General features: G+C 69.1%; 47 protein-coding genes (1 of these 47 running past the window's edge). 23 read left to right on the top strand and 24 right to left on the bottom strand.

The window, feature by feature from the left end; genetic code table 11:
• From Raf01_RS50695 to Raf01_RS36960, 3 genes are all read right to left on the bottom strand, one after another.
• Positions 1 to 462 carry part of the coding region annotated (locus Raf01_RS50695; RefSeq protein WP_203922764.1) for a fibronectin type III domain-containing protein on the bottom strand (this coding region is incomplete at its 3' end). 1,525 nt of the annotated region lie to the left of the window's left edge, so 462 of the 1,987 annotated nt are shown.
• 76 nt (positions 463 to 538) lie between these two features.
• The gene (locus tag Raf01_RS36965; RefSeq protein WP_203922763.1) at positions 539 to 1,309 is read right to left on the bottom strand and encodes a DeoR/GlpR family DNA-binding transcription regulator; all 771 of its coding nucleotides are present in this window, start codon (positions 1,307 to 1,309) and stop codon (positions 539 to 541) included.
• Between the two features lie 71 nt (positions 1,310 to 1,380).
• On the bottom strand, positions 1,381 to 2,799 hold the full coding sequence (locus Raf01_RS36960; RefSeq protein ID WP_203922762.1) for a DUF4832 domain-containing protein: 1,419 nt from the start codon (positions 2,797 to 2,799) through the stop codon (positions 1,381 to 1,383).
• Between the two features lie 207 nt (positions 2,800 to 3,006).
• On the opposite strand from Raf01_RS36960, the gene Raf01_RS36955 reads away from it, so the two are divergent.
• The 5 genes from Raf01_RS36955 (at position 3,007) to Raf01_RS36935 (ending at position 9,064) form a co-directional block, all read left to right on the top strand.
• On the top strand, positions 3,007 to 3,945 hold the full coding sequence (locus Raf01_RS36955; protein WP_239134267.1) for a carbohydrate ABC transporter permease: 939 nt from the start codon (positions 3,007 to 3,009) through the stop codon (positions 3,943 to 3,945).
• A gap of 12 nt (positions 3,946 to 3,957) precedes the next feature.
• Positions 3,958 to 4,842 (top strand): carbohydrate ABC transporter permease, encoded by an 885-nt coding sequence (locus Raf01_RS36950; RefSeq protein WP_203922761.1) that lies wholly within the window; start codon positions 3,958 to 3,960, stop codon positions 4,840 to 4,842.
• Positions 4,843 to 4,870: 28 nt separating this feature from the next.
• Positions 4,871 to 6,211: an ABC transporter substrate-binding protein gene (locus tag Raf01_RS36945; protein WP_203922760.1), complete on the top strand. Its 1,341-nt coding sequence runs from the start codon at positions 4,871 to 4,873 to the stop codon at positions 6,209 to 6,211.
• Between the two features lie 71 nt (positions 6,212 to 6,282).
• A complete protein-coding gene (locus Raf01_RS36940) occupies positions 6,283 to 7,782 on the top strand; it encodes a glycoside hydrolase family 36 protein (protein WP_203922759.1) in 1,500 nt (499 codons plus the stop codon).
• 112 nt (positions 7,783 to 7,894) lie between these two features.
• Positions 7,895 to 9,064 (top strand): ROK family transcriptional regulator, encoded by a 1,170-nt coding sequence (locus Raf01_RS36935; RefSeq protein ID WP_203922758.1) that lies wholly within the window; start codon positions 7,895 to 7,897, stop codon positions 9,062 to 9,064.
• A 14-nt stretch (positions 9,065 to 9,078) separates the two neighbouring features.
• Here Raf01_RS36935 and Raf01_RS36930 read toward each other — a convergent pair whose 3' ends face one another.
• On the bottom strand, positions 9,079 to 9,945 hold the full coding sequence (locus tag Raf01_RS36930) for a hypothetical protein (RefSeq protein ID WP_203922757.1): 867 nt from the start codon (positions 9,943 to 9,945) through the stop codon (positions 9,079 to 9,081).
• Between the two features lie 298 nt (positions 9,946 to 10,243).
• Here Raf01_RS36930 and Raf01_RS36925 point away from each other — a divergent pair, with 298 nt between their 5' ends.
• The 4 genes from Raf01_RS36925 (at position 10,244) to Raf01_RS36910 (ending at position 18,341) form a co-directional block, all read left to right on the top strand.
• Positions 10,244 to 16,345 carry an RHS repeat-associated core domain-containing protein gene (locus tag Raf01_RS36925; protein ID WP_203922756.1) on the top strand — a complete coding sequence of 2,034 codons (6,102 nt, stop codon included), beginning with the start codon at positions 10,244 to 10,246 and terminating at the stop codon, positions 16,343 to 16,345.
• Between the two features lie 130 nt (positions 16,346 to 16,475).
• The gene (locus Raf01_RS36920) at positions 16,476 to 16,811 is read left to right on the top strand and encodes an ArsR/SmtB family transcription factor (RefSeq protein WP_203922755.1); all 336 of its coding nucleotides are present in this window, start codon (positions 16,476 to 16,478) and stop codon (positions 16,809 to 16,811) included.
• On the top strand, positions 16,811 to 17,539 hold the full coding sequence (locus tag Raf01_RS36915; RefSeq protein WP_203922754.1) for a cation efflux transmembrane domain-containing protein: 729 nt from the start codon (positions 16,811 to 16,813) through the stop codon (positions 17,537 to 17,539). The genes Raf01_RS36920 and Raf01_RS36915 overlap by 1 nt, the downstream gene beginning before the upstream one ends.
• 43 nt (positions 17,540 to 17,582) lie before the next feature.
• On the top strand, positions 17,583 to 18,341 hold the full coding sequence (locus Raf01_RS36910; RefSeq protein WP_203922753.1) for a phytanoyl-CoA dioxygenase family protein: 759 nt from the start codon (positions 17,583 to 17,585) through the stop codon (positions 18,339 to 18,341).
• A gap of 93 nt (positions 18,342 to 18,434) precedes the next feature.
• Here the strand turns inward: Raf01_RS36910 and Raf01_RS36905 are convergent, their stop codons facing one another.
• The 3 genes from Raf01_RS36905 to Raf01_RS36895 form a co-directional block, all read right to left on the bottom strand.
• Positions 18,435 to 20,072, bottom strand: a complete 1,638-nt coding sequence (locus Raf01_RS36905) for a phospholipase C (protein WP_203922752.1) — start codon at positions 20,070 to 20,072, stop codon at positions 18,435 to 18,437.
• Between the two features lie 261 nt (positions 20,073 to 20,333).
• Positions 20,334 to 22,745: a penicillin acylase family protein gene (locus Raf01_RS36900; RefSeq protein WP_203922751.1), complete on the bottom strand. Its 2,412-nt coding sequence runs from the start codon at positions 22,743 to 22,745 to the stop codon at positions 20,334 to 20,336.
• 144 nt (positions 22,746 to 22,889) lie between these two features.
• Positions 22,890 to 23,999 carry a type III PLP-dependent enzyme gene (locus Raf01_RS36895; RefSeq protein WP_203922750.1) on the bottom strand — a complete coding sequence of 370 codons (1,110 nt, stop codon included), beginning with the start codon at positions 23,997 to 23,999 and terminating at the stop codon, positions 22,890 to 22,892.
• A gap of 204 nt (positions 24,000 to 24,203) precedes the next feature.
• On the opposite strand from Raf01_RS36895, the gene Raf01_RS36890 reads away from it, so the two are divergent.
• Positions 24,204 to 24,695 (top strand): MarR family winged helix-turn-helix transcriptional regulator, encoded by a 492-nt coding sequence (locus tag Raf01_RS36890; protein ID WP_203922767.1) that lies wholly within the window; start codon positions 24,204 to 24,206, stop codon positions 24,693 to 24,695.
• A gap of 151 nt (positions 24,696 to 24,846) precedes the next feature.
• Here Raf01_RS36890 and Raf01_RS36885 read toward each other — a convergent pair whose 3' ends face one another.
• Positions 24,847 to 25,860: a LacI family DNA-binding transcriptional regulator gene (locus tag Raf01_RS36885; RefSeq protein ID WP_203922749.1), complete on the bottom strand. Its 1,014-nt coding sequence runs from the start codon at positions 25,858 to 25,860 to the stop codon at positions 24,847 to 24,849.
• A 216-nt stretch (positions 25,861 to 26,076) separates the two neighbouring features.
• Here Raf01_RS36885 and Raf01_RS36880 point away from each other — a divergent pair, with 216 nt between their 5' ends.
• The 5 genes from Raf01_RS36880 to Raf01_RS36860 all read left to right on the top strand — a co-directional run bounded on the left by Raf01_RS36880 (position 26,077) and on the right by Raf01_RS36860 (position 32,178).
• Positions 26,077 to 27,396 carry an ABC transporter substrate-binding protein gene (locus tag Raf01_RS36880; protein WP_203922748.1) on the top strand — a complete coding sequence of 440 codons (1,320 nt, stop codon included), beginning with the start codon at positions 26,077 to 26,079 and terminating at the stop codon, positions 27,394 to 27,396.
• Between the two features lie 149 nt (positions 27,397 to 27,545).
• Complete coding sequence (locus tag Raf01_RS36875; protein WP_203922747.1) at positions 27,546 to 28,616, top strand: carbohydrate ABC transporter permease; 1,071 nt, start codon at positions 27,546 to 27,548, stop codon at positions 28,614 to 28,616.
• Between the two features lie 6 nt (positions 28,617 to 28,622).
• Positions 28,623 to 29,441, top strand: a complete 819-nt coding sequence (locus Raf01_RS36870; RefSeq protein WP_203922746.1) for a carbohydrate ABC transporter permease — start codon at positions 28,623 to 28,625, stop codon at positions 29,439 to 29,441.
• Positions 29,438 to 31,384 carry a glycoside hydrolase family 127 protein gene (locus Raf01_RS36865; protein ID WP_203922745.1) on the top strand — a complete coding sequence of 649 codons (1,947 nt, stop codon included), beginning with the start codon at positions 29,438 to 29,440 and terminating at the stop codon, positions 31,382 to 31,384. The genes Raf01_RS36870 and Raf01_RS36865 overlap by 4 nt, the downstream gene beginning before the upstream one ends.
• 116 nt (positions 31,385 to 31,500) lie before the next feature.
• Entirely contained in the window at positions 31,501 to 32,178 is a 678-nt protein-coding gene (locus Raf01_RS36860) for a class I SAM-dependent methyltransferase (RefSeq protein WP_203922744.1), read from the top strand.
• A 46-nt stretch (positions 32,179 to 32,224) separates the two neighbouring features.
• Here the strand turns inward: Raf01_RS36860 and Raf01_RS36855 are convergent, their stop codons facing one another.
• A complete protein-coding gene (locus Raf01_RS36855; protein ID WP_203922743.1) occupies positions 32,225 to 33,196 on the bottom strand; it encodes an ROK family protein in 972 nt (323 codons plus the stop codon).
• A gap of 11 nt (positions 33,197 to 33,207) precedes the next feature.
• Positions 33,208 to 34,815: an ROK family protein gene (locus tag Raf01_RS36850; protein ID WP_203922742.1), complete on the bottom strand. Its 1,608-nt coding sequence runs from the start codon at positions 34,813 to 34,815 to the stop codon at positions 33,208 to 33,210.
• 120 nt (positions 34,816 to 34,935) lie between these two features.
• Between Raf01_RS36850 and Raf01_RS36845 the strand changes: the two genes are divergently transcribed.
• Positions 34,936 to 35,649: a hypothetical protein gene (locus Raf01_RS36845; protein ID WP_203922741.1), complete on the top strand. Its 714-nt coding sequence runs from the start codon at positions 34,936 to 34,938 to the stop codon at positions 35,647 to 35,649.
• Here Raf01_RS36845 and Raf01_RS36840 read toward each other — a convergent pair.
• Positions 35,627 to 35,929 carry a hypothetical protein gene (locus tag Raf01_RS36840; RefSeq protein ID WP_203922740.1) on the bottom strand — a complete coding sequence of 101 codons (303 nt, stop codon included), beginning with the start codon at positions 35,927 to 35,929 and terminating at the stop codon, positions 35,627 to 35,629. The two genes, Raf01_RS36845 and Raf01_RS36840, sit on opposite strands and share 23 nt — an antisense overlap.
• 541 nt (positions 35,930 to 36,470) lie before the next feature.
• On the opposite strand from Raf01_RS36840, the gene Raf01_RS36835 reads away from it, so the two are divergent.
• Complete coding sequence (locus Raf01_RS36835) at positions 36,471 to 38,696, top strand: acyltransferase family protein (protein ID WP_203922739.1); 2,226 nt, start codon at positions 36,471 to 36,473, stop codon at positions 38,694 to 38,696.
• Between the two features lie 19 nt (positions 38,697 to 38,715).
• Here Raf01_RS36835 and Raf01_RS50085 read toward each other — a convergent pair whose 3' ends face one another.
• From Raf01_RS50085 to Raf01_RS36815, 5 genes are all read right to left on the bottom strand, one after another.
• Positions 38,716 to 39,165 (bottom strand): hypothetical protein, encoded by a 450-nt coding sequence (locus Raf01_RS50085; protein WP_239134266.1) that lies wholly within the window; start codon positions 39,163 to 39,165, stop codon positions 38,716 to 38,718.
• A gap of 788 nt (positions 39,166 to 39,953) precedes the next feature.
• Positions 39,954 to 40,079, bottom strand: coding sequence for a hypothetical protein (locus tag Raf01_RS50690; protein ID WP_275413131.1), 126 nt, complete (start codon positions 40,077 to 40,079; stop codon positions 39,954 to 39,956).
• A gap of 91 nt (positions 40,080 to 40,170) precedes the next feature.
• Positions 40,171 to 41,070, bottom strand: coding sequence for an alpha/beta hydrolase (locus Raf01_RS36825; RefSeq protein WP_203922737.1), 900 nt, complete (start codon positions 41,068 to 41,070; stop codon positions 40,171 to 40,173).
• A 212-nt stretch (positions 41,071 to 41,282) separates the two neighbouring features.
• Positions 41,283 to 41,951, bottom strand: coding sequence for a response regulator transcription factor (locus Raf01_RS36820; protein ID WP_203922736.1), 669 nt, complete (start codon positions 41,949 to 41,951; stop codon positions 41,283 to 41,285).
• Entirely contained in the window at positions 41,915 to 43,861 is a 1,947-nt protein-coding gene (locus tag Raf01_RS36815) for a sensor histidine kinase (protein WP_203922735.1), read from the bottom strand. The genes Raf01_RS36820 and Raf01_RS36815 overlap by 37 nt, the downstream gene beginning before the upstream one ends.
• Before the next feature lie 144 nt (positions 43,862 to 44,005).
• Between Raf01_RS36815 and Raf01_RS36810 the strand changes: the two genes are divergently transcribed.
• Both Raf01_RS36810 and Raf01_RS36805 read left to right on the top strand, forming a co-directional pair.
• Positions 44,006 to 44,734 (top strand): ABC transporter ATP-binding protein, encoded by a 729-nt coding sequence (locus Raf01_RS36810; RefSeq protein WP_203922734.1) that lies wholly within the window; start codon positions 44,006 to 44,008, stop codon positions 44,732 to 44,734.
• A gap of 9 nt (positions 44,735 to 44,743) precedes the next feature.
• Positions 44,744 to 45,484, top strand: a complete 741-nt coding sequence (locus Raf01_RS36805; protein WP_203922733.1) for an ABC transporter permease — start codon at positions 44,744 to 44,746, stop codon at positions 45,482 to 45,484.
• A gap of 131 nt (positions 45,485 to 45,615) precedes the next feature.
• Here the strand turns inward: Raf01_RS36805 and Raf01_RS36800 are convergent, their stop codons facing one another.
• The 7 genes from Raf01_RS36800 to Raf01_RS36770 all read right to left on the bottom strand — a co-directional run bounded on the left by Raf01_RS36800 (position 45,616) and on the right by Raf01_RS36770 (position 52,691).
• Positions 45,616 to 46,533 carry an amidohydrolase family protein gene (locus Raf01_RS36800; protein WP_203922732.1) on the bottom strand — a complete coding sequence of 306 codons (918 nt, stop codon included), beginning with the start codon at positions 46,531 to 46,533 and terminating at the stop codon, positions 45,616 to 45,618.
• Positions 46,530 to 47,330, bottom strand: a complete 801-nt coding sequence (locus Raf01_RS36795; protein WP_203922731.1) for an enoyl-CoA hydratase — start codon at positions 47,328 to 47,330, stop codon at positions 46,530 to 46,532. Before Raf01_RS36795 ends, Raf01_RS36800 begins: the two co-directional genes overlap by 4 nt.
• On the bottom strand, positions 47,327 to 48,499 hold the full coding sequence (locus Raf01_RS36790) for a CaiB/BaiF CoA transferase family protein (protein WP_203922730.1): 1,173 nt from the start codon (positions 48,497 to 48,499) through the stop codon (positions 47,327 to 47,329). Before Raf01_RS36790 ends, Raf01_RS36795 begins: the two co-directional genes overlap by 4 nt.
• A gap of 72 nt (positions 48,500 to 48,571) precedes the next feature.
• On the bottom strand, positions 48,572 to 49,930 hold the full coding sequence (locus Raf01_RS36785) for an ABC transporter substrate-binding protein (protein ID WP_203922729.1): 1,359 nt from the start codon (positions 49,928 to 49,930) through the stop codon (positions 48,572 to 48,574).
• A 9-nt stretch (positions 49,931 to 49,939) separates the two neighbouring features.
• Entirely contained in the window at positions 49,940 to 50,881 is a 942-nt protein-coding gene (locus Raf01_RS36780) for a carbohydrate ABC transporter permease (protein ID WP_239134265.1), read from the bottom strand.
• Positions 50,881 to 51,807 (bottom strand): carbohydrate ABC transporter permease, encoded by a 927-nt coding sequence (locus tag Raf01_RS36775; RefSeq protein WP_203922728.1) that lies wholly within the window; start codon positions 51,805 to 51,807, stop codon positions 50,881 to 50,883. The genes Raf01_RS36780 and Raf01_RS36775 overlap by 1 nt, the downstream gene beginning before the upstream one ends.
• Positions 51,804 to 52,691: an NAD(P)-dependent oxidoreductase gene (locus Raf01_RS36770; RefSeq protein ID WP_203922727.1), complete on the bottom strand. Its 888-nt coding sequence runs from the start codon at positions 52,689 to 52,691 to the stop codon at positions 51,804 to 51,806. The genes Raf01_RS36775 and Raf01_RS36770 overlap by 4 nt, the downstream gene beginning before the upstream one ends.
• 131 nt (positions 52,692 to 52,822) lie before the next feature.
• On the opposite strand from Raf01_RS36770, the gene Raf01_RS36765 reads away from it, so the two are divergent.
• From Raf01_RS36765 to Raf01_RS36750, 4 genes are all read left to right on the top strand, one after another.
• Positions 52,823 to 53,551: a GntR family transcriptional regulator gene (locus Raf01_RS36765; protein ID WP_203922726.1), complete on the top strand. Its 729-nt coding sequence runs from the start codon at positions 52,823 to 52,825 to the stop codon at positions 53,549 to 53,551.
• Between the two features lie 2 nt (positions 53,552 to 53,553).
• Positions 53,554 to 54,915, top strand: a complete 1,362-nt coding sequence (locus Raf01_RS36760; RefSeq protein WP_203922765.1) for an FAD-binding oxidoreductase — start codon at positions 53,554 to 53,556, stop codon at positions 54,913 to 54,915.
• Positions 54,912 to 55,445, top strand: a complete 534-nt coding sequence (locus Raf01_RS36755) for a gamma carbonic anhydrase family protein (RefSeq protein WP_203922725.1) — start codon at positions 54,912 to 54,914, stop codon at positions 55,443 to 55,445. The genes Raf01_RS36760 and Raf01_RS36755 overlap by 4 nt, the downstream gene beginning before the upstream one ends.
• A 235-nt stretch (positions 55,446 to 55,680) precedes the next feature.
• Positions 55,681 to 56,457 carry an RraA family protein gene (locus Raf01_RS36750; RefSeq protein WP_203922724.1) on the top strand — a complete coding sequence of 259 codons (777 nt, stop codon included), beginning with the start codon at positions 55,681 to 55,683 and terminating at the stop codon, positions 56,455 to 56,457.
• A gap of 108 nt (positions 56,458 to 56,565) precedes the next feature.
• Here the strand turns inward: Raf01_RS36750 and Raf01_RS36745 are convergent, their stop codons facing one another.
• Positions 56,566 to 57,552 (bottom strand): aldo/keto reductase, encoded by a 987-nt coding sequence (locus Raf01_RS36745; RefSeq protein ID WP_203922723.1) that lies wholly within the window; start codon positions 57,550 to 57,552, stop codon positions 56,566 to 56,568.
• Between the last annotated feature and the right edge of the window lie 119 nt (positions 57,553 to 57,671).

Here is a 57,671-nt window from a genome sequence, read left to right as displayed (position 1 = left end):
CGGGATCGCGTTGCCCGGGTGGCTGCCGGTGCCGCCCGGGTACTCCAGGTAGAAGCGGATCGCCGCCTGGTTGCCGTACGAGGCGACCTCGTTGAGCATGTTGTCCACTATGGACCAGTTGTAGCTCGCGCAGTTGCTGGGGTTGGTCATCACCTCGGACAGGCCGAAGTAGCTCCACATGATGGAGTGCGGGTAGCCGCCGTTCTCGTCGCTGCCGGGCCAGTAGTAGCGGGCGAAGCCCTTGAGCGGGTTGTCCAGTGGCCCGGGGGCGTAGGACAGCGGATGGGCCTGCAGCGTCGGGTCGGGACTGGCCGGTGGCGCGGGCCGGGCCGGGACCCCGTGCGGTACGGGGGCGAAGGCGCCCGCCGGTGCCGCGCTCACCAGCGCGGCGACGCTGCCGAGCAGTGCGGTGCACAGGGTTGCCAAGCCGACGCGTAGGCGTCGTCGGGCAGGGATGCGCATGTCGTTACCTCCAACGGGGTGGGGTTGGGTCGGTGTGCGCGGCCACGGGTGCGGTGGCCTGGTGCTCTGCCTCGGTTCAGGGGATCGGAGATGGATCGGCGAGCAGGAGCTGGCCGCCCGTCGCGGCGACGGCGGTGCGGGCCTGCGCGGGCAGCCCGGTGTCGCTGATGACGAGTTCGGCCTGGTGCAGTCTGGCGACGGTACGGATTCCGGCCCTGCCCCAGGCGGTGTGGTCGGCCAGCACCACGAGCCGGCGGGCGGAGCCGACCAGAACCTGGTTGATGTCGGCTTCGAGCAGGTCGGCGGTCGTGAAGCCGGCCGTCGGGTGCATGCCGTACGCGTCCAGGTACAGCGTCTCGATGTGCACCGACTCCGCGGCGGCGCGGGCCAGCGAGCCGACCTGTGCGCCGCGCCTGCTCGCCTGACCACCGAGCAACAGCAGGTCCGGCGGTGCGGCGGTGCGGCTGGCGGCCGTGGCGGCGGGCAGGGAGTTGGTGATGACGGTGAGCCCGCCGACCGCGGCCACCAGGGCGGCCAGCGCCGTCGCTGTGGCACCGGCGGACAGGGCGATGGTGGTGTCCGGCCGCACCGTTGCCGCGGCCAGCCGGGCGATCGCCTGGCGGGTGCCGCCCTGCCGGTCGTGCCGGGCGAGTGCCGCGGCGGTCGCCCCGGCACGGACCGCGCCGCCGTGAACGCGATGCAGCAGGCCGCTTCCGTGCAGGGCGACGAGGTCGCGGCGGATCGTCACGTCGGATACCCCGAACTCCTCGGCGAGTTCGGACGCGGTGACCGCGCCGCGGCGGTTCAGCAGGGTGAGGATCGCGTGGTGCCGTTGGCGAGTGAGCATGCCACGCTCCGGTCGGGGTGGGTGTGGCGGCGGCCGCCGGTGACCGGCCGCCGCCACGGGCGGGTTGCCGGTCAGGACACGACGGTGGGTCCGAGGGTCAGCCAGCCGGTCAGGGTGCGGTCCTGGCCGGCGTTGGCGAAGCGCAGCGGTACCCCGCCGGGTAGCGGGTTGGCGGCGCGCAGCACGAGGGTGTACCGGCCGGGCCGGAGCCCGCCGGCGTTCAGCGTGGTGGTCCATTCCCGGGGCGCTCCGGGGGTAACCGTGGTCAGTCGCCAGGGTGCGGTCCACGTCTTGGCGACGTGGCCGTGCCGGTCGACCGCGGCGAGCTGCACCGGCCAGTCGTAGGAGAAGGGGGCGACGCCGGTGTTGTCGATCCGCAGGCCGACGGTCAGTCGATGGCGCGAGGTGACCAGCGGTGCCCGGACCGCGTCGATCCGCAGCCGGTACCCGAGGGACTGCGCCGCGGCCAGCGCGGCGGCGTACGTGGCGGCGGGGTAGCCGGGTTCGAAGGCGTACTGGTTGAGCAGCCAGGAGGCGTGGGTCGCGGCGACGCTGCCGGGGAAGTCGTTGTCCGCGCCGTCCTCGATGACCGGGCAGTCGGCCGGACTGTCGAAGATGCACGGCTGGATCTCGGGGCGCAGCTCCCCACCGACGGGTTCGGTGCGCCACTTCTCGGTGGTGCCGGCCTGCTCCATCTTGTCCATGAAGTGCCAGCCGATGCCGGGCAGAGTCTCCACCGCGAACGAGTCGTCGTGGTAGCCCAGGTTCAGGTCGGCGTTGTCGGTGCTGGGGTAGCGCACCTGCAACCGGGTGCGGTCGAAGGCGGCGTCGTAGTCCCGCATGATGCGCGACTGCTCGGTCTGCGAGGCGAACCAGTTCTGCGGTTGGGTGGAACCGTCGTAGGGGTAGGTGTGCCACTCGCCCCAGAAGCCGAGCAGGCCCAGTTGCAGGAACCCGATGCGCGGGTCGCCGTCGTAGCGGGCGCCGAGTGCGGCGATGAACCGGTCCAGCGCGGTGTCCAGGCGGGGATCGTCGTAGTCCGGTGACACGCTGATGCCGTTGTTGCCGTAGTCCGGGTAGCTGTGCGTCGCCAGGCCGGCGTCCAGCAGGTAGCGCGGGATGCCGCTGGGCTTTCCGGGGTAGTCGAGGTAGAAGCGCAACGCCGACTGGTGGCCGCGGGCGGCGATCGTGTCGAGCTGCCGATCCAGCGCCGACCAGTCGTAGCGGTCGGGGCCGGTCACGACCGCGTTCAGCGGGAGGTAGAACCACTCCATCGCGTACGGGAAGGTGCCGTAGCTGCCGGCGTACGGGATGAAGCCCTCCAGCGGGTTGCTGACCGGGGCGGGGCCGGCGGGCAGCGTTCTCCATGAGGTGGCGACGTCGGCGGATGCCGGTGCGGCCGGCGCCATGGCCAGCGCGGCGGCCAGGCATGTCGCGGCCAGGCACGCGGCGAGTGCGCCGGCGCCGCGCCATCGGACGGATCGGGCCATCAGTTGACCTCCGGGACGGGTGTGTGCGGGTCGGGGCCCCCGTGCGGCGGAGCGATGTTGCCAGCTTGATACGAAGAGCTGTTGACAAACTTTCGAAGGTCTACATCATTAAGCCATGGAGCGGCGGTTGGCAAGAGGCCACGCTCCGTAGCGGACGACCAGGTTCGAGGCACCGGGACGGGAGTGTCTGATGATGGGGTTCAACTCGTGACCGCGGCGGTGTCCCGCCGGGCCTCGCCCCGCGAGGAGGCCGTGACCGGGCCGGCGGAGCGACGGCGTCGCCCGCGCGATGACCGCCGGGTGGCGTGGTTGTTCCTGGCCCCGGTGCTGGTCGGGTTCGCGGTCTTCTACGGGTACCCGACGGTGCGCGGCGTGTGGTTCTCGCTGACCGACTACAGCCTGCTGAACACCCCGTCGTTCGTCGGCGCGGACAACTACAGCGAGCTTGTCGGCGACCCTCAGTTCTGGAACTCGCTGAAGGTCACCGCCCTCTACGTGGTGGTGAACATCGGCTCGCAGCTGCTCCTCGGGCTCGGGTTGGCCGCGTTGATGCACCGGCTGACCCGCTCGGTGGTGCTGCGGGCGACGCTGCTGGTGCCGTGGCTGGTCCCCAACGTCACCGTGGGCCTGCTGTGGGCCTGGCTGCTGGACGCCAACCTCGGCTTCGTCAACCACCTGCTGCACGCGCTCGGTTCGGGCGGCGTCTCGTTCTACTCGCCGGGGTGGGCGATGCCGTCGGTCGCACTCGTCAACACGTGGGCCTACACCGGTTACACCGCACTGCTCCTGTACGCCGGCATGCTGCAGATCCCGCAGCACCTGTACGAGAGCGCCGCGCTGGACGGGGCGGGGGAGCTACGGATGTTCCGGCGCGTCACGCTGCCGCTGCTGCGGCCGATCCTGGCTCTGGTGCTCGTGGTTTCCCTGATCGGATCGTTCCAGATCTTCGACACCGTGGCGGTGGTGTACCAGGGCAAGCCGACGCCCGAGACCCGGGTCATCTACTTCTACATCTACCAGCAGGCGTTCACGTACTTCCACATGGGCTACGCGGCCGCGGTCGCGATGGTCCTGGTGGTCATCCTCGGAGTGCTGACCGCGGTGCAGCTGTGGCTGCTGCGGGCCTCCCGCTCGGACCTGGCCTGAGGAGGCGACACCATGCGTGGCAACAGATTCGCGCCCGGCCGGTTGGTGGCCTGGTTCGTGCTCGGTGTGGCGGTGCTCATCACCGTCTTCCCGTTCTACTGGATGATCCGCACCGCGGTGACTCCGTCGGCGGACCTGTTCACCGACGCCGGGTCGCTGTGGCCGCACCACCCGACGCTCATCAACTTCGCGCGGGTCGTGGGGCTGGTCGACGCCGAACGGGCCCGCGCGGCCGGTGGATCCGGCGCGCACATCAACTTCCTGTGGTACACCCTCAATTCGATCATCTACAGTGGACTGATCGCGGTCGTGCAGACGTTCTGCTGCGCCATGGCCGGGTACGCCTTCGCTCGGCTCCGCTTTCCCGGTCGCAACGCGGTGTTCGCGGTGATGGTCGCCGCGCTGATGGTGCCGCCGATCTTCACTCTGCTTCCCAACTTCAGCCTCGTCAAAGACCTCGGGCTCATCAACACCTTCGCCGGGATGGTCGCGCCCAGTCTGCTGATGACGCCGTTTGCCGTGTTCTTCTTGCGGCAGTTTTTCCTGTCGATTCCGCGCGACGTGGAAGAGGCTGCCCTGCTGGACGGGGCGGGCCGGTGGGGCATCTTCTTCCGCATCGTGATCCCGATGAGCCGCGGTCCGCTCATCACCATCGCCCTGACCACCACCGTCTGGGCGTGGAAGGACTTCCTGTGGCCGCTGCTGGTCGGCCGGGAGGAGCAGACCCGGGTGCTCACCGTGGCCTTGGGGGTCTTCCTGCAACAGTCGCCGAACACCCAGCCGGACTGGACCGGGCTGATGGCCGGCTCCGTCCTGTCCGTCGTGCCCGTGCTCATCCTGTTGATTTTCCTAGGGAAACGCCTCGTCCAATCGCTCAACTTCACCGGAATCAAGTAATCCACACCCGCAACGAGAGGCACCAGTCATGGACAAGAGACTGCGAGCCGGTAGCGCCGCGCTCGCACTCGCGCTCGCGGCAACGCTCGGGGCCTGCGGCAACGGCTCCGACGCCGGCAGTGGCGGCAGCGTCACCCTCAACTACTGGCTCTGGGACGACGCCCAGAGCGCCTCGTACCAGTCCTGTGCGGACGCGTTCCACAAGGCAAACCCCAACATCACCGTCAAGATCACGCAGACCGCCTGGGCACAGTACTGGCAGAACCTGACCACCCAGCTGGCCTCCGGCAGCGCCCCGGACGTGTGGACCGACCACGCCTCCTACTACGCGCAGTTCGTCACCAGCAACCAGATCCTCGACATCCAACCCTACGTCGAGAAGGACAAGGTCGACCTGTCGCAGTACCAGGCGGGGTTGGCCGACCTGTTCACCAAGGACGGCAAGCGGTACGGCCTGCCGAAGGACTGGGACACCATGGCCGTCGTGTACAACACCGCCCTGCTGCCGAAGGGCGCCCCCGACCTGACCAGCCTCACCTGGAACCCGGACGACGGCGGTACCTTCCAGAAGCTCATCGCGATGTCCACTGTGGACGCGAGCGGGCACAACGGCCTGGACCCGGCGTTCGACAAGAACCACGTCAAGGTCTATGGGTTCCTGCCCGAATGGGCCGACGGATCACAGGGCCAGAACGGCTGGGGCGACCTCGCCGCGAGCGCCGGATTCACCTTCCTGGACAAGAACCCGTGGGGCACGCACTACAACTACGACGACCCGAAACTCGCGGCGACCATCAACTGGTACCGGCAGCTCATCGACAAGGGCTACGCGCCGAAGTTCGACAAGCAGTCCACCCTCGGCCGGGACGCGGTGATGGATGCCGGCCAGGGTGCCATCACCATCACCGGTTCCTGGACCATCAACTCCTACCTGTCGCCGACGGCGAAACAGAAGTACGCGTTCGCCCCGCTGCCCACCGGCCCGACCGGACGCAAGACCGCCATCAACGGCCTGTCCGACGCGATCTACGCCGGTACCAAGCACAAAGACGAAGCCTGGAAGTGGGTCAAGTTCCTCGGCTCCGCCGACTGCCAGGACCTCGTCGCGGCCAACGCCGTGGTGTTCCCCGCCATCAAGGCCGACAGCGAGAAGGCACTGGCCGCGCACCAGGCCAAGGGGCAGGACGTGCACGTCTTCACCGACGAGGCCGGGGCGGCCGGCGGAACCTTCTTCCTGCCGATCACCGATCACGGCAACGAGGTCAGCCAGACGGTCCAGGACGCCATCCAGTCCGTGATTCTCGGGCAGGCCGATGCGGCGTCCGCGTTGAAGAAGGCCAACACCACCGTCAACGCCCTGTTCAAGTAACCCCTCACCTCGGCGGCGGGGCGTTCGGAACGCGGGCGCCCCGCCGCTTCCTCGCTTCGTTAAGGAGAACCATGGCCGTGCTCGTCGAACTGGCCGGACACAGCTTCGCCGTACAGCTGTCCGGCACCGGCACACCCGAGCCCGTCGCGGGTGGGCTGCTGCTTCCCGCCGGCCGCGTCGCCGTGCTTCACGGACTGGGCGACGCCGAGTTCTACCGGCACGGTCACAACTCGTGGAGCCCCTGCGGATGGCGCCGGCTGTCCGAGCCGCCACTGCGCATCGCCGACCCCCGCCGCCGGCTCACCGCCGACGACACAGTCTGGGACGACCCGCACCGCCACCACTCCTCGGCGCTCGCCGCCCTGCGCACCTCCGACGGCCGGGTGCTGTTGCTGGGCGCGCTTGGGCTGGACGTACCGCGGCTGGCTGCCGACCATGACACCCTCTCCGGCTGGTACGAGCGGGACGACGCGCCCTGGTTTCTCGCCTACGGCGACGAGGACGACGTGTTCGCCGCCTACACCACGCAGTTGGCCGACCGGCTCGGCGCCCGGAACCGGAAGGCCGGCAACGTGTGGTGCAGTTGGTACGCCTACTACGAGACCGTCAACGAGACCCAACTCGCGAAGGACATCTCCGCTCTGGGCAGCCTGCCGTTCGACGTGGTGCAGATCGACGACGGCTGGGAGACCTGTGTCGGCGACTGGTGGCCCAACGAGAAGTTCCCCGCGGGCATGCGCGCGCTGGCCGACCGGATCCGGGACGTCGGACTGGTTCCTGGACTGTGGCTCGCCCCGTTCATCGCCCTGCCGAACTCCGAACTGGCCACCCGTCGCCCCGAACTGCTCTTGCGCGACACGCGCGGCGAACCCGTCGTTACCGGGTACAACTGGGACACCGGGTACTACGCGCTGGACCTTACCCGCGCCGACACCCGCGACCACCTCGCCGAGCTGATCGACCGGGTCGTGCACCAGTGGGGCTTCCGGTACCTCAAGATCGACTTTGTCAATGCCGCCATCGCGCCGGCGCGGCGGCCCGCCGGGACCGGCCGCGAACAGGTCTACCGCGACGCCCTCGCGCTGGTCCGCGAGGTAGCCGGCGATGACGTGTACCTGCTGGGCAGCGGCGCCCCGCTGCTGCCCTCCCTCGGCCTGCTCGACGGCATCCGCAGCGGACCCGACGTGGCACCCATCTGGCAGAACTACGCCAGCGACGACCCGTCCGACGCGATGGCGCGCAACGCCGTCGTCAACGCGGTGCACCGGCTCTGGCAGGCTCCCCTGATCGAGGTCGATCCGGACATCATCTACTTCCGCAGCCGGCTCAACCTGCTCACCGACCAGCAGACCGGATGGCTGCGCGACCTCGCCGACATCTGTGGCTTCCGCGCCGTCTCCGACCCGCCCGGCTGGCTGACCCCGGACGAGTCGGACACCATGACCCGGTACCTCTCCCGCCGCCCGCAGGTGCGACGGCTGGACCGGTACCGGTTCAGCCTGGACGGCAGGGAGGTCGACTTCGGCCCGGTGATCGCCCCTGACCAGGGCCAGCGGTACCCGATCTCCTGACCGCGCCGCCCCTCGACTCGGCGGGATCGACAGGACAGGGCTTAGACTTCAGCAAGACCGTAGCGAAACTCTCGTGGGGGTGACGGATGACTGGGGCGTTTGAGGTGGCCGCTTGACCGGCCCGATCACGACCGGGACCGACCTGGCCCGGCTGCGCGAACTCAACTCGCTCAGCGTGGTTCGGGCGCTTCGCGGCAACCCACCCTCCACCGTCACCGAACTGGCCAGCCGCACCGGCCTGTCCCGCCCGTCCGTCGACCTCATCACGCAGATCCTCGTCAGCGAGGGTTGGGCCACCGTCATCGAGCCCACCGGCAGCAGCGTCGTCGGGCGGCCCGCCCGGCGGTACCAGTTCAACGCCGCCGCGGGTTACGTCATCGGCGTCGACGTCGGCGTCCACAAGATCCTCGGGCTGGTCGCCGACCTCGACGGCACCGTCGTGCACACCGTCCGCCGCCAGGTCGCCCCCGACGCCGATCCCCAGGTCCGCCTGGCCGCACTCGACCGCGCCATTGCCGACTGCTTCACCAAGACCAAGCTCGCCCCCGACGACCTGTGGGCGCTCACCGTGGGCGTCACCGGCCCGGTGGACGCCACCGGGCGCACCACGCTGTTCACCCCGCTGCCCGGATGGTCCGCGGTGGATCCCGTGGCGTACCTGACCGCCCGGTACCCCTGCCCGGTCTATGTGGAGAACGACTGCAAGCTCGCCGCGGTCGCCGAGCGCTGGCACGGCGTCGCGCAAGATGCCGACGACATCGTGTACGTGCTCGCCGGCATGCGCACCGGTGCCGGCCTCATCCTCGACGGCACCCTGCGCCGCGGTTACGGCGGAGCGGCCGGAGAGATCGGCGCGCTGCGCGCCGTGCGCTGGCTCACCGCCCCGTCCCACCTGGAAAACTGCCCCGGCGCACCCGAGACGATCAGCCCCGACGACAAGGCCGCCTGGGTCTTCACCACGGCCCGTGCCGGCAACGCGGACGCCCAGACCGCCGTGCGCCGCTACGTCCGCGACCTCGCTGTCGGCGCGGCCGCTCTGGTACTCGCACTCGACCCACAGGTCGTCGTCCTCGGTGGCGGCTTCTCCCGCTCCGCCGACCTCATTCTCGAACCCCTGCACCGCGAGCTGCAACGACTGTGCCTGCGGGTACCCGAAATCCGTGCGTCCACCCTCGGCGATGAGTCCGTCGCCCTCGGCGCGCTACGACTCAGCCTCGACGAGGCCGACCAACGCATGCTGTCCACCGGACTGTCCGCCCTCAGCGCCGCACGCCGGAGTTGACCGGCGCGACGGACCTACTCCTCGCGCGCTGGAACGGCGTCGCGGGAAGCGCGCAGGGCACCGATCGCGAGCAGCGCGGGCCCGGCGAGTGTCATGGCGGTGACCAATGCCTCAGACACCGCCAAGCCACTCGCGTTCGCCGGCATCCCCGCGACGGCGAAGACGGTGTCGCCATCACGGAAGCCGGAGAGCGTCCGCCACGCCGACCAACTGCCCGCCAAGTCGTCGAAGGCAACGGCCGCCGCTGCCGCCACCAGGAAGGCCCCGGCCGGAAGTAACCACACCCGACCCGCGCGCCCGCCGGCCAGTACCGCGATCCCCAACGCCACCAGAATGACGAGTAGCGCCGGCCATCCGACCCCCAGCAGGCCGAGCACCGGAGCGTCGCCGAGCCGGCTCCACACGTCCGCGCCGACCGCCGCGAGCAGCAGAAGCGAAAGGACCGCGGTCGCCATCGCCGGCTTCGCTGGATGCCGCCCGGGCAACGCGACCACAGCGACCGCGAAGCACAGCACACCGAGCAGCCGCCCCACCGCGAAAATCCGTTCCCCATCGATCGTCTGTCGCCATTGATCGAGCAAGGCGCCGTGTAGCTCGCTCGCGGGGAGGTACGCGAACCAGTCGACGCCGCCGCTCGTCTGCCCGGGGTACCAGAACAGCCTCACCGCGATGACCACGGCGAGCAGCCCGATGCCCGCGGCCAGCGCCCAGCGAACCCGCGTCCGTGCCGCGCGACCGGCCACCGTCACGTATCCGACCAGCACGGCCAGCGCGACCACACCGCACTGCGCGGACACCCGCCAGCCGGAGAACAGTGCCGCTATGACGGACAGCCCGCCCGCCACGGTGGACACCAGCAGCAGGACGCGATAAGGGCGCATAGCCGGAAATCGTGCCACAAGCCGCCGGCCTCGCCATCGAAGGCAGATGTGCGGCATGGAGCTTGGCAATGAACGTGGCAATGTCGAGCGGCTAGCGTGCTGAAACCCTTCGATATGTGTTTCCACGAATGGGGTTGCCCACGCCACCCGCGGGGTGACCCAACCGCCACTCACCCCCGGGAGTGTGTCCATGGTTCCATATCCCCGTGTCCCGCTGCGGCGGGTCACAAGATCGATGCCGCTTCTCGTGGTGGTCTGCGCTTCGATGGCGGCAGGCACGCTGGCAATCACGCCCGGTATGGCAGCGGCCAAGGCCACGCGCGGCCACACGGCGGCGTTGCCGGCGGCGGTGAGCCCGTCGGTGCCGGGCCGCGGCGCGCCGTCGGTGGCGGCGCGGAACGACCCGGACAAGCCGGGTCCGGCGATGGCCACGCCGAGCTACCCGGCGGCCGCGTCGATGACGCTGTCGGTGCCGGCCGGGGGCGGCAGCCCGGCGAAAGCGGGCTCGCTGCCGGTGACGGTGGCCGCGCCGGGCGGCAACGCGGCGGCGCCGGCAACGGTGAGCGTGCGCAACCTCGACCACGCCGCGGCCGCGAAGCTCGGCCCGGGCGTCGCGATGGCGCTGATACTGCGGCGGGCCGACGGGCAGCAGGCCGCCGGTCGGGTGCGGTTGACCGTGGACTACTCGCGGTTCGCCGAGGCGGCCGGTGCCAACTACGCACAACGACTGCGGTTGGTGGCACTGCCGGCGAGCTGCGCGACCGCACCGGACACGCCGGCCTGTGCGCACGGCACCCCGGTCGAGGCGGACAACAACGCGACCAGCCGTACGTTGACGGCGACGGTACCGGTGTCCGGCAGCGACGGGATGGTCGCGCTGGACTCGGGGCCATCGAGCCCCGCGGGGGACTACCGGGCGACGGACCTGAGCGTGGCGCAGACGTGGCAGGCGGGCGACTCGGGCGGCAGCTTCGCCTACTCGTACCCGATCGACCTTCCCAAGCCCCCGTACGGTGAGCCGCCGGACCTGTCGTTGGACTACGACTCCGGCAGCGTGGACGGCCGCACCTCGAAGCACAACGGCCAGGCGTCCTGGATCGGGCAGGGCTGGGACATCAACGTGCCCTACATCGAACGGCAGTACAAGCCGTGTGCCGACGACGGGCAGCCGTCGACGTGGGGCGACCTGTGCTGGTCGTCGCCGTACTCGGGGCATCCGGACGCCGCGTCGTACGTGATCTCGATCGGTGGCCGTACCAGCGAGCTGATCCTGGCTGCCGACGGCAGCTACCGGATGAAGGACGACCAGTCGTACCGGATCGAGCACCACACCGGTGGCCCGAACGGGGACAACGACGGCGAGTTCTGGGAAGTGTCCACACTGGACGGTACCCAGTACTTCTTCGGGTACGGGCAGGATCAGCGGCGCTCGACGGCGACGCCGACGAACTCCAACTGGACCGTGCCGGTGGTGTCCGACGATTCCGGGGAGCCGTGTCACCAGGACAACCTGGCGTCGTGCCAGCAGACGTACCGGTGGAACGTGGACGAGGTGCACAGCCCGAACGAGACGTACCAGGTGTACTTCTACAACACGGAGACGAACAGCTACAAGCGCGCCTCGTCGGGCAACATCCTGAACTATGTCCGGGGCGGTTACCTGGCGAAGATCGAGTACGGGAAGGTGTGGGCGGCCGATGCGCCGGCGCCGGCGTACGTGACGTTCCAGAACTACAACCGGTGCACCCAGCGCACGACGATCGACGATCCGGACACCACGCCGGAGCCGACCTGCCCGACGCAGGCGGACTCGCCGAAGTCCTACCCGGACGTGCCGACCGACCTGCTGTGCTCCACCTCCTGCTCGAAGCACTCGCCGACGTTCTTCATCAGCGACATGCTCGATTCGATCCACGCGTTCGTGCAGAACACCTCGGGTGGGTACGACGAGGTGACCAAGTGGCAGCTCAAGCACTCGTACCCGGCGACCGGTGACACGTCGAGCTCGTCGCTGTGGTTGGACTACGTGCGACGGATCGGATATACGGGCGGCACGCTCCGGGAGGGCGTGACATCGTTCGACGGCACGAACTACAACAACCGGGTCGACTACAACCTTCCGGCCGGCGTGCTGACCCTGCCGATGCGACGTCTCACCGCGATCCACAACGCGTTCGGCGGAGAGACCGACATCGTCTACGACCACCAGAACGCGTGTTTCACCGGCGGAGTCAAGGCATCGGGTTGGGACGCCTGGTACTCGAAGAAGGACGGGCACTGGGACACCAACACCGACGAGTGCTTCCCCCAGCTGTTCAAGCCGGAGGACGCCGACCCGGGGTGGGGGATCTTCCACAAGTACGTGGTGAAGTCGGTCAAGGAAATCGACAAGGTCGGTGGGCAGCCGGATCGGCTGACCACGTACGAGTACCTCGGCGGTGCGGCCTGGCACCACGATGACGAGATGCTGCTGCCCGACAAGGAACAGTCCTACGGAGACTGGCGCGGGTACGGCCAGGTGAAGGTGACCAAGGGCAGCGGAACCAACCCGGAGAAGACCGTCACCACCACCACCTACTACCGGGGCATGGACCAGAACGTCCACGTCGACGGGACCAACCCCGCGGTCTCGGTGACCGACTACGACAACAACCCCCATCCCGACTCGCACTTCCTGCAGGGCCTGACCTTGCAGCAGCAGCAGTACCGGCTCGACGCCGCCGGCAGCCCCACCGAAGTGTCCTCCGAGCGGTGGACCTACAACGATCCGGGGATCACGGCCAACGGGCCGGGGCTGCACAACGCGCACATGATCCGGCAGGCGTCGCACCTGACCCGGGACCGCCGCGACGACGGCTCGTGGCGGGTCAGCGAGACCGACTACACCTACGACAGTTACGGTCTGGTCTCCACCGAGATCGACAAGGGCGACAGCGCGGTGTCGACCGACGACGTCTGCACCACGACGACGTACGCTCGCGACACAGACGACTGGCGCTGGATGATGAACTACCCGGAGACGGTGGAGCAGCGCCAGAACTCCTGCACCGGCCCGGCCGTCTCGCGGACCGTCACGCTGTACGACGGTGCGACCTCCACCGGTGCCACGGTGAACAAGCCGGTCGACGGTAACCCCACCGAGGTGCGCGTCTACGCCAATGACACCACCTACGCCGCCACCGACAAGACCTACGACGACGAGGGTCGGGTACTCACCTCGACCGACGCGCTGCACCAGACGACAACGACCAGCTACAGCCCGGCCACCGGGTACCCGACGAACGGCGTCACCGTCACCAACCCGCTGGGACACAAGACGGTGACCTGGACCAGCCCCGCCCTCGGGCAGACCACCAAGGTCTCCGACCCCAACGGAAACGTGACCGAGACCGACTACGACGCCCTGGGCCGGGTGGTCAAGGTGTGGCGACCGACCGAGCCGCGCTCGGGCGGAACCCCGTCGTTCTCCTACAGTTACACCACCCCGGTCACCGGCATCGCCGCGCCGACCGGACCGACGGATGTCATCACTCAGCAACTGCAGTCGGGTACCGGGTCGAGCGCGGTGTGGCTGGTCGGCCACGCATACCAGGACGGGTTCGCCGAGCCGGTCGAGGTGCAGACTCCCTCGCCGCAGAACGGCGGGCGGCTGGTGACCGTGACCCGGTACGACAGCCGGGGGCTGACCGCACTGGTCTCCACTCCCTTCTACAACTCCGCCGCCGCGGGATCCGGCCTGCTGAATCCGGCCGAGACGGCGATCCCGCAGTACACCAAGACGACCTACGACGCGCTGGAGCAGAAGTCCGTCGAGGCCATCATGAACGCCGGTACCGAACTGTGGCGCACCACCACCACCGACCACGGCGACCACAGCGTGACCGTGCCGCCGGCCGGTGGGCAGGTCGTCACCTGGACCGACGTGTTCGACAAGACCATGAAGGTGGAGAACTACCTCGACGCCACCACCCACCAGGACTACACCTACGCCTACACGACCGACCACAAGCACCTGACCCGGATCACCGACCCCAACGGCAACGTCACCGCCTACACCTATGACTGGGCGGGGCACGCCCTCACCTCCACCGATCCCGACAACGGAACGACCACCAACACCTACGACCTCAACGGCAACCTCGTCACCACCACGGACGCCAAGAACCAGAAGATCTCCACGGGGTACGACGCGATGAACCGGGAGACGTCCACCTGGCTCGGTGACCTCAACACCGGCACCAAGCTGACCGAGCAGACCTACGACACCGTGCCGCACGGGCTCGGCCAGCCGGCCAGCTCCACCAGCTACTCCGGGAGCCAGGCGTACACCGTCGCGGTCACCGGGTACGACGGCCGGTACCGCATCACCAACCGCGAGTACCGGATCGCCGCCGGTGATGGATTCGCGCCCACGTACGACTTCTCCTACGGGTACGACGGGGCCGACCACAAGGTTTCCATCACCTATCCGCCGGCCGGCGGACTGCCCGGCGAGACGGTGACCCAGAAGTACACCTCGCTGGGTCTGCCCGACACCCTCATCGGCTCGGCGACCTACGTGGCCTCCACCACCTTCGGCGGCGACGGGAAGCTGGCCGGCAGGCAGTACAGTCCCACCGTCCAGCGCGTCTACACCTACCAGGCGTCGACCGAACGGCTGGCCACCATCCAGACCCTCGTCGGCGGCAACACCGTGCAGAACGACGAGTACGGCTACGACCAGACCGGAAGCGTCACCTCCGTCACCGACCACGTGGCGAGCCAGACCCAGTGCTTCGGCTACGACGGCCGACACCGGTTGACCAGTGCCTACACCAACGCCACCGGCTGCGGGCAGCCGGCCGACAACGCGGGGCCCGACCCGTACAACCTCACCTACGTCTACGACGGTGCCGGCAACATCACCAGCAGCACCCAGAACGGTGTCGCCACCACCTACACCTATCCCAGCCAGGGAAGCGCCGCCGTCCGACCGCACGCGGTAACCGCCGTGGGCAGCAAGACCTATGCGTACGACGCGAACGGCGAACTCGCCACGCGCACCGTGGCCGGCGTGACCTCGACGCTCACCTGGAACGTCGACAGTCAGCTCGCCAGCGTGGCCACCAGCGGGAAGACCACGTCGTTCGTCTACGACGCGGACGGCAACCGGCTCATCCGCCGCGACCCCGGCTCCACCACGCTGTTCCTCGAGAACACCGAACTGACCAGCGTCGGTGGTGCCACACCCACCGCCACCCGCTACTACGACACGGCCGACGGCACCACTGTCGGCGAACGCACCCCGGCCGGCCTGACCTGGCTGACCGCGGACGCCCAAGGCTCGGAAGACCTGGCCATCACCGCCGCGGGCACGGTCAGCCGGCAACGGTACCTGCCCTACGGGGCACCCCGCGGGGCCACCGGCCAGATCCCCGGCGACCACGGGTTCCTCGGCAAGGTGCAGGACGACTCGACCAACCTGGACCTGCTCGGCACGCGTTACTACGACCCCACGATCGGCAGATTCCTGTCGCCCGACCCCCTGGAAAACAACGACAAACCCGAGGCCGCCAACCCGTACGCCTACGCCAACGACAACCCCACCACGTTCACCGACCCCACCGGTCTCATGGTCCCCTGCGAGTCCGGGGCCGGCGGCTGCGGCACCACCGGTCACCCGGGCGGCTCGAAGCACTCCTCCGGAGGCGGTCACCACTCGAGCGGCGGCTCACATCGCTCGGGAAGCTCCTCGTCGGGTCGTGGCGCGTCGAGCTCGTGCTGGGGCTGGGAATGCACCAGCTCCCAGGGGCAACTGGTGCCGCTGGCGGTCGCCTACTTCTGTGGGGTCAAGGGCAGCTTCGCCCCGTACTACTGCAGCGGTACCGGCTCCCCGCCTCCGTTCGGCCTGGGGGACAAGCCGGAAGAGCAGAAGAACCAGTGGGGTTACCACTACGACTACCGCGAGTACATCGGCCCGGTTGCGCTGACAGGATCGCCGGAGAAGGCCATGGCCTACTTCCGGCAGCATCCGAAGGACATCTTCCCGTTCCCCATCACCGGATGCTCGGCTTTCGTCCAAGGGGCGAAGTGCACCCTCCACGCCGCGTACACCTGGGCTCACGGCGTCGGCGATGTGCGAATCGACCTGCCCGGGCCGACCAGCTTCAAGTTCACCGTGGTGTCCAACAACTACTTCGACTACCCGGGAGGGACCATCACCTTCAGCCTCAGCCAATCGCACGGCAGCCTGTACCTCTCGCAACACGCGGATGTGAAGCGAGGGACGTTCATCGGATGGGCCGGTGTCCACGCGCGGGTAGCCAAGGAGACCTGGACCCGACAAGCTGACAACCTCAGGCGCATCCTCACCGGCCAGCGGGCACCGATCTACCCGTACGGCGACGGGCAGCGGTACTGACCTCTCGCCACGACCCTGATCGCACCGGACGGGGAGGCGGGCGCCAGTCAGGCGCCCGCCTCCCCGCGTGAAAGGCGGCGGCGCTGATCGGTAGTAAAGCTTCGGCTGAATACAGTCTTTGCTGTACTGTGTGGGTGTGCTGACGCTGACACATGGGCAGGTGCTCGCTCGGTTCGGGCACGCGTTGTCCGACCCGATCCGGTCGAGGCTGGTGCTGGCACTGCGCGACGGACCGGGATATCCGGCCGATTTGGCGCAGTCGCTGGGCACCAGCCGGCAGAACCTGTCCAACCACCTGGCGTGCCTGCGTGGTTGCGGCCTTGTGGTCGCCGTTCCGGAGGGGCGCCGGACCCGCTACGAGCTGGCCGACGGGCGGCTGGCGCACGCGCTGGGCGACCTGCTCGGACTGGTGTTGGCTGTGGACCCGACGGTGTGCGCGGACACGGCGACCGAGGAGTGCTGCTGATGAGCGCTCCGGGTGCGGTGGGGCTGACACCGGCTCGGCGTGATGCCCTGGCTCGCCGGGTGCGGTTACTGGTTGCGACGACCATCTCGTACAACGTGGTCGAGGCGGTGGTGGCGGTCGCGGCCGGGGTGGCCGCGTCGTCGACGGCGCTGGTGGGCTTCGGTCTCGATTCGGTGATCGAGGTGTCCTCCGCGGCCGCGGTGGCCTGGCAGTTCGCGGCCCGGGAGCATGCGGTTCGGGAGGCCCGGGAGAGGATCGCGCTGCGGATCATCGCGGTGTCGTTCTTCGCCCTGGCCGCCTACGTCACCGTGGGCTCGTTGCGGGCGCTGCTCGGGCACGGAGAGGCGAGACACTCGCTGGCCGGGCTGACGCTGGCCGCGGTGTCCCTGGTGGTGATGCCGCTGCTGTCCGCGGCGCAGCGGCGCGCGGGCCGGCAGTTGGGGTCGGCCACCGCAGTCGCCGACTCGAAGCAGACTCTGCTGTGCACGTATCTGTCGGCGGTGCTCCTGGTCGGTTTGGCGCTCAACGGCCTGTTCGGTTGGGCGTGGGCCGATCCGGTGGCGGGACTGGTCATCGCCGTGGTCGCCGTGAAAGAGGGCCGGGAAGCCTGGCGCGGGGACACCTGTTGCGCCGTCCCTTCCGCGGATGCGACCGCGGCGGGGGAGCGGACCGAAGGAAGCGGTTGCTCGCCCGACTGCTCCTGTTGCGGTGGTCCGGCGGCGGACTGAAAACGAATTGCCGGCGCCAGCGGTCACCCGTCAAGATCCGGACGTGGACGATGATGTGGTACGCGGCTTCATGGAGAACGGCTTCGTCAAGCTTGAGCAGGCGTTTCCCCGAGACGTCGCCGAGGAGTGCGCCCAGTTGCTGTGGGCCGAGATCGGAGTCGACCCGCACGACCGGTCCAGCTGGGCCAAGCCGGTGTACTGGGTCAGCGGCATGGCCCAGGAGCCGTTCGAGCGGGCGGTGAACACACCACGACTGCACGACGCGTTCGACGCGCTCACCGGAGCGGGCCGGTGGGCGCCCCGGGCCTCGCTCGGCTCGTTCCCGCTGCGGTTCCCGCACTCCGAGCAGCCCGACGATGCCGGTTGGCACGTCGAAGGCAGCTATCGGCCACCCGGCGCGAAGAGCTACTGGCTGAATCTGTACTCCAAGGACCGGGCACTGCTCATGCTGTTCCTGTTCACCGAGGTCGACGAGCCGGACGCGCCCACCCGCATCAGAGTCGGCTCGCACCTGGACATCCCGCCGCTGCTGCGCCCGTACGGCGAACGGGGCGTGTCGATGTTCCGCATCGCCGACCAGGTCGAAGCCCGGTCCGCGCACCGGCCGATCGCGCTCGCCACGGGCAACCCCGGCGACGTGTACCTGTGCCATCCCTTCCTGGTGCACGCCGCCCAGCCACACCACGGTCACAAGCCCCGGTTCATGGCCCAGCCGCCCCTGTACCCCGCTGTGCCGCTCGACCTGGCCCGGGCGGACGCCGACCTGTCACCGGTGGAACGAACCATCCGGGACGCCCTCTGAGCACGGCTGGAAAAGGGTGGGGCCGGACAGCGACATGTCGCTGCCCGGCCCCGGAACGCCGGTGGTTACCACCGGCTGGGTGCTGCGTAGGTGTTACTTCGTGACCGCGCCGGTCTTCGGGTCAAGCAGGACCGGCTTGGTGTTCGGCTTCTGGTGGAAGTTGAACAGGTTGTTCAGCGTGCCGGAGGAGGCGTCGAACGAGCCGTCGCCGACCCGGCCGGTCTTCCAGTTGTCCTCGATGAACCGCAGGATCGATGCCTGGTTGGTCACGCTGTGGTCGACGAAGTTCGTCTTGCTGTACGGGCTGACGACCAGCAGCGGCTGGCGCGGGCCGTAGCCGCACCGGTCGAGGTAGCCGTTCAGCGGCTTGGTCTTCTTCGTCGGGGCGCACAGCGCGGCCTGGTCATTGGCCGAGTCGGTGGAGCCGTTGACGATCGGCGGGGTGACGTGGTCGTACCAGCCGTCCGAGTCGTCGTACGCGATGACCACCGCGGTCGAGTCCCAGTCCTTGGACTTCTGCAGCTTGTTGATCTCGTTGACGACGAACTGCTGCTCGTCCAGCGGGTCCGAGTTGCCCGGGTGACCGTCCTGGTAGGCGCCCGCCTTCAGGAAGCTGACCGCCGGCAGGTTGCCCGCGGACAGCGCGGCGTCGAAGTCGGTCAGGTCGTAGTTGTGGTTGGCCTGGTCGGTCTGGCCGATCTTGGCCACCGACGACGGCGGCAGGTGCTTCGGGTTGCTGGTCGACTTGTAGTACTCGAACGGGTTGTGGTGCGGGCTGTAGTCGGTCACCGCGTTGCCACCGATGTTGGTGTGCGTCGCGCCGCAGACCGCGTACCCGTTGGCCGAACCGGTCGGCCGGAAGCCGCCCTGGAACCAGCCCCAGGTCACACCCTCGTTGTTGAGCAGGTCACCGACGTTCTGACCGGTCATCTTGGCGAGAGCGTTGGTCGAGGTGTGGTTGTTGTCCGAGCAGTCGTCGAACGCCGGGTCCGGGTCACCGATCACGGTGCCCACGCCCTTGGCGTCCGGCGAGGTGGCCAGCGAGTTGCTGACCTTCTCACCGGTCTTCGAGTCCACCGCGATGACGCCGTGAGTGTTGCCCGAGATCAGGTTCAGCGCGCCCGGGGTGGACGGGCCGAACCCGGTGGAGAACGAGTTGTCCGACATGGCGTAGTTCTGCGCGTAGTTCCACAGACCCGTCACGGTGTTGCCGTCGTAGTAGTCCATCACCAGACCGGGCTGGCCGAAGAGGATCGGCTGGCCGGTGCACTTGTCGGTCTCGGTGTTCTGGACGAACGCGTCGGCCTTGCCGCCGTCGTACGCCTTCTGCTCGGCGCCGTACCCGTGGTTCTGGTCACAGGTCAGGGCCTGGTCCGGAGTCAACCGGGTCGGGTTGTACTCGTTGGGGTTGTTGGTCAGCAGCTTCTTGTCCAGGCCGTTGACCTGCGGGGTACCCGACTTCGCCTTGAACGGGGTGCCGTCGGTGTTGGCAGCCTTCGGGTACGTGCCAAAGTAGTGATCGAATGAGACATTTTCCTGGAAAATGACCACAACGTGCTTGATCGGGGTAGAGGTGTGCACCACCGGCTTCGGCTTGTCGTTGCCGTGGCCGTTCACTCCGGCGAAGGCCGGGGTGGTCGCGGCGGCGATGGCCAGCGCGGCGGCAACCACCGTGCCGGCGCCCACCGCGCGGCGGGTCCTTCTACTCCAGGTCTTGGGCTTGAGGCCCACTGTTCGCCTCCCTGCGAAAAGACAGTCCTGCGGAATGCACTCTCGCCGGGGAGATCGCCGCTGACCACCACTCCCGGGTGACCGCTGCCGAAACATTAGGTGACGCCGTTGCGCAAGTGACGGTGCTTAGATAGATCCGGTCCACTGAGCGAGGCCGAGCCGGGAGCGCCGTCCAACCCGGGTGGGGATCGACCGTTGTCGCAGCAGCCCCGGCGCGAGCCGGTGAGCGGCCCGCGCCAGGGACTGCCTGCGCCGGGTTCCTCAGGAGAGGTGCAGGCCCAGGATGGCCTCCACGGTCAGGTTCGGATCGCTGTTTATCGCGCTGTCGGTGTAGAGCATCGGTCGCAGTGTCTTCGTCTTGAACAGTTGGGTCTGGTCGGAGTAGTGCGGTGAGGACGGGCTGCCGGACTCGCCGAAGGTGAGCAGGCCCCGGGCCTGCGGGCCGGACGCGGCGAACTGCACGGTGGCCAGGAAGCTGGTGCCGAAGTTGACGACATAGCCGGCACTGGTCAGATCCGTGCCGGCGAGCGGGGTGCCGCCGCTCATCCGCGGTTCAAGGGACGTGTTCGTGTCGTCCTCGAAATACACCGCGTTGGCGATTCCGACGCTCTCGCCGGCGCCCGGAACCGGGATCCGTACGTTGTTCTTGATCGTGTACTGCACCGTCTGCAGCTTCACATTCGGCGCGTACCCGAGGCCCCGCAACCGGAGGATCGCCCGCGCCATCGCCTGGAGAAGCGGCATCGGGTCGGCCGGTGCGCCACGTGGCGTGTGGCCCGGGTCGGTCGGACTGAACGACACTCCCCACAGCGGACCGGCCGTGGTCAACGCGTCCGGGTACTGGTCGAGTACCGACGCGATGGTTTCCCGCCACAGCACCGCACCACCGCTGCCGACGTCGAACGTGCGGTCCCAGGCGGCGAGCGCGGAGCAGCCGGGGCTGATATTCACCGAGTTGCCGTCCACCACCACCGGGGTCGAACCCCGCGCCCGGCAGGCCGTCACCACCGCGGAGGCAAGCTGGTCGGAGGTGAACGTGGTGTCGGACAGGATCGCGGTGCCCAGGCCGGTCAGGCTGAACCGTCCGGACGAGTCGACGGTGCCGGGGAACTTGCCCTCGAGAAGCGCGACGTTCTGCCGGGTCCGTACGGTCTGCGGCATGCCCTCAAAACCCTGCAGCGGCGAGTACCCGGTCAGCAACTGCTTGGTGTTGGCCAGCCAGTGGCTGTCGTTGGCGTTGAACACGTAGTCGCCGCGCTGCAGTTGCGGCTGCGCCCCGAACGGGATCAGGCCGGGGGAGCGCGCACCGGGCGCCGTCACCCACGCGTTGGCACTGTTGCTGCCGTCCAGAATGCCGAGCGGGTTGCTCTCCCACTCCGCGATCGAGGCCGGTGACAGGTCGGGGGTCTGCGAGGCGTCCGCGTACCAGGCGTGGCCCGCGCTGTCCGTCGCGATCGTGTTCACCCACGGGATGCCCTGGTCGCGGGTGATCGCGTCCCGGATGCCGCCGACGTCCCCCGCCTTCGCGATGTCGAGCCACTGCCGCATTATTCTGTCGTTGTCGATGTTCGCGTCCCGGTAGGTCATCGCGCTGGCGGTCGACCAGCCCAGGCCCGGGTCGAGCGAGGACAGGTCGATGATCGGGCCGTAGCGGCTCTGGTAGAGCGTCGTGGTGTAGTTCACCGGCCCACTGCCGTAGTTCACCTGGATCGTGATGGTCTTCGACGTCATCGCCTCGGGTACGCCGTCGACCAGATATCTGGTGGGCGATCCGGGCACCAGGTTCAGCGAGTAGAACGTGTACCGGGCGCCGGCCGCGATCGTGTGCGTCCAGGCCACGTTGTTGGTGAATCCGATCTGCACGCCCGGTACCCCGCCGAGGCTGCCGCCGTACACGTTGAACTGGTTGGGAACGGTCAGCTGCGACTCCCAGAAGCGCAGGTTGCCCTGCCACGGGAAGTGCGGGTTGGCCACCAGGGCACCCTTGCCGGTGGTGGATTTCTGGCTCCCCAGCGCCCAGCCGTTGCTGCCCAGCGCGCCGTCGCCGGCCTCCTGCGCGAGGGCGTTGCGCACGCCCTGTTCCACCAGCGTCCCGCCGACTGTGGGAGCGGCCGATCCGGGCGGCGAGGCCGCGGCCATCGCGGCGAGGAAGTTCTGCCCACTGCCCAGCAACGCCACATCACGTTGGTACGCGAGGACGTCGACGTCGGTGATCGGGGTGATCCACGGCGCGCCGGCGCACCACCCCGGTACGTTCGCGGCGCCCACCTTGGCCAGGTAGCCGTTGTAGCCGGCGACGTAGCCCTCGATCACCTGGGATTCCTCTGTGGACAGACGGGCCAACTGCGCGGTCGCCAGGCCCATGATGTCGATTTCCCGGTACCCCAGGTCGGTCGCGATGTTGGCGCCGTCGGCGCCCGGCCCGAACCACCTGGACCGCTGGCTACGTACTTTGATCACTTGGTCGTCGAGGTCGCAGAACCGATCCTCGGCATAGGCCCAACCCTGACCGAACATGACATTGGCCAAAGTGGATCCGGTGATGTGCGGGATGCCGTAACTGGTGCGGCGGATGACCGCCGCGTATCCGGTGCTGTTGGCGCTCTCGTCGGCCGCGTGTGCCTGGGCCGGCACTGCGATCAGGCCGGCGACGAGCGAGAGTACGGCGAGCAAGCATCTGAAGCGTCGGCGTCTCACGGGAACCCCCTCAGGTGAGCCCAGACAGTTCGCTTTCAGGGGTCACCGGTATGTGAGGACGATGGGAATTGGCCGGGGAACCCTGCGTCGCGGCGACACTACCCAACGTCAAGTTGAGATTCAATCGACCGTCGCCTCAATCAGCCGGCTCCCCGATACACATCTGACCGTGGGAACCTCGAATCCGTTGAACGTCGACGCGTACGCCGTCGTGTAGGCACCCGCCGTGCCGAGGTGGACGAGATCCCCGGTCGAGAGATCGGCGGACAGTTCGACATCGAAGAGGATCGTGTCCTGGCTGTCGCACGTGGGACCGGTGAGCTGGAACCGGTCGCGCACCGCGCTGCCCCGCGAATCGCTCACCGGGAACCGCAGTTCGTTGCCCGTCTCCAGGCTCTCCATGAACCCGTTGAACGCGCCGGCGTCGAGGTGGATCCATCTCTTCCCGCTCCGGATCGCGGTGCCGATGACGGTCGCGGTCAGCGTGCCCGCCTCGGCGACGAGGGCCCGGCCCGGCTCGACCACCGCCCGTACCGGATAAGGCAACCCGGCCAGACCGTTTTCGATCACCGCGGCGTAGCGTTCGAGCGGTGGCGGCTTCGCGCCGTACGGTGCCGGAAAGCCGCCACCGAGATCCACCATTTGCAAGAAGATCCCCATGTCCGCCAACTGATGCATCATGCGACGAACCGCCACGAGCGGCGGCCGCCACGCTTCCGGTACGAGCATCTGCGAACCGACGTGGAACGTGACCCCGAACGGGCACAAGCCGAGCGACCGCGCCTGAGCCAGCAGCCGCACCGCGGTGTCCGGGTCGACGCCGAACTTCCCCTCACTGGGCACGCCGCTGGGAGTCGTGAGCGCGGCCAGCCGGACGATGACGTTTGAGCCCGGCGCCAGGGCGGCGAGTTTGGCTGCCTCATCCAGTGAGTCGAACGCGAAGCTGCGCACGCCGCCGTAGTACGCGTCGCGGATGTGTGCCGCGGGCTTGATCGGGTTGCTGTAGAGCACGGTCGCGGGGTCGACGCCGAGCGCGAGGAGCTGATCGAGCTCCGGCGCGGACGCGATCTCGAACCGGCACCCGAGCGACCGCAGTGTGGTCAGGATGTCCTGGTGCGGGTTGCACTTCATCGCGTAGTGCACGGCGATGGATGGCATCGCCGTGGTGAAGCGGCGGTAGGCGGCCTCGACGACCGAGAGGTCCATGACCAGTGCGGGGGTGCGCATCATCGGTACCTCCATCGATGTGTACTCAGAGTGTCGCGTTCAACACCTAGGGTGCACAATCTTCTGCACCGAGGAAGATCTGCTCGCGCCGCCGGGAGGTCCCGCAAATGCGGATCAGATGGTGCGAATCTCTCAACCATCACGTCGTGAGGTCCGGCGAGTTTGATTCGTACTACAAACCATGCCGCGTATGATGGCGTCGTGCCGATGGAACCAACCCGGGAGAACGAACCGCGCGGCGACGCCGGGCGGCCCGATCCCGACGGGGAGGCGCTGGTGGACGCGCTCGCGCGGAGCGCCTTCGTCGTGATGGGCGTGCTCAACCGGATCGGGGCGCAGTATGACCTCTCGCTCACCCAGCTGCGGGTGCTCGGGATCCTGCGCGATCGCCGGGTCCGGATGACGGACCTGGCAAACTTCCTGGGGCTCGACAAGTCGACGATGTCCGGGCTGGTCGACCGCGCGGAGCGGCGAGGGCTGCTGGAGCGGGGGAGGAACCCCACCGACGGCCGCGCCGTCGACGTCTACATGACCGCTGCCGGTCTCGAACTCGCGCAGCAGGCGCACGGTGAGGTCCGTCGCGCGCTAGCCTCGGCCACGGGCCGCCTCGGCAAGCAGGAGCGCCACCGGCTCACCCAGTTGCTCGAACACATGCTCGGGCCCGCGGACGTGCAAGAGCCTGTTGGCAAACCCAGCTGACCGGCTGCGCCGCGCCCAGGCGGCGACCGGCGGCGTTGTCGGCTCGCCCGGATACAACACCGGTATCCGGGCGAACCTCCGCCTTGCCGGACGCAGCCTGGCTCGCGGCTCGCTCGGCCAGAGGTTTGCCAAAAGGCTCCAACGCCCGGGTTCAGTGCGTGGGAGTGGTCGACCCGCGCACCATCAGACGGCAGGGGAGCTTCTCGATCCCGTGCGACGGCCGGCCGTCAATCGCCTCGAACAGCTTCTCGGCGGCTCGGCGGCCGAGTTCCTGCAGGTCCATGTCGATGCTGGACAGCGGCGGGCGGGCGTCCGTGGCGAGGACCTCCCAGTTGTCGTGGCCGACGACCGCCACGTCGTCGGGGATCTCGCGCCCCAGTTCGCGAAGCGCGTCCATCGCGCCCCGCGCGATCTGGTCACTCCCGCAGATCAGCCCGTCGATCTCGGGGTGTCCCTCAAGCAGGATGCGCGTGGCGCCCCTGCCCCAACTCTCCGACCACGAGCCGAAGAAGGCCGCTTCCACCGGTTCGAGACCGGCGTCGTGCAACGCCTCGGCCGCTCCGGTCACCCGGTCGTGTGCCGCGCCGTACCCGGAGTCTCCGGTGATGATGCCGATCCTGCGCCGGCCGATGCCCAGCAGGTGCTCGGCGGCCAGCCGTCCGCCGTGCACGTTGTCGCTGGTGATGGAGTAGTCCTCGGGATCGTCCGACGGCGCGTAGGCATACACGACCGGTACCGTGATGTCAGGCCCGAGCGAACGGCGGGGATCCGGCCGGGCGCCGACGATGATGAGGCCGTCCACGTGGCGGGACAAGAGCGCGCGCAGTTGGTGCTGTTCACGGATCGCGTCACCGCGGGCGTCGCAGAGGAACACCGAAGTCGAGTCGGCGCCGAAGGCGTCCTCGGCGCCCATCATGATGGGGATCGAGAATCGGCCCTCCAGGTCGGAGGTGAGCAGGCCGACCGTGCCGGTCTGGCCGGACAGCAGCCCCTGCGCCAGCGGATTGGGGATGAACGAGAGCGCCTCGGCGGAACGGAATACCTTTTCGCGCGTTGACGCGCGCACCTGCGCGCGTCCGTTCAAGGCTTTCGACGCCGTGGCGACCGAGACGCCGGCCAGACGGGCGACATCGCTGAGTGTGGCCGGCTTGCTCTTCTCAACCAATTTCGGGCTCCTGCGGGGATACTACGCAAGGTCTCCCCGAGAGGCTAGCAGGAGGCCGTCGGACATTCCTTGACGTGGTTGTAGCGCCCATGTTACGTTCCCGAAAAGCTTTTCGATCTTTTCGGGACGGGCCGAGAGCGGTCAGCTACCAATCAACATGCGACCTCGCGCAACAGGTCGGCCAGTTCTCCGCGTCGAGAATGAAAGGCACCAGGTATGGAAGAGATAGCTCTCACTCCTCGCCGCAGCCGGCTGGCCCTCGCCGCGGTCGCGGTCGCCGGCTCCGTTGTCTTGGCCCTCGCCGCGTGCGGCGGCGGAAGCAGCGGCAACAGCGGTTCCGTGTCCGTCCCGGCGGGCGGCACGGATGACGGAACGACCATCACGCTCTGGTCGCGCGCTCCCCTGGAGAAGCAGGCGACCAACGCGGTCAAGGAGTACAACAAGTCGCACAAGAACCAGGTCAAGCTCGAACTGCTGCCCAACGACGACGTCGAAGGCAAGGTCGGCGCGGCCGTTCAGACCGACAGCCTGCCGGACATCCTCGCCGGTGACGTCGTGCGCGTGCCGTACTGGACGCAGCAGGGCATCTTCCGCGATCTGACCCAGCAGATCGACGCTCTGCCGAACAAGGCCGACCTCCAGTCCGGGCACATCAAGGCGGGCACGGTCGACGGCAAGGAGCACACCCTCCCGTTCGTCACCGACATCTCGGTGATGGTCTGGAACAAGGACCTCTACAAGGCGGCCGGACTCGATCCGGAAAAGGGCCCGGCCAACCTGAACGACTTCGTGACCCAGGCCAAGGCGGTAGCGGCACTCGGCAAGAAGGACGTGGCAGGCACCTACGTCGCCGGCCAGTCCGGCGGTGCGCTGGTCTTCACACTGTTCCCGATGCTCTGGGGCAACGGCGAAAAGGCGCTCAACGACGCCGGTACCCAGTCGATGGCCAACAGCGACTCGGCCAAGAAGATCTACGCGGCCTACCGGGAGCTGGCCAACACGCCGAACGGGCTCGGGGCCGGGTCGAAGACCGAGACCGGCGCCACCTGGACCGCACCGTTCCAGAACGGGAAGGTCGGTGTCGAGCCGTACCCCGCCACGGCGGTCAGCGCACTGTTCAAGACCTCGAAGTTCCAGATCGGCGTGGCGCCCATCCCCGGCGTCGACGGCGGTTCCTCGACCTTCCTCGGTGGGGACGCCATCGGCATCAGCAAGGACTCCAAGCACGTCGCCCAGGCGTGGAACTTCCTCGCCTGGCTGATGAGCGAGCAGGCACAGCAGTCCGTGTTCGCGGACAACAACGACACCGCGTCGAACATCAAGGTGCTGGAGAACGGCTACAAGAGCGCCGACCCGCGCACCCTGATCGCCAACGGCACCATCAAGACCGGGCAGACGCCGATCGCCACGAACTTCAACGAGGCGTTCAACGCGGCCGGCAGCCCCTGGCAGATCCTCTTCCAGGACGCCGTCTGGGGCGACGCGTCGAAGGTTGACTCGGACAACCAGGCCATCACCAGCGCCCTCGGGCAGTAACCGACCGGCCTGGGTCGCCGCGCGGCGTCAGCCGCACGGAGCCGGACCAGTCGCCGCACCATCGAAACGCCAGCCGGGAACGGCTCGGTAGTCGAGCCGTTCCCGGTTTTTGCCGGACGCCCACGTAAAAGTTCCACGGAGGTCAGAGCATGGCCCCACCGACATCTTCCGACCAGTCCGGCTCGGCGCGTCTGGCGCCGCACCACGACCCGGACCAGTCGTCCGACCAGTCCGGCCCGGCGCGTCTGGCGCCGAGCCACGACCCGGACCAGTCGGTGACCCCGATCCTTACAGGGACGCCACGACGGCAAGCGCGTCGTGTCGCGAGCAGGTCCAGGACCAGTCGCGCCGAAAACCGCACCGGATGGCTCTTCGCCGCCCCGACCGCGATCCTGCTCCTGTTGTTGTTCGTCGCCCCCATCGTCGTGGTCGTCGTGATGGCGGGCTCGCGCTGGACGCTTCTGGGGGGAGCCCAGGGCAACAACTTCCCGGACAACTTCACCCGGTTGTTCGACGATCCGCTGCTGAAGCAGTCCATCTGGTTCACCGTGAAGTACACCGCGCTCACCACGGTCATCCTGATGCCGGTGGCGCTCGGGCTCGCCCTGCTGGTCCAGGAGGCCCGGCAGTGGAACAACCTTCTGCGTACCGCGATCCTGGTCCCCTCCGCGCTCGGCATCGCGTCGGCGTCTCTGTTGTTCTACGCGTTGTACTCGCCCCAGGTCGGCCCGATCACCCACATCCTGGAGGCGCTGGGCGGCCCCGGTGGCCAGTCCTCCGTCCTGGGCTCACCGAGCGGGGCGCTGTGGGGAACGGTCATCCTCGTGGTCTGGCGCTTCGCCGGCTTCTACATGCTGCTGAACATGGTCGGCCTGCAGGCCATCCCCAACGAGGTCTACGAGGCCGCCAAACTGGACGGGCCGGGCAGGTGGAAGACGCTGACCAGCATCACGCTGCCGCTGTTGCGACCCACCATCGCGATGACGATGATCCTGTCGATCACCGGTTCGCTGCTGGCCTTCGACCAGTTCTACATCCTGACCAAGGGCGGCCCCAACAACTCGACCATGACGGTCGTTCAGCTGATCTACCGGGATGCCTTCGAGACCCACAAGGACCTCGGCATGGCCGCGGCGCTGTCGGTCCTCCTGCTGCTCGCACTCGTGGTGATCAACACCCTCCAACTGCGCGCACTGCGCGTCGGCGCGGACGAGGAGTAGCCGGCCATGAAAGCATCAGTCGCGTCCCGTTCCGTGTACTACACCCTCACGACCGTCATGGCGGTGGTGTTCGTCCTGCCACTGGTCTGGGCGGCGGTCAGCTCGGTGTCGCCCAGCCCCGGCACCGCCCAGAAGCACGGGTTCGGCTTGAACAACTACGAGACGCTGTTCTCGTACGGGTACGGGCTGCCCCGGTACCTGATGAACTCCCTGATCATCTCGATCGGCGCGACCATCCTCACGTTGCTGTTGGCGGCCACCGGCGGGTACGCCTTCGCACGCTTCCGGTTCCGCGGCAAGAACGTGATGTTCGTGCTGGTGCTGTCGATCATGATGATCCCGTACGCCACCCTGCTCATTCCGCTGCTGGTCTGGATGAAGGACCTCAGCCTGCAGAACTCGCTGTTCGGCGTCGTACTCGTGCTGACCCTGTTCCAGATCCCGTTCGGCATCTTCATGATGCGCACCTCGTTCACCGCGGTACCGCGTGATCTGGAGAGCGCGGCGCTGATCGACGGGTGCAACGCGTTCCAGGCATTCCGCCGGGTGATGATTCCGGCGGTGCGCCCCGGCCTCATCACTGTGGGCCTGTTCGCCTACCTGGCCGCCTGGAACGACTTCATGGTCTCCCTCTACCTGCTCAGCATGAACAACGCCCCGCTGCCGCTCGCGCTGGTCAACATGCGCCAGCAGACCATGGGCGTCATCGACTACGGATCGACCACGGCCGGCGTGGTCGTGTTGACCATCCCGGCCGTGATTCTGTTCCTCGCTCTGCAGCGCCACTACATCCGGGGCTTCACCTCGGGCGCGGTGAAAGGATGACCCACACAGTGAACGACGCTCACACGGTGACGCAGCCGGACAGCGGCACCTCGACCCACCTCACGGTCGCACCGGTCGCACCGGGCACGGGATCCCTGCGCCCGTTGGGGATCGACAAGGTCCGTATCTCAGGCGGGTTCTGGGGGCATCGGCAACAGCTGAACCGGGACGCGATCATTCCACACATCGCGCGGTGGCAGGAGCGGGTCGGCTGGCACGCGAACTTCGACGCCGTCGTGAACGGCACCATCGCCGCGTCCCGCACCGGACGCGAGTTCTCCGACTCCGAGGTCTACAAGCTGCTCGAAGCGATGTCGTGGGAGATCGCCCGCACCGGCGACCAGGAGCTGGAACGGCGCCTGCAGGCGATCGTCGACCGGATCGAGCCGGCGCAACAGCCCGACGGCTACCTCAACACCCGGCACGGCAACCCGGGCCAGCCGCCGCGCTACTCCGACCTGGAATGGGGCCACGAACTCTACTGCTACGGTCACCTCATCCAGGCGGCCGTGGCACGGATCAGGTCCGGGCACCACGACCGGCTCGTCGAGATCGCCTGCCGGGCCGCCGACCACATCTGCGACACCTTCGGCCCTACCGGGCTCGCCGGCATCTGCGGCCACCCCGAGATCGAGACCGCGCTCGTGGAGCTGTACCGCGCGACCGGGCAGAGCCGGTACCTGCGGCAGGCCCGCCTGTTCCTGGACCGGCGGGGGCGACACAGCCTGCAGGACATCGAGTACGGGCGGTCCTACTTCCAAGATGACATCCCGATCGCGGACGCGCAGGTGCTGCGCGGGCACGCCGTACGCGCTCTCTACCTGGCCGCCGGTGCCGTCGACGCCGCGGTCGAGGAGCAGGACCGTTCGCTTGCCGAGGCGGTCGAGCACCAGTACCAGCGGGCGCTTCGGCGGCGCACCTACCTGACCGGCGGAATGGGCTCACACCACCAGGACGAGGCGTTCGGAGACGACTTCGAGCTGCCGCCCGACCGCGCCTACTGTGAGACCTGCGCCGGCGTGGCGTCCATCATGGTCTCGTGGCGGCTGCTCCTGGCCACCGGCAACCTCGGCTACGCCGACACCATCGAACGCACCCTGTACAACGTGATCGCCGCCTCGCCGAGCACCGACGGCACGGCGTTCTTCTACACCAACCCGTTGCAGCAGCGCGTCGCCGGCCAGCCCAGCGACCCGGACGAGGTCAGCCCCCGCGCGCACGCCCAACTGCGCGCACCCTGGTTCGAGGTCTCCTGCTGCCCGCCGAACGTCGCCCGTACCCTCGCCCAACTCGCCACCTACGTGGCGACCACGAGCACCGACGGCGTTCAGGTCCTTCAGTACGTTCCCGGCGAGATCAGTGCCGCTCTCGGCGACGGGCGGCACGCGCACCTCTCGGTGTCCACCCGCTACCCGGACGACGGTGAAGTGGCCGTCACCGTGGTCGGCGCGCCCCGCGACTCGTGGACGCTGACCCTGCGCATCCCCGCCTGGGCGGAGGGCGCCACGGTCGAGGTCGACGGCAAGGTCGCGCAGGCGCACGCGCCGTCCCACACCGTCCACGACGCCGCGGCGGGCAGCCGCATCACCCTCCGGCTCCCGATCGCTCCACGGTGGACGGTCGCCAACCCGAAGGTCGACGCCGTGCGCGGCACGATCGCGGTGGAGCGCGGCCCGCTCGTGCTGTGCGCGGAGTCGGTCGACCTGCCCGACGGAGCGGACGTTCAGGCACTGCGCATCGATTCCACGCAACCGCTGCGTGCTCTCGGCGATGGTGCCGCCGCGGCCGGAACGCTGCTCGCCCCACAGGAGGACACCGAGCAGCTGTACCGACCCGACGCGTACGCGGAGGATGGCCGCGACATCGAGCTTCCGCTCATACCGTATTACCGATGGGCCAATCGCGGGCCGAGCACCATGCGGGTGTGGATTCCGACTCGTTGACGCCTTCCCGTACGCCTGCCCGTTTCCCGTGGTTGGTGGCTTCTGATCTTTCATGGTCGTGACGGGTGAGCTATGCTGCGTCGATTCCACGCCGGAAGACCCTTACAGGAGGAGGCATGGCATCGAGCACCCCTACCTATGGGGCATCCGAGCACTATGACGCCAATTACTTCGCATGGCAGAACCAGCACATCGGCGTCAAGACCCGGATCAAGGTCACCAGGTTCGCGCCGTACATCCGGCCGACCGACACCGTCCTGGACTTCGGGTGCGCGGGGGGCGGCATGCTGGCCGCGTTGCCGGGTGCCCGAAAGATCGGGGTAGAACTGAACGACGTGGCTCGGGAGTCCGCCGAGCGGGAACACAACATCGAGGCGTACAAGAACCTGGCCGATGTGCCGGACGCGATCGCCGACGTCGTGGTCTCCAATCACACCCTTGAGCACATCGCGCACCCGTACGAGGCTCTCGTACAGCTCAGGCCCAAGCTCAAGCCCGACGGCACGCTCGTGCTCGTGCTGCCCATCGACGACTGGCGCGCGCAGCGGCGCTGGTACCCGGGCGACATCAACCGGCACCTGTACACCTGGTCGCCGCTGAACCTGGGAAACCTGCTGGAAGAGGCCGGGTTCGCGCCGCAGGAAGTGCGCGTCATCCACCAGACGCTGATGCGGGGCTTCGACAAGTTCGCCAAACTGCCGCGCCCGATGTTCGAGGCCGTGAGCTGGGCATACTCGCACGCACGCCACCGGCAGGAGTTGCTGGCCGCCGCGCGTCCGGGCAAGGAGCAGTAGGCGCACGACCGGTTTCACTCGGGACTGGCTGGCATGCCCTCTCACGTCAGACCGGGGAGGGCATGCCCGCATTCTCGTTGAGGGCCAAAAGGCCGGCTCCCATCCAACCCGCATCGGCGCCCTGCGCAGCCGCGACCACCTCCGGGATCCGCCGGTGCGCGCGGGCGAACAGGTAGCGTTCCAGACTGGCGCGCGCGGAGTCGAGGAGAAGGTCTCCGGCGGCGGCTACTCCGCCGCCGATCACAATCCGCTCCAGATCGAGCACGTTGACCAGCGACGCGATGCCAATGCCCAACCAGTCTCCGGCGCGTCTGAGGATTGCTCGCGAGGCGAGGTCGCCAGCAAGTGCCGCGGCGAAGACCGTTTCTCCATTCACCTTGGCTGGGTCGCCGGCAAGGGTCGCGAGTGTCCCACCGGGATCCGCGGTTGCCGCTTCGCGACCGTAGCGGCCGAGCGCTGTGCCCGACGCCACTGCTTCGAGGCACCCGAGGTTGCCACAGCCGCAGCGGATGTTTCCACGGGGGTCGACGATCAGGTGCCCGACCTCGCCGCCGATCCCGCTCTTGCCGCGATACAGTTCCCCGCCGAGCACGAGACCGCCACCGACTCCCGTACCCACCGTCAGAAACAGCATGTAGTTCGGCGCGGAACTGAGCACCTGCTCCGCCCATGCGGCGACATTGGCATCGTTGTCGACGACTGTCGGCAGCTCGCAGGAGTCTTCGAGTAGCCTCCGCAGCGGCATGTCGTGATAGCTGTTGTTCGGTGCCCACCTGATGTGGCCTCCGGGCCACTCGATCAAGCCGGCAGCGCCCACTCCGATCGCTGACACCTCCGGATGCCGGCCGCGCAACTCCTGGATGGCGGTGCGAAGGGCATCGAGGGTCCCGGTGGGGTCAGTCGGCGTGTGCATCGGGAGCAGCGTCTCTACCGGATCCCCTTTGTCGGTGATGACTCCGCAGGAGATCTTTGTGCCGCCTATGTCGAACCCGATCGCCTTACGGGTCGCGGTGACCACAGACCCGGTGGTCACCGGAGTTGCTCGGCATACGGGGTGATCGAGCCCGCCCGTCCGGCCGCCGATCGGTCGCGAATCGCCCGGATCACGCACGCGGCGGCGGCCTTCGCGCCCTGCTCGTCAGATCTGATCCGAACGATGAATTGGCACTCCTGCTCTGCGTTCGAAAAGACATGTGCCCGGATGCTGTCCCTCATCGCGCCGGTGTAGATCCGGTCGACCCCGGTCACCGCCTTGGCGTCCGCTATCGTGTCGAAGTTGTCGATGTGGAATTGTCGTGGAGCTCCGACTATGTCCAACGGGCCGTAGAGCACGATCGCCTCCGGATTCAGAAGGTTGAGCACGGTGGCGATGCCTGTGCCGAACGCCGAGCCGGCTGCGCCGAAGACTTCGCGCACTACCGGATCCTGGCTGGCCTTGAGAGCATCCTCGTAGCTGCCCGGGAACTCCTTCAGCTGCAGCGCGAGTTCGATCGCGCGTGGAGTGGCGATCCCCTCCAGGCACATGGGGTTGCCGCACCTGCATGGGTGATCGGCCGAGCCGGTGGTGCCGGTGGCAGAGGCGAGAGTCCCGATGGGGATGTGCCCGAGCTCTGCGGCCATGCCCCGGCTGCCCCGATGCAGAGAGCCGTCGACGACCAGCCCACAGCCGATGCCGAGATGAGTGAGCAGCACGACGGCGAAGTTGTCAGCGCTGATGCCCTGCGAGTATCGCTCGTGGATGGCGAGCGCGTTGGCATCATTCTCCAGGACGACCGGAACCCCGACGATGTCGGAGAGCTGGTCGGCGAGCGGGAACTGATCCCAGTGGATGTTGTTGGAGTGCACCACTCTGCCCTGACTGACATGGCCGCCGATCTCGATGCCGATACCGATGAGGTTTTCGGTGTCATCGAGGCGTTCCGAGAGTAGGCCGATCAGGTTCAGAATCTGTTCGAAGACGTAGGTCTCGTCAAGGCGCTCCAGCGGCAACACGATCCCATGGATCTTGATTTGAGCGAGGCCGTCGGTCACCACCCCGACTATCCGCTCACGATGACCGTGTGCGTCGCCCACGATCCGGATGCCGATGACTCGTTGGCTGGTGAACCGACGGCTGGATGACCGGATCAACTGGCCGCGAACGGCGGTCTCGGTATTTGCGCGGGCCACCGGGTTGTTGAGGCTGTTGGTCACCTGGCCGCTGAGGAACCGCGACACGCTCTCCTCGACGAGGCGATCCACCCAGCCGGTGACCACGGGGAGGAACACCGCGACGGCGACCCGGTCACTGGTGACGACGAGTGGTTTGCTGTCCGCGGACGCCCGCTCCAGCCTGGCGCCGCTGATCTCACGAATGCTGACCCGCGAGAAGTTGCTGGGTCGGCCACTCGCCGGATCCGTGTCTTCCAGGAGTTCCCGCAGGTTCGTTCGAGTCCCCGCGGCCTCGGCGTCCGCTTCTTCCGCGTTCACCGCCAGTTCATCGGCATCGTTCGCGCTCAGCCGCTGAAGCATCTCGTGCGTCAACGGAACCAGCACGCCGACAAGCGTTCCCTTGCTGGCCACGCCGAGCACTTCGTTGTCACTGGCAGAGCTTCGGATGATGTCCGCGGAAAGATCGCGAATGCTCACTCGACGCATGGCTGCCTCCTCTCGCGTGGGCCGGCAGAGGGGCCGCCCTACCTGTGCGACGCCCACTCTACGCCGTTGACGACTGTTGTCAACACCGTGTACAGTCGTGAACACAGGTGGTGGTGCCTCATGATCCAGAGGTCCTCGGACGAAGCGGCCGCGGGTGGCGGATACGCCTCCCAGCTAGACGCACTGCGATCGGCGGCGAAGTGGCTGCTCGCGGCAGCTGCGGCGGTTGGCGCCCTGTTGGTCGCCGGGTTGCAGCTGACCGGGATCGGGCAGCTGTCGATCGATTCATGGCGCCTGTACGTGGGGCTCGGCGCAGCCCTGACCGCACTGGCGGCGGTGGGTTATGTGATCAAGGCGGCGTCGACCGTCTTGGCGCAGGAGTGGCTGACCTTGGCAGACTTCACGGACGACGCGAGCGGACTGCCCGGGCCCCGAGCCAAGCGCGTCCGTGCCCTGGCTGACCTGCGTACCGTCGAGAAGCGCTTGATGAGCTCGCGCCACGAACTGTTTGGATACCTCGCCCCGACGCTCGCCGAACTGCATCGCAAGCTCCACGAGTCCCACGAGGTGATGTGGAGTGCGGACCCTGCCAGCACAGCGCATCAGGAGGCGTCCGAGCGATCCGACAGGCTGCGTAAGGCCGCTCGAGACGTGGTGCAGGCGGCCAACTACTACTACGTGCTGCGGCTGTTCAAGGCGTTGAGACTGCGAATGGCCTGGGCGGCCGTGGTCGGCGTCGCTGGCGTGGCCGTGTTCGCCTATGTCGTCAATCCACCCGAGGCGACGGTACCGCTGAAGGTGCAGATTGTTTCTAGCCACCGAGTTGGCCCATGAACCATTTCGGACCCTGTTTCATCGCGACTACGAAATATCCGAAGTCCTCGTCGACCTCATCGAGTTCCTTGCGGGTCAGCTCCCGGTAGAAGAATGCGTAGGGTCCTAGCCAGCAGCAGTAGAACCTGGTCTTCGTGCCGGGCAGCCGAATGGGCCGGCCGTTGGCGGCAAGGGAACGTTGGAGATCATCCACAATCGCGTAGCGCTCGGTCGGTACCAACTCCCGCAGCTGCTCGCGGACTGCCTCGCAGATCTCTATGTACAGGTCGTCTTCGGACACGGTCATACCTCGCTCGCGGCGACGGACGACGCCTCGTATCCCGTCAGGGCGCTTGGGGATCAGGGAGCGGTGGATAGTCCTGACGACGGATCGTGGACATCATCACGGCATTCTGGATACGATCGCGGCTCCTTCGGTGCCGGAAACCATCAGATCGGCTTGCGTCCATCTGTATCGGTGACTCTAGTTTCCGGTTGAGAGAAGGTCTCGCACGAGACCGTGATTTGGCAGCTCGGCCCCCGGTTGCGATCCGATCATCCAAGCAGCCCGCCGAATGCTTGGCCGATAGGCCGAGACTCGCCTGTCCGCGCGTTCGAGGCCGATTCGGACTGAAGACGGTGAGGACTGGGACGTCCGCTGGCTGATCCCCAGACCCGGGCCTCGGCGTCGGGCCGTAAGAACCAGCGCCCGCTGGACCGGCAGATCGGGCGGTCGCCGGTACCGCCGGGCCGGCCGTCACCTGGGCCGACTACCCTCGCGACTTGGATCACCGCGTGCTGGTGCCAGCCAGGAGAGGGTCGGTTTTCGTGGACAAGCTCAGATGAGCGAGCACTCGCCGGGGGCCGTCGTCGGATCCGGTCCGACCGCTGTCGCCACCTCCGCCACCACCGCTGCCCTCCGCCCCCCGCGTTCTCGCGGCGACCTCGCCGAGCCGGGTTTGGGGCAGTCCGGCCGGTCTGACCGACGCCACTCCGGGTTCCGCCCCGACATCGAGGGACTGCGCGCCATCGCGGTGCTCGCCGTGGTCGTCTACCACGCCGGGGCGCTCGTGGTCGGCGGCGGGTACGTCGGCGTCGACATCTTCTTCGTCATCTCGGGCTTCCTGATCACCACGAACCTGTACCGAGAGCTCGACACCCGCGGCAGGATCTCGTTCGCCGGGTTCTACGGCCGGCGGATGATCCGCCTGCTGCCCGCCTCGGCGCTGGTGGTGATCGCTACCGTCGCCGCGTCCTGGCTGTGGATGTCGCCGCTGGTGACGAAGGCGGTGGCGAAAGACGGGATCGCCGCCGCCGTCTACGGCATCAACGTGCGCCTGGCCATGCAGGGCACCGACTACCTGTCGGCGACCCGCGCCCCCTCGCCGCTGCAGCACTTCTGGTCGCTCGCGGTCGAGGAGCAGTTCTACCTCATCTGGCCGCTGCTACTCGTCGTGGCCTCGGGGGTGTGGTTGCGCCGGCGCCCGAGCCGCCGCGCCGCCGCCATCACCCTCGCCGTACTCGGCGCGGGATCGCTGGTGCTGTGCGTGTGGCAGACCCAGCGCTCCGCGCCGTGGGCGTACTTCGGCATCCAGGCTCGGGCCTGGGAGTTGGCCGCCGGTGCGCTGGTGGCGCTCGCCGCGCCGAGGCTGGCCCGGCTGCCGCGCGTCGCCGCCGAGTTGGCGACCTGGGCGGGACTGGCCGCCGTACTGGTGGCGGCGTTCGTCTACACCGACGCGACGGTGTTTCCCGGGTACGCCGCGGTGCTGCCGGTCGGCGGAGCGGCGTTGGTGATCGCCGGTGGGTGCGGGCCGGCCAGGGGCGTCCCGGCCGTGCTGGGCACCGCGCCGCTGCAGATGTTCGGCCGGCTGTCCTACAGCTGGTACCTGTGGCACTGGCCGGTGCTGATCGTCGGACAGTCGATCGTCGGGCACGCGCTGGGCGTGTGGCTCGGCCTCGGCCTGGCGTTCGCGGCTCTGCTGCCGGCCTGGCTGTCCATGCGGCTGCTGGAGAACCCGATCCGGTTCCGCCCGTCGCTGCGCCGCCGGCCGTGGCGCGGCCTGGTCCTCGGCGCCTCGCTGAGCACCCTGAGCGTCGGTGCGGCGGGCTTCTTCGGGATCCTGCCGATGCACTTGTCGGGTTCGGGCCACGCGAACGACACGACCGCCGTCGTGGCAGACAGCCCCAGCAGTGAGGCCGCGGATCGGTTGAGCGCGCTGATCAGGACCAGCGCCCGTACCAGTGCGATGCCCGTCAATCTGGTACCGGCGGTGACGGCCGCCAGCGGCGACGTTCCCTCGGACACCGGTTGCCTCGCCTCCCTGGACGACACGTCGACGGCCGACGCGATGGCGGCGGGCTGCGATCGTTACGGCGACAAGGACTCCTCCACCACGCTCGTGCTGTTCGGCGACTCGCACACGGAGCAATGGTTCGACGCCGTCGACGCGGTGGCGAAGCAGCAGCACTGGCGGCTCGTGGTGTTGACGAAGAGCGGGTGTACGCCGGCCGACGCGCTGACCACGAAGCTGAACACGCAGCGCGCCTTCACCGAGTGCGCGAGCTGGCGCGACGACGCGATGCGGGTCATCACCTCGCTGAAGCCGGCCATGGTGCTGATGTCCACTCGTACCTACGGCCTCCCACCGGTCGATCGGGACAACCACACGATAGCCGGGGACTCCGACCAACTGTGGACCACGGCGCTGATGGACACGGCCACCCGGATCCAGCGGTTGGGCGCGCGGCTGGCCATCATGCAGGACACGCCGGACCCGGGCCGCGGCAACGTGCCGGAGTGCGTCGCGCAGTACACCAAGGACGTGCAGACCTGTTCGCTGCCGCTCAGCACGGCGCTCTACGCGGGTCGCCGGGCGGCGACCGAAGCGGCCGCGCGGACCGCGTCGATCCCGCTCATCGATCCGGTGCCGTGGTTCTGCACCGACACGGTCTGTCCGCCCATCATCGGCAACGCGCTCGTCTACCGCGACAACAGCCACGTGGCGGCCAGCTACATCCGTCTGCTGACCCCGCTCCTGTCCAGCCGGCTCATCGCGGCACTGCGGTAGCCGTCTCGAGGTGCCCGGCCTACGCCGGCCGCGCGGGATCCGCCGCCGCCCGCTTGCGCTCCAAGACGGGGCAGGCGCACGCGAGCAGGAGGTAGCCCAGAAAGACGCTGCCGGTACCGAGCAGGCTGAACGACGCACCGCTGACCGCGGGAATGTCGGGCAGTGCCGCGATATGCGCGAACATCAGAGCGAACGATGCCAGGCAGGGGATCCAACTCCACGCCGGTACCGGCTGCTGCCGGCTGGTGGTCACGAAGATGGTCGCGGTCACGGCGATCAACGTGGCGAAGGCCAGGACCACGGCGAACCAACCGAGATACAGATGCTGCCACCAGTTCAGGGTCGCGCCGTGGGACCGGGTAACTCCTTTGGCGATATCGGTGTACCTGCTGCTGGTCGTACCGTGGCCGTTGTCGACGTCGATCCACGGCAGGGCGAACAAGCCGAGCAGCATCAGCACCGCGGCCACCGCGACCAGGGTGTAGCGCCCGGCGGGCGGGAACTTCGACGAACCCGGGGGCGGCGCGAAACCGGACCTGACCGCCTCCGCGAACGACGGCGGGGTCTGTGGCGTGGCTTGCGGAAATGACGGCGTGACCGGCGGCGGGGGTTGCGTGAATGTGGGCGGCGGCTGGGTGAAGGACGGCGGAGCCTGCGGCGGGGTCTGCGCGAATGCCGGCGGCGGCTGCGTGAAGGACGGCGGGGCCTGCGGCGGCGGCGTGAATGCCGGCCGCGGCTGCGTGAACGTCGGCGGGGTCTGCGTGAATGTCGGCGGCGGGGCTTGCGGGAAGGACGGCGGAGCCTGCGGCGGCGAGGCTTGCGGGTTCGCCTGCGGCGGGGCTTGCGTAGGTGCCGGCGGGGCTTGCGGGATTGTCGGCGGGGCCTCCGGGGATTGAGGCGGGGCTTCGGGGGATTGCGGCGGGGCTTCGGGGGATTGCGGCGGGGCAGACGCCTGCCTCGCCGCGGCCATCGACGGCGCCCCGGCAGGGGGTGGCGCCGTAGCAGGGGGCGCCGATGCGGCAGGGGGTGGCGCCGCGACGGGGGGCGGCCACGGCGCCGGCGTGGGTACCGGGTCGACGGACGGCCGCTGCCAGCCGTCCATCACCTGTGGTGTCCACTGTGCGCCGTCATGCCACCGCAGCGGAAAGCGGCCCGAGGGATCCTGGTACCAGCCCGGCTGCATGCGTGCCTCCCGTCGTTGCGCGTGCCGGTCCGGTCACTCGGTCGATCACGACACTGAACGGCGCCGGCCGGACGTCACAAGGTGTGCGCCCCACATTGTCGACGATCGTCCTTGCCGACGGCCATGCCGCCGGTCTCGCCACGCCGCCGACCCAGCCACCCTACGCAGTCCACGTACTCCTGCTCAACGCTCGCCTGCATCCGCCGCTCCTTCACCGGGTGTCGAGACTTGAACGTGTGCCGGGCGGCGGCGGGTCGCACCGGATTCGCGAGTCTCCGAACGTTGTAGCCGTCACGGCTCGGCTGCGCCCAGGTGATCGGAGAGGAACTGGCCGGCCCGGTCGAGGGCCGCGACCGCTTCCTCCAGGGTCGCGAAGTGAGTCTGGAACACGTGTGGCACCCCGGCCCACACCTCCAGCGTGACGTTGACGTCACCGGCGCCCGCGCAAGCCGCGAGGCGGACCGCGTCGTCCAGCAGAAGTTCGTGCGAGCCGACCTGAACGAGCAGCGGCGGCAGGCCCCCGAGGTCGGCGAACAACGGACTGGCCGGGCTGGCCGACCGGTCGCGGTCACCGAGGTACTGGTCCGCGTAGGCACTGAGCCGGTCGACCGTGAAGATGGGGTCGGCGCCCTGTTTGGTCCGCATGCTGGTCCCGGAGAGGGTGAGGTCGACCCAGGGCGAGAAGACGGCCGCGCCGGCCGGCTGTGGCAGGCCCGCTTCCCGGGCACTGAGCAGGGTGGCTATCACCAGACCGCCGCCGGCCGAGTCTCCGGCCAGGACGAGGTTCTCCGCGCGTACTCCGCTGTCGAGCAGGGCGCGGTAGGCGGCGAGCGCGTCCTCGACCGCGGCCGGGAACGGGTGCTCGGGTGCGAGGCGGTAATCGAGCGAAACCGCGGTGGTACCGGTACGGCGGGCGAGTTCCGCGGTGAGCCCGGCATGGGTCCGCGGCGACCCGAGGACGTATCCGCCGCCGTGCAGGAAGAGCAGGGTACCGGTACTGGCCGCGCCGGTGACCCGGATCTCGAGCGCGGGCCGGTCGCCGAGGGTACGGTCGACGACGGCGACATCGGCGGGTACCGGCAGGGTCTGCCGCGCAGCGAAGCCGGCGCGCTGCTCGTCGACCGTCTCGCCGGGGTTGTACGGGGCGCCGCGCAGCATGGCGTCCAGTGCGTCTCGCTGTTGCCGGCTCATCCGAACCTCCATCGTCGGCTGGTCTCCGCGCCGGGATGGAATCCCGGGAATCCGTCCTCGGCCCGCACAACTGTTCATCGATCTTGTGCGGGTCCGGACACGGCTCCGCGACGCCGCGGATAACCGGTCGCGAGCGGACCACTGCCGGTCGATCCCCCGGCCGGTCGATTCCCGGCCCGTCGATCCCCGCCCAGCCGCGCCGTCGGCGGCCCTCAGCGGCGGGGCGGAGGTTCGCGGGAGTCGTTGAGGTAGGCCAGGACGGCCAGTACCCGGCGGTTGTCGTCGTCGGACGGCGGGAGGTCGAGCTTGGCGAAGATGCTCGCGGTGTGCTTGCCGACCGCGCTCTCGCTCAGGAACAGGCGCTGCCCGATGAACGCGTTGGACCGACCCTGGGCCATCAGCTCGAGAACCTCGCGTTCCCGTGGGGTGAGCCGGGCCAGCGGTGCGTTGCGGGTACCGGCGGTGAGCAGTTTCGCGATGACCTCCGGGTCCATGGCGGTGCCGCCGGCCGCCACCCGCCGTACCGCGTCGATGAACTGCTCCGCGTTGAGCACCCGGTCCTTGAGCAGGTAGCCGATCGCACCGGCCCCGTCGGCCAGCAGTTCCCGGGCGTAGAGCTGCTCGACGTGTTGGGACAGCACGAGCACCGGCAGCCCGGGGATGTCCTGGCGGGCCCGCAGGGCGGCTTGCAGGCCCTCGTCGGTGAAGGTCGGGGGGAGCCGGACGTCGACCACCGCCACGTCGGGACGGTGCTCGGCCAACGCCCGGCGCAGGTCGGGTCCGTTGTCGACCGCGGCGGCGATGGAGAATCCGTGCGCCTCCAGCAATATGACCAGACCATCCCTCAGGATGTGGAGGTCTTCGGCGAGGACAACGCGCATGGAACCTCCATCGTGACTACGGTCGGGCCGCCGGGCGGGCTGGCGATGTCCAGCACCCCGTCGAATGTAGCGAGGCGCCGCCGCACGCCATCCAGCCCGCTGCCGGTGGTCGGTTCGGCGCCACCGCGACCGTCGTCGGTCACGGTGACGGTGAGCAGCCCGTCGTGGTACCGGATGTCGACATCGACCCGGGTCGCGTCCGCGTGCCGGGCCGCGTTGGCGAGAGCCTCGCACACGCCGAAGTAGGCGGCCGTTTCGACCGGCGATTCGACGCGGCCGGGCAGGTCCACCGCGACGGCGACCGGCAGCGGCGTGTCGAGGGCGACCGCGCGCACCGCTTCGCCGAGCCCGCGCTCGGCCAGTACCGGCGGGTGGATGCCGCGGACCAGGCTGCGCAGTTCGGTCAGCGCGGTGGCCGAGGATTCCCGGGCCTGGGCCAGCAGGGCCCGAGCCCGCGCCGGGTCGGTCTCCATCAGCGCTTCGATGGCGGCCAGGCTCAGCCCGACCGAGACCAGGCGGGCCTGCGCCCCGTCATGCAGGTCGCGTTCGATGCGACGCAGTTCGGCGGCCTGAGCGTCGGCGGCGTGAGCGCGGCTCTCGGTCAGATCCACCACCCGCTGCGCCAGCCGGGCCGACCGGGTCGGGGTGAGCAGGAGCCGGTCCCACCACTCGCGCATCCGGAGGACCGGGATCGCCAGCAGCAGGCCGACGCCACTGACCGCCAGACCGATGAACACGCTGACCCAGTCCGGGACCGCGGCGAGGTTCGGCGCCAGGAGGCCGGCACCCTGCCACAGGTAGAACGGGCTGACCCAGTACCCGGTGAACAGACCGATCGGTACGCCCCAGGGCGCCCACCACAGGGCCTGCCACACCAGGCCGAAGAAGCCGACGCTGACCAGGGTGGCGGGGATCAGGCCGGGTACCGCGAACAGCGGTGCGCCGGCACTCCACAACAAGTCACGCCAGGTCGCCGGGTCGCGCAGGACACCGCCGTGCCGCGCCGCCCGGATGGCCGCCGCCCGCTCGGCGTACAGGACCCGACCGACCTGGTACGAACCGTCCGAGCCGCGCAGCGGCGGCGGGGGAGCGGGGAGGTACGGGGTGGGCAACTCCTCGTCTGTCCACTTGCGAGCGTACGTGCGGTACAGCCCCACCAACTGCCGGGATAGCGGAGAGACGAGCGGCAGCAGGCCGCCGAACGACACCACGATGGCCGCGACGGTCAGCAGCGCCGCGCCGAACGCCGCGAACGACAGGCCGACCAGCCCGGCGGAGTGCCAGGTAGCCGCCGACCGCCTGCCGACCCAGGGCCCGATGCCGGACCGGTGCCACCACGACCGGTCGGACGGTTGCAGCATCGTTCGCGTCCACAGGGCATTGAGGCGTACCGCGAGCGGAGCCACCGCGACGCCCAGCAGGATCGAGGCCACCCCGACGGCGACCGCGACCGCGCCGGGGAATCCGAACACGCCGGCGACGGCCAGCGCGCCGACCACCACGAGAGCCGTTGGCAGCGCGGCGACGAGCCCACCGGCGACGATGTCGGTGAACATCCAGCCCCACTCGCGGCCGAAGTACTGATCCTTGGACAGCGCCTGTATCCGCAGCAGGAACGCCGGCATCGTGCGGTGTTTGTAGAGCTGGTTGTCGTGGACGTACCAGCCGTCCTCGCGTCGCCGAGGTTCCGGGACGTCGATCGGCGGCGGAACCTCGATCGCCACCGCGGACCAGTCGTGGGCGAGCCGGCGGCTCAGGTTGCTCAGCCCGCGGACGGCCCTGGCCGCCAGCGGGTACGGCACCACGAGCGTCGCGGCCACGATGCCGAGCACGCTCAGCACGAGCGCGGCGACGGCCACACCGAACAGAACCAGGCCGCGGGCGACCGAGAGCAGATGACGTCGGAGCATCGAGTTCATCATGGGGACCACACTGGCGGCCGGGTGGGTCCGGCACATTGGGGCCGGACGCCGAGCCGGGGTGTAGCTAGCCACACCCCCACCCGGTAGCTGGACCCATTCTGGCGCGGCCCAGCTCTTCCTAGCGTTTTCCGCATGGCAGTCATTGAAATCGCAAACCTGATGAAACGCTACGGCGAGCTGACCGCCGTCGCGGACGTGTCCTTCTCGGTCGAGGACGGCGAGATCTTCGGGATCGTCGGCCCGAACGGCGCCGGCAAGACCACGACCGTCGAGTGCGTGGAGGGCATGCGGGCTCCGGACTCCGGCACGGTACGGGTGCTGGGGCTGGATCCGCGCCGGGAGCGGGCCGCCGTGCGCCGGTACCTGGGCATCCAGCTTCAGTCCAGTGAACTGCCGGCCCGGCTGAAGGTGTGGGAGGCGCTGGACCTGTACAGCTCGTTCTACCCGGAGCCGGCGGACTGGAAGCGGGTGATGGCCGAGGTGGGCCTGGAAGACAAGCGCAACACGGCGTTCGGCAAGTTGTCCGGCGGCCAGAAGCAGCGCCTGTCCATCGCCCTGGCCCTTGTCGGCAACCCCCGGGTGGCCGTGTTCGACGAACTCACCACCGGCCTGGATCCGCAGTCCCGGCGCGACACCTGGGCCCTGATCCGGTCCATTCGCGACCGAGGCGTCACGATCATTCTGGTCAGCCACTTCATGGACGAGGCCGAGCGGCTCTGCGACCGGCTCGCCGTGCTGCGGGCCGGCCGTCTCGCCGCGCTGGACACGCCGGCCGGCATCGTGGCCAACGCGTCCGTGCCCGGAGTCGACCGGCCCACGCTCGAAGACGCCGTGTTGGCCCTCACCAACGATCCGCGCTAGGAGGCCGCCGTGACCGCCATCGCCAAGCTCAGCGCCACCGAGTCCAAGCTGTTCCTCCGCGAGCCGATCGGCGTCTTCTTCGGGGTACTCTTCCCGGCCGCCCTGATCCTGGTGCTGGGCAGCGCCATCCCCGGCTTCACCGACCCGTCCAAGGACCTGGACGGTGCGCGGCCCATCGATGGCTACCTGCCCATCATGCTGGCGCTGGCCATCGCCACCGTCACCATGGTCACGCTGGTGTCCGCACTGACCGGGTACCGGGAGAAGGGTGTGCTGCGGCGCATGGCCACCACGCCGGTGTCGCCGTCAGCGCTGCTGACCGCGCAGTTCGTCGTCAACGCGGGCGCCCTGTTCGCCGGCAGCGGGCTCGCGTACGCCGCCGCTGCCATCGCCTTCCACGTGCAGGTACCGGCGAACGTGGCCGGCGTGCTCCTCGCGTTCCTGCTCGGTACCGGCGCGATGGGCGCGGTAGCGCTGTTCGTCGCCGCGATCTCGCCCAACACCCGGGTACAGGCGGGGATCGCCGCGATCGTCTACTACCCGATGATGTTCTTCGCCGGGGTGTGGACCGGCCCGGTCATGCCGCACGCGGTGCGGCGGATCGCCGACTACACCCCGCTGGGCGCGGCGTCCCAGGCACTGCAGGACGCCTGGGTCGGCGACTGGCCGCGGCCGGTGCACCTGGCCGTGATGGTGGCCACCGCCGCGCTCTTCGGGACCGCCGCCGCGAAGCTGTTCCGCTGGGAGTAGCCGCGACGGGATCGGGGGACGGCTGCGGGCCGCGGGAATCGCGGTCCGCAGCCGTGTGTCGCCGGCCGGGCCCAGCATATTCAGGCCGGGCGGAGGGCGTCCGGTTTCCGGTGCTACCCGTCACGGGAACGTCACGCCGGGGACCTGCCGGCGGGACGATCCGGGCTCAACCCGTACCACCGGCATGCCGTGGTGCCCCGCACCGAGGCGAGCGCCGCGCGCGATTCCTCGCGCCCGCCCGCCCGCGCGACGGCGGCCGTCAGGTCGGCCCACGCCCGGGCGTAGTCGGCGCGCAGCGTGACCACGGGCCAGTTGCTGGCGAGCATCATCCGGCCGGGTCCGAACACGGCCGCGATGTGGTTGACGTATCGCTGAAGCTGGCCGGCGTCCCATCGCGGCCAGGCGGTCAGGACGTCGATGCCGACAGACACCTTCACCGCGACGCCGGGCGCGCTCGCCAACTCCTCCAGGTGTCGCGCCCAGGGTTGCCACCCACCCGCCTCGACCGGCGGACGGCCCAGGTGGTCGACCACGACCCGCAACTGTGGCAGGTGCTCGACGACGCGCAGAAGTGTGCGTACCTGGCCGGCGGTCACCGGGACGACGTCCCAGGCCCAGCCGGCGGCCGCGACCTCGCCCAGCAGCCGCAATGCCGCGGGGCGCACCAGCCAGTCGATGTCCTCGTGGCCGATCAGGCAGCGCACGCCGCAGACCTCGGGGCGTTCCCGCAGCGTGTCGAGGATCCGCGCCGCCGGGTCCGGTTCGTCGAGCGGCAGCCATGCCACCACCCCGGCGACGAAGTCGACGTCGCGGGCGTAGGCCAGCAGGCGTCGGTTCTCCTCGTCGGTGTTGACTGACTGGACCAGCACGGTGCGGTCGACCCGCCCGGCGGCCAGCTGGGTGCGCAGGTCATCGGGGCGGAAACTGCGGTCGAGCGCGGTGTGTTCCGGGCCGCGCCAGCTCTGGTGCGACTCACCGCGGACCCAGAAGTGGTGGTGCGCGTCGATAACCGGCAGCCGATCCGCCGCATCCTCAGGGCCGCCGCTCATCGTCCCTGCCATTCGGGTGCCCGCTTCTCGGCGAACGCCGCGACGCCCTCGCTGAAGTCACGGCTGCCGTAACACATCCGGTAGAGGTCGTCCGCATCGATCTGGTCGAAGCACCGCATGAGTCTCCGGTCCACCTCCTTGAAGGCGCGCAGCGTGAGCGGGGCCAGAGCGGCCAGCCGCCGCCGAGTGTCGGCGAGGTGCCCGTCGAGCCGGTCGCGGGCGACCACCTCGGTGACGAGTCCGCAGTCCCGGGCGCCCTGCGCGTCGAGGGTTGTCGCGGTCATCAGAAGCTGCCGGGCCCGGGCCCGCCCGACGGTCGCGTAGAGGCGGCCGATGATGCCGGGGGACAGGCAGTTGCCCAGGGTCCGGGCCACCGGTGCCCCGAACACCGCGTCGGGTGTGGCCAGCACGAGGTCGCAGGCGAGGGTCAGGGCCAGTCCGGCACCGACGGCCGGCCCCTCGACCGCCGCGATCACCGGCATGGGCAGCCCGGCCAGGGCGTCCAGGACCGCGGCCGTGCGGTGTTCGTACGCCACCCCGTCGTCCGCGTCGAAGCCGGCGAACCCGGCGATGTCGGTACCGGCGGCAAACGCTTTGCCGCCCGCACCCCGGATGCTCACGACCCGTACGGCGGAGGAGCGCAGCCGGTCGCACGCCTCGGTCAGCTGGTCGTACATGGTGAAGGTCAGTGCGTTGAGCCGGTCCGGGTTGGCCAGCGTCAGTTGTGCGAAGTCGCCGTCCACCCGCAGCTCGACCCGGCCCTCGCCGTCGCCGCGCACCGCGCCGCCCGCGCTCATCGCTGTTCCCGGCCGCTGCGCACCGACTCGGCGAGGACCTCGGCGGTGTGCTCGCCCAGCAGGGGCGGCGGGCGCCGGATCGTCACCGGGGTGTCGGCCAGCTTCATCGGCGAGCCGAGCACCGTGACGGTACCGGCGACCGGATGCTCGACGCGCTGCACCATGCCGCGTGCGGAGGCGTGCGGGTCGCCGTCGAGGATCTGCCCGTAGTCCAGGATCGGGCCGCAGGGCACCCCGGCGGCCAGAAGGTCGTTGACCCACTCGTCGGTGTCCCGGGTGCGCAGCGTCGCCTCCAGCGTGGCGGCCAACTCGGCCCGGCGGTCCATCCGGTCGGCGTTGTTGACGAATCTCGGGTCGTCGAGCAGTTCGGGCCGGCCCAACCCCTCGCACAGCCGCTGCCACAGCCGTTCGTTGTTGGCGCCGATCGTCAGGTACCCGTCCCGGGTGGCCAGCACCTGGTACGGCGCGCTCATCCGGTTCGCCGACCCCAGCCGCTGCGGTACCCGTCCGGTCGCCCAGTACTCGGTGGACTCCCACACCCCCATGGCCAGTACGGCCTCGTACAGCGACGTTTCGACGTACTGGCCCCGGCCGGTGCGGTCGCGGTGGATGCAGGCGGCGAGGATCGCGGTCGCGCAGAACATGCCGGCGCCCAGGTCACCCACGGGCAGCCCACACTTGACCGGTGCTCCGTCCGGCTCGCCGGTGATGCTGATGGCGCCGGCCATGCCCTGGGCGATCAGGTCGTAGCCGGGCCGCTCGGCGTACGGGCCGGTCTGACCGAACCCGGAGATGCTGGCGTAGACCAGCGCCGGATTGCGCTCGACCAGAGTGTCGTAGTCGATGCCGAGCCGCTTCGTGACTCCGGGGCGGAAATTCTCGACCACCACATCGGCCGTGTCGACCAGTGCGAGGAACGCCTCCCGGCCGCCCCGCGACCGCAGGTCGAGTTCGACACTGCGTTTGTTGCGGTTCAGGGCATAAAAGGCTGGACTGTCGGCACCCGGTTCGGGACGGCCCCACGACTGGCGGGTCTGGTCGCCGGTACCGGGAATCTCGATCTTGATGACGTCCGCGCCGAGATCCGCGAGCAGCATGGTGCAGAACGGACCGGCCATCACCTGAGTCAGGTCGAGTACCCGGATGCCATGCAGGGCCGTCTCTGTCACTGCGATCCGCTCCTATCACGAGGTGGTGGGCGGCCGGCGATCGGTGGCCGGCCGCCCGGGTCGGTGCCGGCGCTACTTCTGCAGCGCGCTCTTGGCCTGGGCGAAGAAGTCGTCGACCGCCGTCGCCACCGGGGCCTTGCCGAAGGACACCTGCTGGTACTCCCGGTAGAAGGCGTCGGCGAACACGCTGGTGTATCCCGGCGGGTACAGGATGTCGGGCGCGCCCTCGCTGACGATGTCCTGGTACACCTTCAGGTATTTGGTGACCCCGGCGGGAGTGGCCGGATCGCTCTCCTGCGCCTGCAGCAGGCTGGTCTTGGTCACCGCGCCGTTGTCCGAGGCGAACGCCTTGGCGCCGGCCGGGTCGTTGGCGAAGAAGCTGATGAACGACGCCGCGGTGGGCAGGTTGTCGCAGTTGGCGGCGACGGACAGCCCGGAGGTGATGAGAACGTTGCCGATTCCCTTGGGCCCGTACGGATGCGTGGTCATCACCAGAGTGCCGCCGCCGTGCGCGTCGACCAGCGGTTGCCCGCTGGGCAGGAAGTTGCCCGGTGTGGACGCGCTCATCGCCTTGCCCTGCATGATGGGCGACTGATCCTCCGGAGCGGTGGTGCCCAGCTCCGCCTGCATCGCCGCCGGTACGGTCGCTCCGGCCTTGCGCAGCTTCTCCCACATGTTCCAGTAGTCGACCAGCGTCTGCTTCGGGAATCCCAGCTGACCGTCCTTTGTGAACAGTTGCTGCCCGAGACCCTGCACGTACGAGATGAACATGTCGGCGTCGCCGGCGTCGAGGTTTGCGGCGTAGACGCCCTTGGGCAGCTTCGGAGCCGCCCGCAACAGCCAGTCGGACCACTGCTGCCAGGTGAACTTGGCAGGCAGGTCACCGACGCCGGCCTGCTGGCTGTATTTCTGGTTGTACATGATGCCGTCGTAGGCGGCCCCGGTCGGCACCATGTACAGCTTGCCGTCCGCGCCACGCCCGGTGTCCAACACGTTCTTGGGGATGCCGGAGACGTCGATGGTGCCCGCCGACACCATCTGGTCCAGCGGCAGCAGCGCCCTGCGCGACGTGTACTCGGTCAGCTCCCTGGCCTGCATCTGCGGCACGCACGGGAGGTTCTTGCCGGCGGCCTCCACGTTGCGCTTCTGGAAGTAGCTGGTGAAGTCGGTGGCCTCGCCCTGGATGCGCACGCCGGGGTGGGCCTTCTGGTAGAGGTCGATGACGGCCTGGGTCTTCTGGTTGCGGGCGGCGGCTCCCCACCAGGAGTACACGATGCTGCCGGCGACCTTGCCCTTCCCGTCGGCACCGGACGAGCCGCCGGCGGGTGCGTTCCCGCCGGCGGTGCCTCCGCAGGCGGTCAGGGTGACGATGCTGGCCGCCACGGTCGCGGTCAGCGCGAATCGGCGACTCGCGGGACGTCGAGTACGCATTGCTTCCCCTCACTTGATTCCGGTGGTGGCTATTCCCTCGACGAGCAACTTCTGGGAGGCCAGGAAGAACCCGACCAGTGGTACGAGCGACAGGGTGGCCATGGCGAACAGCGATCCGAACGACGAGGTGCCGCTGGCGTCCACGAACAGGTTCAAGCCCAACGGGACGGTGTAGAGGTTGGGCTTGCTCAGGTACAGCAGCGGTCCGAGGAAGTCGTTCCAGGAGTTGATGAACGTGAACATGGCCGTCGCCCCGATGGCCGGCAGTGACAGCGGCACGATGATTCGCCGGAACACGCCCCACCAACCGCAGCCGTCGATGCGCGCCGCCTCGTCGAGGTCGGTGGGCAGCGCGCGGATGAACTGAACGTTGAGGAAGACGAAGAAGGCATCGACGCCCAGGAACTTCGGGAGTACCAGCGGGAGGTACGTGTTCACCCAGTGCAGCTTGCTGAACAGGATGTACTGCGGCACGAGGGTCACCTGGTAGGGCAGCAGGATCGTGGCCAGCAGGATGCCGAACAGCACCCGCTTGAGCGGGAAGGACAGCCGGGCGAACGCGTACGCCGCCAGTGTGCAGGCGAACAGGTTGCCTACGACCGACAGCCCGGAGACCACCAGCGAGTTGACGAAGAACCGGGAGAAGTGCAGGGTCGACGTCGGGTTCCAGCCGGACACGTAGTTGGCGCCGGTGACCCGGCCGAGCAGGCCGAGCCTGCCGAGCACTTCGCTGTTGGGGCGCAGCGAGGCGGCCACCATCCAGACGATCGGGTACAAGATGATCACCAGGATCGCGATGGTGACCGCGTGGCGGGACAGCGAGCGCACGATCCGGCTCCGGCTGGGCCGCATCAGCAGCGGTACCGGTGCCAGGGTGGCGCCCGGGTGCGGTGCTCGGGTCGCGGATCGCGCGGCCGTGGCGACTTTGCGGTCGGGCGTTCGAATGGCCATCAGCGTGCCTCGTCCCCGTAGTGGACCCAGAACCGGGCGGTAGCGAACAAGAGCGCGGTGATCACCGCCAGTACCGCGAGCAGAAGCCACGCCATCGCGGCCGCGTATCCCATCCGGAAGTCGACGAATCCGCGCTGGTAGAGGTAGACGGTGTAGAGCAGGGTGGAGTCGGCCGGGCCGCCGTTGCCGCCGCTGACGATGTAGGCGCTGGTGAACGACTGGAACGCGTGGACGGTGTTCAGCAGCAGGTTGAAGAAGATCAGCGGAGACAGGCTGGGCAGGGTGATGTGCCAGAACTTGCTCCACGTCCCGGCTCCGTCGACGGCGGCGGCCTCGTACAGTCCGACCGGCACCTGGCGCAGGCCGGCCAGGAAGATGACCATCGTGCCGCCGAACGCCCACAGGTTGAGCGAGATCAGGGTGTAGAGGGAGGTGGACGGGTCACCGATGAAGCTGCCGTGGTGGAGCCCGAAGAAGCCCAGCACCCGGTCGACGATGCCGGTGGCCCCGAAGACCTGGCGCCACAGGATGGCAATCGCCACGCTGCTGCCCAACAACGACGGGATGTAGAACAGGGCCCGGTACACAGCCAGGAACCTGATCGCCCGGTTGAGGAACATCGCCACGGCCAATGACACGACGATCACCAGCGGCACCGAGATGACCACGTACCTGACGGTCACCGTGACGGCCGTGGTGAACCTCGGGTCGGCGAACAGGTTCCGGAAGTTGGTCAGGCCGGTCCAGGTGGGTGCGGTCAGCAGGTCGTAGCGGGTGAACGCCAGGTACAGCGAGGCGACCATCGGACCGATCGTGATGACCACCAGGCCGATCAGCCACGGGGTGAGGAACGCGTACGCGGCTGCCCGCTCGCCGGACCGGTGGCCGCGCCGGGCGCGGAGGCGGGGGATCGGGGCGACGGTCATGGCTGGCTCCCATGCGCGTGTGCCTCCACCCATCCGGGCATGAGCTGGGCAAGCATCCCGGCGACCGGCAGAGACAGGTCGTGCGCCCGTCCGGTCGCCACCAGGTCCCACAGGTCCTTGCTCCACGGGCGGTAGCGCAGCGGCAGTCCGCTGGCGTCGTATTCGGCGGCGGTGCGGTCGAAGAACCCCCACTCGCGGGCGATCCAGCAGTCGCCGGTGCTGTGCGTGACGGCCCGCAGGAACGCCTCCGGTGCCACGTCGTAGACCGCCGCCAGGTCCAGCGCCTCATAGGTGGCCGCGAGCGAGGCGAACATCATGAGCTGGTTGCCCAGCTTCGCCGCGGAACCCGCGCCGGCACCGCCGAGATGCACCACGGTCGACGCGACGGTGTCCAGGTATGGCTTCGCGCGGTGCAGCGCGTCGGGCGAGCCACCGGCGAACACGGTCAGGTCGCCGGCACGGGCTCTGGCCGCGCCGCCGGACACCGGCGCGTCGACGAGGGCGATCCCGGCGGCAACGGCCTGCTCGCCCAGCCGCTGCGCGGTAACCGGAAGGATCGTGCTGTGCACGGCGACCGCCGAGCCGGCGCGCAGGGCGCTCAGCAGCCCGCTGCCGATCAGCACCTCGTCGACCGCGGTGTCGTCGGTGACGGCGATGGCGAGCATCGGTTGGTCGGCGAGCCCGGACACGTCGGCCGCCGCCCGGGCACCCTGTGCGCCGGCCCGCTCGACCAACTCCGCGCGCCGGTCGAAGACGGTGACCGACCAGCCCGCGTCCAGCAGTGCCAGGGCGATCGGCATCCCGAGGTTGCCCAGTCCGACCAGGCCCACGGCGGGAGGTTTGCCGGGGCTCGGCGCATCCGGTTTCGAGTCGGTGTCTGACACGTGCACCGCACCTCTTCTCAATCGGCCGGGGCGATGAACTATTGTCTACAACAGACGAAGTGGTCGAGCAAGAGTAAATTCTGAACGATGCGGCACCCGACCCCCGGTGCCCGGAGACATCAGGAGTCCACGTGAGCGCTGAAGCGCTGGCGGCGCCCTCCCCGCGGGACGGTCGCCCACCGGCGCCCGCGGCCGGGCGGTTGAGAAACAAGCCGAGCCTGGTGGAGATGGCCGCCGAGGAGATGCGCCGGATGATCCTGTCCGGCGAGCTGCAACCGGCCGAGCGCCTGCTCGAAGAGCGGATGACCGAGGTGCTGGGGATCAGCCGGCCACCGCTGCGGGAGGCGATCCAGATCCTGCAGAACGAGGGGCTGGTGGTGCGCTCCCCGCGCCGCGGCGCGACCGTCATCGCCCTGTCGCAGGATGACGTGCAGGAGATCCTGCTGCTGCGGACGAGCATGGAGCAGCTGGCGGTCCGGCACGGGATACCCGTACGTGACCCGGAACGGCTGGAACGCTGCCGGGCCGCGCTGGACGACATGCGGGCCAGCGCCGCGGCCGGCGACCGGGCGCAGCTCGTCGAGCGGGGGTACGCGTTCCACGCCGCGATCATCGGGCTGGCCGGCCTGCGCAGGGTCACCGACATCTACGAGTCGCTGCACCGGCAGCTGCTGATCTGCATGGCGATGAACCTGTACGCCCGGGAGCACTACTACGAAGACCTGACCGCGCACGTCGAACGCCATCAGGAGTTGCTGGAGCTGATCGAGTCGGGCGACACCGACGCCGTCCTGCACGCCTTGGCCGAACACGGTGAGCGGTCCTTCACCCGCCACCCGCGTCCGGAGGAGTCGGCGTGACGATGACCGGGGACGCACTCTCGGCGGTACTGGACGAAGGCGTGCTGGTCACCGACCCCGACCGGATGGAGGGATTCCGCCGCGACAGCGCGGACTTCGCCGAGGCAGGAATGCCGATGGCCGTGGTCAGCGCCCGGACCGTCGACGACGTGTCGCGCACCCTGCGGTGGGCCAGCGAGCACCGGACGCCGGTCGTCCCCCGGGGCGCGGGCACCGGGCTGTCCGGCGCGGCAGCCGCCCTCGACGGGTGCATCGTGCTGTCGACGGCCGGAATGACCGCGATCCGGCAGATCGCCGCGGACGACCTGTACGCCGTGGTCGAGCCCGGGGTGATCAACGCGGACCTGGGCCGGGCGGCGGCCGAGCACGGCCTGTTCTACCCGCCGGATCCGTCCAGCTTCGAAATCTCCACCATCGGCGGGAACCTCGCGACGAACGCGGGCGGGCTCCGGTGCGTCAAGTACGGAGTCACCCGGGAATCGGTACTCGGGCTGCAGGTCGTGCTCGCCGACGGGCGGGTCATCCGGACCGGCGCGCGTACCGTCAAGAACGTCGCCGGCTACGACCTGAGCAGCTTGTTCGTCGGTTCCGAGGGCACCCTCGGCATCATCACCGAGGCGACCCTGCGGCTGCGCCCGGCGCCGGCCGCCACGCCGGCGACCATGGTCGCGACGTTCGGTTCGCTGGTCGACGCCGGGCGCGCCGTCGCCTCGATCGTCCGCTCGGGACTGGCTCCCAGCCTGCTCGAGCTGATGGACCACGCGAGCGTCAACCTGATCGAGGACTACCGGCCGATGGGACTGGACCGCTCGGTGGCCGCGCTGCTGATCGCGCAGGCCGACAGCGTGGACGCCCAGCGGCAGGCGGACGCGATGGCCGCGCGCGCACGGGACGCGGGTGCGGCGCTCGCGATGGCCTCGACCGATCCCGTCGAGGCGGACATGCTCCTGCAGGCACGCCGGATCCACTACCAGGCGGTCGAGGCCGCCGGCCGGGTGCTCACCGAGGACATCGGGGTTCCGCGCAGCCGCCTGGCGGAGCTGCTCGGTGGCATCGAGGAGATCGGGCGCCGGTACTCGCTGCTCATCGCGACGGTCGGTCACGCCGGCGACGGCAACATGCACCCCGCGATCGTGCTGCCCCGCGACCGGCCGGACGCGGTGGCGACCGCGCTGCGGGCCGCCGACGAGATCTGCCGCTTCGCGCTGCGGCTGGACGGCACGATCAGCGGCGAGCACGGCATCGGTACGCTCAAGCGCGGCTGGCTGTCCGGGCAGCTCGACGAGGCGACCTACGCGGCGCATCGCGCGGTGAAGTCCACCTTCGACCCGCTGGGCATCCTCAATCCGGGCAGGGCGTTGTGAGCAGCGGCGCGCGGATTCTGGCCATCGGTGGGCACGCACCGGTCATCGAGCCGGACGCGGTGGTCCTCGCCGGTGCCACGGTGGTGGGCGACGTCCGCGTCGGGGCGCGGTCGAGCGTGTGGTACGCGGCGGTGCTGCGCGCCGATCAGGGGCCTGTCGGGATCGGTACGGACAGCAACGTGCAGGACGGAGCGGTCCTGCACGCCGATCCCGGGTACCCGGCGACGATCGGCGACCGGGTGACCATCGGTCACGCCGCGGTGGTGCACGGCGCGACCGTGGAGGACGACTGCATCGTCGGCATGGGTGCGGTGTTGCTCAACGGCGTACACGTCGGGCGGGGCAGCATCGTCGCCGCCGGCAGCGTGCTCGCTCCGGGGACGCGCGTCTCGCCGGGCTCCCTGGCGTTGGGGTCGCCCGCCAAAGTCAGGCGCGACGTGCGACCGGACGAGGTGGAGCTGATCGCGAAGTCCTGGCGCGACTACGTCGCCCTCGCCCGGGCGCACGTCGGCGCGCCGGCCTCGCACTGACGTCCTCGGCGCCGACGTCCTCGCGCTGACGTCCCCGGCGCTCTTCCAGCCCGTCGAGCTTCCTCACCCGGCGTCGTAGCCCAGTGTCGCCGTTGACGTTTGTAGACAATAGGCGATACGGTCGGATCCTCGCCACCGGCGACCCGCTCAGAGCCTCGGCGAACATCCGGGCCATGACCGGCCCGGCACGCCTGCGCCGGCGGGCACCACCCGTACCTTTGGGAGGACGTTCTCCATGTCCCTCGCACAGACCCCGGCAGCGACACCGACCGCACCGCGCGAGCGCGCCGATCCGGCCGATCTCGGCTCGCTCTACCAGCACCTGCGGGTGGTGGACGTGGCCGATGCTCTCGACGGGATCGGCTACTTCGACATCGGCCTGATGGATCCCCAGGTCCGTCCACTGTGGTCCGGCATGCGTTTCTGGGGCGCCGCGGCCACCATGCGCTGCGTGCCGTCCAACCGTCCAATGTGGAAGCTCGACTCGACGGAGGACATTGTCGCGGCACACCGCATCTGGTTCGAGGAGACCGGACACCTGCGCCTGCCCGACGACCTCCCGGCGGGCCACGTGGTCGTCACCGACGCCGGGGGCGGCCGCGAGGTGGGCTTCTGGGGCTCGGAAAACACGATGGGGGCGGTGACCAAGGGCGCCGTCGGGGTCATCACCGACGGGTACTGCCGCGACACCGCCGAGATCGAGCGGCAGCGCACGCCGGTCGTCGCCCGCTACCGGGGGCGCACCATCATCCCCGGTCGCATCAAGGTGGTCGAGGTCCAGGGAACGATCGCCTGCGGCGGCACCCAGGTCCGCCCCGGCGACATCGTCGGTTGCGACGACGACGGCGTGATCGTCGTACCGGCCGAGGTGGCGCAGGAGGTCGCCGTCCACGCCCGGGCCATCCTGCTCGCCGACATGCACGCCCGCCGCAAGCACTACGAGAAGCTCGGACTGCCGCTGGACCAGACCGTCGACATCGACGCGGTCGAGGCTTACTACGGCGCAGTCTGACCGGGCGACGACGAGGACAGCCGGCGCCGCGGATCGAGCCCGCGGCGCCGGCGGTGTCAGTACTCGGCGTCAGTGGGCCGCGTCAGTCGGCCCTCTCAGCGGGCGGCCTCAGTAGGCGGCGTCGAGGCGTGCCCGCTGGTCGGCGGTCAGCTCCAGGTCCACCGCAGCCAGGCTCTCCTCCAGCTGCGCCACCGAGGAGGCTCCGACCAGCGGGATCACCGCCGGTTCGCCGCCGATGAGCCAGGACAGCACGACCTGGTTCGGGGTGGCGCCGGTCTCCTTGGCCACGTCCCGTACCGCGTCGAGCCGTCGCGGCGTGCCTTCGTGTCCGTACTGCGGACCCAGCGGCTTGTCCTCCCGCGTGTAGGCGCCGGTCAGCAGCGGGGAGTACGCGACGAGCGTGAGGCCCGGCTCGGCGCGCAGGTAGTCGAGCAGGTCCCCGCTCGCGCCGCCGACCGGGCCGTCCGGCGACAACTCGCTGGGCATGTCGGTTCGTTGGCGCAGGTAACTGTGCGAGTACTGGAGGACCTCGTAGCCGGGCAGCCCGGCCGCGGCCGCCAGGTTCCGGGCCCGCTCCACCCGCCACGTCCAGTGGTTGCTCACTCCCAGCAGGTCCACAGTGCCCTCCGCGACCAGTTCCGCGAACGCCCGCACGGTCTCCTCCAGCGGTACCGTGCGGTCCTCGATGTGCGCGTACAGCAGATCCAGCTTCGCCACCCCGAGGCGTTCGCGGCTGCGCCGCGACGATTCCCGGATCACCGCCGCCGACAGCCCCTCGGCATTGTCGACGTAGCCGGTACCCGGGGCCAGCGGTCGCGCGCCGAGCTTGGTCGCGATCACGATCTCGTCGCCGATGCCCCGGCTGCGCCGCCAGCGGCCGAGCAACTCTTCGCTCTGACCGCCCTGATCGCCGTTGACCCAGAACGCGTAGTTGTCCGAGGTGTCAATGAAGGTGCCACCCGCCGCCACGTAGCGGTCGAGGATCGCGAAGGACGTCTCCTCGTCGGTGACCGTGCCAAACCGCATGGCACCCAGGCTCAGCACACTCACCTCGCGCCGGCGTTGCGGATGCTGGCCGATCGTCCGGTACTTCATCAGGGTTCCCCTTCGTCCGGTCCGCGCCTCGCGGACTCAGGCGCCCAATCTGCGACTTCGAGAGCACTCGATGTCAAGCGACGGGCTGGTGACAGGGCAGGTACGGTCGTGCGATGAAC

Origin of the sequence: Rugosimonospora africana (assembly GCF_016862975.1) — a bacterium.
Classification (GTDB): domain Bacteria; phylum Actinomycetota; class Actinomycetes; order Mycobacteriales; family Micromonosporaceae; genus Rugosimonospora; species Rugosimonospora africana.
The sequence above is the reverse complement of the archived record's forward strand: the minus strand, read 5'-3'. Positions and strand labels throughout refer to the sequence as shown.

Excerpts from the sequence above, each read along its gene's own strand:
- Raf01_RS36965 (WP_203922763.1), bottom strand. The coding sequence starts at position 1,309 with ATGCTCACTCGCCAACGGCACCACGCGATCCTCACCCTGCTGAACCGC.
- Raf01_RS36960 (WP_203922762.1), bottom strand. The coding sequence starts at position 2,799 with ATGGCCCGATCCGTCCGATGGCGCGGCGCCGGCGCACTCGCCGCGTGC.
- Raf01_RS36950 (WP_203922761.1), top strand. The coding sequence starts at position 3,958 with ATGCGTGGCAACAGATTCGCGCCCGGCCGGTTGGTGGCCTGGTTCGTG.
- Raf01_RS36945 (WP_203922760.1), top strand. The coding sequence starts at position 4,871 with ATGGACAAGAGACTGCGAGCCGGTAGCGCCGCGCTCGCACTCGCGCTC.
- Raf01_RS36940 (WP_203922759.1), top strand. The coding sequence starts at position 6,283 with ATGGCCGTGCTCGTCGAACTGGCCGGACACAGCTTCGCCGTACAGCTG.
- Raf01_RS36930 (WP_203922757.1), bottom strand. The coding sequence starts at position 9,945 with ATGCGCCCTTATCGCGTCCTGCTGCTGGTGTCCACCGTGGCGGGCGGG.
- Raf01_RS36925 (WP_203922756.1), top strand. The coding sequence starts at position 10,244 with ATGGCAGCGGCCAAGGCCACGCGCGGCCACACGGCGGCGTTGCCGGCG.
- Raf01_RS36915 (WP_203922754.1), top strand. The coding sequence starts at position 16,811 with ATGAGCGCTCCGGGTGCGGTGGGGCTGACACCGGCTCGGCGTGATGCC.
- Raf01_RS36895 (WP_203922750.1), bottom strand. The coding sequence starts at position 23,999 with ATGATGCGCACCCCCGCACTGGTCATGGACCTCTCGGTCGTCGAGGCC.
- Raf01_RS36890 (WP_203922767.1), top strand. The coding sequence starts at position 24,204 with ATGGAACCAACCCGGGAGAACGAACCGCGCGGCGACGCCGGGCGGCCC.
- Raf01_RS36880 (WP_203922748.1), top strand. The coding sequence starts at position 26,077 with ATGGAAGAGATAGCTCTCACTCCTCGCCGCAGCCGGCTGGCCCTCGCC.
- Raf01_RS36875 (WP_203922747.1), top strand. The coding sequence starts at position 27,546 with ATGGCCCCACCGACATCTTCCGACCAGTCCGGCTCGGCGCGTCTGGCG.
- Raf01_RS36870 (WP_203922746.1), top strand. The coding sequence starts at position 28,623 with ATGAAAGCATCAGTCGCGTCCCGTTCCGTGTACTACACCCTCACGACC.
- Raf01_RS36865 (WP_203922745.1), top strand. The coding sequence starts at position 29,438 with ATGACCCACACAGTGAACGACGCTCACACGGTGACGCAGCCGGACAGC.
- Raf01_RS36860 (WP_203922744.1), top strand. The coding sequence starts at position 31,501 with ATGGCATCGAGCACCCCTACCTATGGGGCATCCGAGCACTATGACGCC.
- Raf01_RS36850 (WP_203922742.1), bottom strand. The coding sequence starts at position 34,815 with ATGCGTCGAGTGAGCATTCGCGATCTTTCCGCGGACATCATCCGAAGC.
- Raf01_RS36845 (WP_203922741.1), top strand. The coding sequence starts at position 34,936 with ATGATCCAGAGGTCCTCGGACGAAGCGGCCGCGGGTGGCGGATACGCC.
- Raf01_RS36835 (WP_203922739.1), top strand. The coding sequence starts at position 36,471 with ATGAGCGAGCACTCGCCGGGGGCCGTCGTCGGATCCGGTCCGACCGCT.
- Raf01_RS50690 (WP_275413131.1), bottom strand. The coding sequence starts at position 40,079 with ATGCAGGCGAGCGTTGAGCAGGAGTACGTGGACTGCGTAGGGTGGCTG.
- Raf01_RS36825 (WP_203922737.1), bottom strand. The coding sequence starts at position 41,070 with ATGAGCCGGCAACAGCGAGACGCACTGGACGCCATGCTGCGCGGCGCC.
- Raf01_RS36820 (WP_203922736.1), bottom strand. The coding sequence starts at position 41,951 with ATGCGCGTTGTCCTCGCCGAAGACCTCCACATCCTGAGGGATGGTCTG.
- Raf01_RS36815 (WP_203922735.1), bottom strand. The coding sequence starts at position 43,861 with ATGCTCCGACGTCATCTGCTCTCGGTCGCCCGCGGCCTGGTTCTGTTC.
- Raf01_RS36810 (WP_203922734.1), top strand. The coding sequence starts at position 44,006 with ATGGCAGTCATTGAAATCGCAAACCTGATGAAACGCTACGGCGAGCTG.
- Raf01_RS36800 (WP_203922732.1), bottom strand. The coding sequence starts at position 46,533 with ATGAGCGGCGGCCCTGAGGATGCGGCGGATCGGCTGCCGGTTATCGAC.
- Raf01_RS36795 (WP_203922731.1), bottom strand. The coding sequence starts at position 47,330 with ATGAGCGCGGGCGGCGCGGTGCGCGGCGACGGCGAGGGCCGGGTCGAG.
- Raf01_RS36785 (WP_203922729.1), bottom strand. The coding sequence starts at position 49,930 with ATGCGTACTCGACGTCCCGCGAGTCGCCGATTCGCGCTGACCGCGACC.
- Raf01_RS36780 (WP_239134265.1), bottom strand. The coding sequence starts at position 50,881 with ATGGCCATTCGAACGCCCGACCGCAAAGTCGCCACGGCCGCGCGATCC.
- Raf01_RS36775 (WP_203922728.1), bottom strand. The coding sequence starts at position 51,807 with ATGACCGTCGCCCCGATCCCCCGCCTCCGCGCCCGGCGCGGCCACCGG.
- Raf01_RS36760 (WP_203922765.1), top strand. The coding sequence starts at position 53,554 with ATGACCGGGGACGCACTCTCGGCGGTACTGGACGAAGGCGTGCTGGTC.
- Raf01_RS36750 (WP_203922724.1), top strand. The coding sequence starts at position 55,681 with ATGTCCCTCGCACAGACCCCGGCAGCGACACCGACCGCACCGCGCGAG.
- Raf01_RS36745 (WP_203922723.1), bottom strand. The coding sequence starts at position 57,552 with ATGAAGTACCGGACGATCGGCCAGCATCCGCAACGCCGGCGCGAGGTG.